The organism is Caballeronia sp. ATUFL_F2_KS9A (genome assembly GCF_023630765.1).
GTDB classification, from domain to species: Bacteria; Pseudomonadota; Gammaproteobacteria; order Burkholderiales; family Burkholderiaceae; genus Caballeronia; species Caballeronia zhejiangensis.
Genome location: NZ_JALQEK010000002.1, coordinates 228011 through 282852 on the forward strand (window position 1 = coordinate 228011; position 54842 = coordinate 282852).

Consider the following 54842-nt stretch of genomic DNA (forward strand, 5'->3'; position numbering starts at 1 on the left):
GCGCGCCGCCGAACGCCTGCATCAGTAGCGTGCAGAAGCGGCCTTCGCCCGCGACGAGTTCCGGATGCGATGTCATCGCGCGATGGATGCGTGCGAGCGGCGAGCCGTCCGACGCGGCGGCGATGTTCATATAGAGCCGCGCGAGACGTTCGAGCGGGAAGGCGGGCGTCGGCAGATTGCAGCCGTCGATGGCCCATTGCACTTCGTCATCGGCGAGATCGACGGCGCGCGCCACCGTGCGCTTCACATGCGCCTGCAGCGGATGACCGGGCAAGTGGTAATCGGCGAGTGGCGCGTTCATCGCGCGCGCGCCCGCGAGCATGCCGGCGTGCTTGCCGGAGCAATTGCTGCAGACGGCGGTCGGCGTGAAATCGCGCCGGATCCAGTCCTTGTACACGGCGTCTGAAATCGGCGGATGGCCGCCGCAGCGCAGATCGCTTTCGCTCGCGTTCGACTTCGCGAGCATCGCGAGCGCGCGCTCGATATGACGCGGCTCGCTGCTGTGCGATCCGCACATCAGCGCGAGGTCCTCGTCGGTGAAGCCGAAGCGTTCCAGCGCGCCCGTTTCGATGACGGCGAGCGCCTGCGCGGGCTTCGCGGCCGAGCGCGGCAGCGTCACGCGGCGCGGATCGCCGAAAGAATGGATGAGGCGGCCATCGGCATCGACGACCGCGACATGCGCCGCGTGCGTGTTCTCGATGACATCGCCTCGATAGAGCGTGGCCGCGATCGTCATTTGTCGAGTCCGAGTTCGGTCCAGAGCGTATCGACGCGGCGCTTCACGGCTTCGTCCATGACGATCGGGCGGCCCCATTCGCGATTCGTTTCGCCGGGCCACTTGTTGGTCGCGTCGAGTCCCATCTTCGAGCCGAGACCCGCAACCGGCGACGCGAAATCGAGATAATCGATCGGCGTGCTGTCGACCATCACGGTGTCGCGCGTCGGATCGACCCGCGTCGTGATCGCCCAGATCACTTCCTTCCAGTCGCGCACGTTCACGTCTTCATCCACGACGACGATGAACTTCGTATACATGAATTGCCGCAGGAAGCTCCAGACGCCGAACATCACGCGCTTCGCGTGGCCGGGATAGCTCTTCTTCATCTGCACGATCGCCATGCGATAGCTGCAGCCCTCCGGCGGCAGATAGAAATCGGTGATCTCGGTGAACTGCTTCTGCAACAGCGGCACGAAGACTTCGTTCAGCGCGACGCCGAGCACGGCAGGCTCGTCCGGCGGTTTGCCTGTGTAGGTGGAATGGAACAGCGCGTCGCGGCGCATCGTGATCTTCTCGACGGTGAAGACCGGAAACCATTCCTGCTCGTTGTAATAGCCGGTGTGATCGCCGTACGGGCCTTCGAGCGCGTGCTCGTATTTCGCCGACGCCCCCGCCGACGGACGCGGCGGCGCGCCTGCGGGCGCGGGCGGCGGCGCGCCGTCCTGCGGATAGATGAAACCTTCGAGCACGATTTCCGCGCGTGCCGGCACCTGCAATGCATCGACGCCCGGCGTCAGGCATTTGGCGAGTTCGGTGCGCGATCCGCGCAGGAGACCAGCGAACTGATATTCGGACAACGAATCGGGCACGGGCGTCACTGCGCCGAGAATCGTCGCGGGATCGGCGCCGAGCACGACCGCCACGGGATACGGCTTGCCGGGATTCGCGAGCGCAAACTCACGGAAATCGAGCGCGCCGCCGCGATGCGCGAGCCAGCGCATGATGAGCTTGTTGCGCCCGATCAGCTGTTGCCGATAGATGCCGAGATTCTGACGCGGTTTGTTCGGCCCGCGCGTGACGGTGAGGCCCCAGGTGAGCAGCGGACCGGCGTCGCCGGGCCAGCATGTCTGGATCGGCAGCCGATTGAGATCGACGTCGTTGCCTTCCCACACGATTTCCTGACAGGGCGGCGCGCTGACCGACTTCGGCGCCATGTCCCACACGGCCTTCGCGAGCGAGAGCAGCTTGCCGGCATCCTTCAGGCCCTTCGGCGGCTCGGGCTCCTTGAGCGCGGAAAGCAGCCTGCCGACATCGCGCAACGAACTCAGCGCGGCGACGTCGCTGCCGAGACTCACATCGGAACCGCTTTGCGCGTCCGTCTCGATGCCCATGCCGAGCGCGACGCGCCGCGTCGTGCCGAACAGGTTCGCGAGCACGGGCATCGTGTAACCGGTGGGCGCTTCGAACAGCAGCGCCGGTCCGCCCGCGCGCAACACGCGATCGGAGACTTCGGTGATTTCGAGAACGGGAGAGACGGGCTGCCGAATGCGGCGGAGTTCACCGAGCGCTTCAAGGCGGGCGGTGAAGTCGCGCAGATCTTTGTATTTCATCGATGGTCGGAAGTGGACTCGAAGGCGCCCGGAGGCAGAACTCCCCGGGCGGGACGGCTGCGCGCTAAGCGATTGTCGATTTTACCTGCGTCGGCGTCCGTGCGTTGGGCGACATTCAGCGAAAACCACTTGGAATCGCCCGGGAGACGTGGTTTTCGGCTGCTGAACACTGTTCAATATAACTGTAAGTAATTGAAACCAAAGTCTATAGCATTGACGGATCATTAAACCCTGTTAGAATCGCTTGGCATCCATTGCAGGTTTTGAAACTTTTTACCTTAGCCTCAGGTCTGTCAGACGCCAATGCGTCGCCTGCGCCGCTCCTGCCCGGCGATTCATGGCTGTTGGTTGTCATTGCCGGCGTTTCGCACGCCGGTTTTTCGCGTGGAAAGCCACGTGCGCGTTCAGGGCATGCAGTTCGTGCCGCGCAACCCGGCGGATTTTTGCCGGATCGGCTTTTCAGACGGCGCTTGCCGTATCCCCGATGCCGCTGACGCTTACCGAGAGTGAGCGGTGTCTGATTTGTCTCTCGAGTACGTGCTTCATTCGTATTCATCTGCGCAAATCATGCAACATTGGGAGTATCGATGAATGCTTCGGTTTGGTGGGGTTCCGACTCCCGCGCCGCGCAGGTTGTGCGCGTAGCGCTACGTCGCGGACGCCGTTTGAGTCACCATCTCTTCGCCGTGGTCGGTTGCGCGGCCGTTGTCAGTGCGCTCGCGCTCTGGCTGGCGCCTTCCTGGCGCACGACGTTCGCCGCAAAGATCATGCCGTTCGTGTCGGCCGCGGTCCAGGCCGGTCCGGCGCGTTTGCTCGCCGGCCAGCCGCTGCCGCCGTTCTCGGCGGTGCATCGCGCGCCCGGCGACGCCGCGCTGTCCGTGAACGTGACCGCTAACACGGCGGCGCCCGAAATTGCCAAGGCGCCGGCCGCCGTGACCCCGTCGCTCGGCGCGGCGGCCAGCGACGACGCCAGCACCCGTCAGCTCACCGGCGGCATCAGCCTGGCCGTGTCGCCCAACGGGCTCGATCCGCGCACGATGCCGTCCGTCGGCATGCTGGCGAACCTGATTCCTGCGCAACGCGTCGTCGCGGATGCGCGCGATGACCGTGTGCTCGTCTCGGCGCGTGAGCAGAAGCTCGTCGCGAATTTCATCGCGCGTCGCTATCGCGTGGCGCAAGAGCCGGTCACGGAACTCGTGCGCGCCGCGTTCGATACGGGTCGCGAAGTCGGCCTCGATCCGCTGCTGCTGCTTTCGGTGATGGCGATCGAATCGGGCTTCAATCCGTATGCGGAAAGCGGCGTCGGCGCGCAGGGCCTCATGCAGGTCATGTCGAAGGTGCATTCCGACAAATTCGAGTACTTCGGCGGCTCGCACGCGGCGCTCGATCCGCTCGCGAACATCAAGGTCGGCGCGCTCGTGCTGAAGGATTGCATCGCGCGCGGTGGCTCGGTGGCGGGCGGCTTGCGCTACTACGTCGGCTCGACGACGCAGGACGACGGCGGTTACGGCGCGAAGGTGCTGGCCGAGCGCTCGCGTCTGCGCGATGTCGCGCGTGGCCGCAATGTGCCGATCAACGCGCCGCAGGCGCCGGTCCAGGCCGCGCCGAAGCAGGTTCTCGCCTCGACGTCCGCGGACAAACGCGTTCACGCGACGATCGAATCGCCGAAGAAATCGCAGGACGATGGCGACGGGGAGACGAAGCACGTCGCATCGGCGGAGCTGGGCGCGTAAGGCTTTCGGCAGACGTAAAAAGGAAAGGGCACCCGCGGGTGCCCTTTTTGTTGCGTGTGCCGTCGCGATTATCGACGGAACAGCGTGCCGAGTCGCTGGACCGCTTCTTCCAGCTTCGCCTGCGACGTCGCATACGACAGCCGGATGTAGCGCTGCGGCGCGTGGAAACCGAAATCCGCGCCCGGCACGAGCACGACGCCCGCGTCGTGGAGCATCGAATGCGTGAGCGCATCGCTGTCGCCGGCGGCGGGGTGATGAACCGTCGTCGTGTCGGCGTAGACGTAGAACGCGCCGTCCGGCACGACCGGCACGCCGAAACCGAGCGAGCGCAGCGCCGGCACGATGTAATCGCGACGCCGCTTGAACTCCAGTCGCCGTGCTTCGTAGATCCCGATCGTCTCCGGCTCGAAGCACGCGAGCGCCGCATGCTGCGCGAGCGCCGACGCGCAGATGAACAGATTCTGCGACAGCTTTTCTACCGCGCTGACCATCGCGTGCGGCACGACGAGCCAGCCGAGCCGCCAGCCGGTCATGTTGAAGTACTTCGAGAAGCTGTTCACGGTGACGACGTCGTCGCCGAAGGAGAGCGCGGACACGGGTTTCGCGTCGTAACTCAGGCCCTGGTAAATCTCGTCGACGATCGTGAAGCCGCCGCGCGCGCGCACCGTGTCGACGATGCGCCGCAGTTCGTCCGGCTCGATCGACGTGCCCGTCGGATTCGATGGCGACGCGAGCAGCACGCCGCGCGTCTTCTCGCTCCAGTTCTCCTCGACATGCTCGGCCGTCAACTGGAAGCGCTCGGCCGGGCCGCTCGCGATGAGCACCGGCTTGCCATCCGCCGCCGACACGAAATGCCGGTTGCACGGATAGCAGGGATCGGGCATCAGGACTTCGTCGCCGTTATCGACGAGCGCCATGCACGCCAGCAGCAGCGCCGCCGACGCGCCCGCCGTCACGACGATCCGCTCGGGGTCGACGGCCAGGCCGAAGGTATCGCGATAATGCTGCGAAATCGCCTCGCGCAGCGCGTGGATGCCGAGCGCGTTGGTGTACTGCGTCACGCCGCGCTTCAGGGCATCGGCGGCGGCGTTCGTGACCGGCTCCGGCGCGGTGAAATCCGGCTCGCCGATGCTCATGTGGATGATGTCGCGGCCCGCGCGCTCGAGCGCCTGCGCCTCTTTCATCAGCTCCATCACGTAGAACGGCTCGATTGCGTCGACGCGCGACGCCAGCCGCACGAGCGGTTCGGCTGTCTGGTTCATTTATGCTCCGCGGCCGCGCGCCTGCGCTTCGGTGGGCCGCATCACGACGGCGAGCTTGTCCAGCACGCCATTGACGTACTTGTAGCCGTCCGAGCCGCCGAAAGTTTTCGTCAACTCGACTGCTTCGTTGATGACGACGCGATACGGCACGTCGATGTGATGCTTGAACTCGAAGGCGGCAACCAGCAGCACCGCGCGCTCGACCGGCGACAGCTGCTCGATCGGACGATCGAGGCACGGCTGCAACTCGGCCGACAGCGCGTCGGATTCCTTGATCACGCCGTGCAGGATCGCATCGAGATGATCCTTATCGGCCTTGTCGAAACCTTGAGAATTGCGCAACTGCGCGTCGATTTCGCCGGCGGGCGCGCCCGACAGCAACCACTGGTAAAGCCCTTGCGTCGCGAGTTCGCGCGAACGGCGTCGTGCGCTCTTCATGCGCGGTCCTCGTCTTCTTCGTCTTCGTCTTCATCGTCGCCGCCGAGCTGCTCGAGCGCGACGGACAGATTCGCCATTTCGACCGCCACGCGCGCGGCGTCGCGACCCTTTTCGGTCATGCGGGCGACGGCTTGCTCGTCGTTCTCGGTCGTCAGCACGGCGTTCGCAACCGGAATGCCGAAGTCGAGCGCGATGCGCGAGATGCCCGAGCCGCTTTCGTTCGACACGAGCTCGAAGTGATACGTCTCGCCGCGCACGACGGCGCCGAGCGCGATCAGCGCGTCGAACTGGCCGGATTCCGCGAGCTTTTGCAGCGCGAGCGGAATTTCGAGCGCGCCGGGCACCGTGACGAGCAGCACGTCCTGGCCGATCACGCCGAGGCGTTCCAGCTCCTCGATGCAGGCGTCGGCGAGGCCGTTGCACACCGGTTCGTTGAAGCGCGACTGCACGATGCCGATGCGCAGGCCGTCACCGTCGAGGTTCGGCTGGTATTGTCCGATTTCCATGAATGATTTCCGTTGGTTCAGATTGGGTTTGGCGTTCAGGCCGAGCGCAACTGCGTGATGCTCGTATCGGCGGGCGCGGCGGTGGCGGGGCAGCCGGGCATCGGCACGAAGCCTGTCACTTCCAGGCCGTAGCCCGACATGCTGCCGAGCTTGCGCGGATTCGCGAGCACTTCCATCTTGCCGACGCCGATATCGCGCAGAATTTGCGCGCCGATGCCGTAGGTCTTGAAGTCGATCGGGCGGCGCTTGAGTTCCGCCGCCTTGTCCTTCTGGTCGAACGCGCGGAACACGTCGACGAGATGTTCCTTCGTGTCGCCGCAATTGAGCATGACGATCGCGCCGAGATCGCGCGCGGCGATTTCCTTCATCGCGGCGTCGATGGTCCAAGAGTGCGTCGACGAGTCGATTTCGAGCAGATCCAGCACGGAGAGCGGTTCGTGCACGCGCACCGGCGTGTCGCGATCCGGACGCGGCGTGCCGCGCACGAGCGCGATGTGCGGCGAACCGGTGGGCTCGTCGCGATACAGCAGCGCGCGGAACGGACCGTGCGCGGTCTGCATCGTCCGCTCGCAGACTTTCTCGATGATCGATTCGGTGCGGCTGCGGTAGTGGATCAGATCGGCGATGGTGCCGATCATGATGCCGTGCTGCTGGCCGAACTCGATGAGGTCGGGCAGACGCGCCATTTCGCCGTCGTCCTTGATGATCTCGCAGATCACCGCGGCGGGCGTGAGACCCGCGAGCGCGGTCAGGTCGCAGCCGGCTTCCGTATGGCCCGCACGCACGAGCACGCCGCCCGGCTGCGCCATGATCGGGAAGACGTGGCCCGGCTGAACGATGTGCTCGGCGCGCGCATCGTGCGCGACGGCCGCGGCGATGGTTTTCGCGCGGTCGGCGGCCGAGATGCCGGTCGTCACGCCCTCGGCGGCTTCGATGCTCACCGTGAACGCCGTGCCGTACTGCGTGCCGTTGCGATGCGTCATGAGCGGCAGGTTCAACTGCTTGCAGCGTTCCTGCGTGAGCGTGAGGCAAATGAGGCCGCGGCCGTGCTTCGCCATGAAGTTGATCGCTTCGGGCGTGACGAATTCTGCGGCGACGACGAGATCGCCTTCATTCTCGCGGTCTTCTTCGTCGACGAGGATCACCATCCGGCCGGCTTTCAGTTCAGCGATGATCTCAGGAGTGGAGGCGAGCGACATGATGACGTCCCGAGCGGGCTCTGATTTGGGGAAAGCGCGTATTTTACGCCACGGCTGGTGGAGCGTCGGGGAAATCGACTCTCTTCGAGAGGTGGAGGTTTCCTAAGCCATTCGGACGAATGGCGCGACGGGCAAGCGTTTGGGAAACTGTCCTCACTGTAACTTTAAAGCGGATGGATTTTGTACAATGTTGTGTACATTAAACTTAATGGGGCCGAACATGGCTTATAGGGCAAGGGACATCATTCCGCTCTCTCAGGCGCGTGCAAATCTCTCTGAACTCGTCGACGAGGTTCGCGGCGGCAATGAAAAGATCATCACGAAGAACGGAGAAAGCTATGCCGCGTTGATCAGCGCGGAAAAGCTCGAAGCGTTCTACCGCATGGAGAGGTCCCGCATTCATCTGGTGCTGCTGAACGACGCGTTGACCGCTCTGAAGAGCCTCGACAAGAACAAAACGGAAGATGCCGACGAGTACTTCATCCGTCTGAAAGCGCGTCTGGGAGCGCCGCAAACCGATGACGGAGAGTCGGACCGTGAATGATGAACGCAAGTGCACGACCATCCGAATCTCGAGCGAATTCAATGCCCGACTCACGGATATCGAGCGCTACTGGAACCGCGTTGACCGGCCTGAAAGCTTCCTTCGGCTAGTCGAGGCGATCGAAAAGAAGGTCGTACCGGTGCTTCGGCGCTTTCCGGCTCTTGGACGACGCCTTCTCAATTCGAAGCCGGATACGGTCGATGCTTTGCTGACGATCGAGGAGATCGTGGACGTCACGAAGTCGGGCGCGCCTCATCAAGGCGAGCTACACGAACATCTGTTCGATGACTACGTGCTGCTCTATCTGTTGTCCGGTGACAAGATCACTTTCTTGTCGCTCCGGCACATGAAAGAGACTTCCTCCGAATTCAGGGATCTGTGGGGTCCGGAGCGCTAGGTCAGGACAACGCGAGCATTCACCCCGCACTCATCATCCGCTCCACATACCGCGCGATCAGATCGATCTCCAGATTGACCTTCGCGCCTTTGGCAAGGGCCTTGAGCGTCGTCACTTCGACGGTATGCGGAATCAGATTGATGGAAAACTCGCAGCCGTCGGCGCTGTCGCTGACGGAATTCACCGTGAGGCTCACCCCGTTCACCGTCACCGAGCCCTTGTAAGCCAGGTACTTGCCGATATCCTTCGGCGCCACGATGCGCAATTCGTGCGATTCGCCCACCGGCTCGAACTTCGACACGACGCCCAGCCCATCGACGTGACCGGATACGAGGTGCCCGCCAAGCCGGTCGTGCGCGCGCAACGCCTTTTCCAGATTCACGCCGGCGCCCGCATCGCCGAGTCCGACGGTCTTGTTGAGACTCTCGCGCGACACTTCGACGTCGAACGTGCCGGCCGATTTCTCGACAACCGTCATGCACGCGCCCTGAATCGCGATGCTGTCGCCGAGCTCCACGTCGGCGAGATCGAGATCGCCCGCGGCGACCGTCAGACGCACGCCCGCTTCCGGCTCGGCACCGAGCGGCGTGACTTTTTCGATTCGGCCCACGGCCGCGACAATTCCTGTGAACATCGGTCGGATTCCTCGATTCGGTGCTGGGTCAGCTCGCCACGTTGGCTTCGGCAAAACGCGCAAGTATGCGCAGATCGTCGCCGAGCCGGTCGATGCGATGAAATTTCAGATGCGGCCGCGCATCCAGCGTGTCGGGCGGCGCGAAGTCGAACATGCCGGGCGCGCTGCCGAGCAGGCTCGGCGCGAGATAGATCAGCAGTTCGTCGACGCAGCCTTCGCGCAGCAGCGAGCCGTTCAGCTTGTGGCCCGCTTCGACATGCAATTCGTTGATGCCGCGATCGGCGAGCGCCGTGAGCATCGCGGGCAGATCGACCTTGCCGTACTCGTTCGACAGCTCGATCAGATCCGCGCCTTTCTCGCGCAACGCGTCGATGCGCGCCGGATCGGCGTCGGCGGAATGGAAAATCCAGGGCGGCGCGCCGTCGAGGATGCGCGCGTGCATCGGCACATCCAGCCGGCTGTCGATCAGCACGCGTTGCGGCTGGCGCGGCGTGTCGACCGCGCGCACGGTCAGTTGCGGATCGTCCTCGCGCACCGTGCCGATTCCCGTGAGAATCGCGCAGGCGCGGGCGCGCCACGCGTGGCCGTCGGCGCGCGCGTCTTCGCCCGTGATCCACTGACTCTCGCCCGTCGGCAAACCGGTACGGCCGTCCAGCGTGGCCGCGACCTTCATTCGCACCCACGGACGGCGGCGCGTCATACGCGACACGAAGCCGATGTTCATCTCGTGCGCCTCGTTCGCGAGCAGTCCGCAACGCACGTCGATGCCGGCGTCGCGCAGCATCGTCAAGCCGCGGCCGGACACCGACGGGTTCGGATCTTCCATCGCGGCGATTACTTTCTCGACGCGCGCATCGATGAGCGCATGCGCGCACGGCGGCGTGCGGCCGAAGTGACTGCACGGTTCCAGCGACACATACGCGGTCGCGCCGCGCGGATCCTTGCCGCGCGAACGGGCGTCCTTCAGCGCCTGCACTTCGGCGTGATCCTGGCCGGCCGGCTGCGTGTAGCCCATGCCGATCACTTCGCCGTTCTTGACGAGCACGCAGCCGACGCGCGGATTCGGCGTCGTCGTGTACATGCCCTTCGAGGCGAGCGCGAGCGCGCGCTCCATGTGCGTGAAGTCGGTTTGCGAGAACATCGGCGCGGCCCGGAAACGTCAGGCGGCGAGCGACGCGAATGCGCCGCGCGCCGCGTCGATCGTCGCGTCGATGATCGCGTTGTCGTGCGCGCTCGACACGAAGCCCGCTTCGAACGCGGACGGCGCGAAGTACACGCCGGCATCGAGCATCGCGTGAAAGAACGCATTGAAGCGCCTCGTGTCGCCTTGCTGGATCTGCGCGAAGCTGCCCGGCACGCTGTCCATGAAATACAGGCCGAACATGCCGCCGATCGAATCGGCGGAGAACGGCACCTTCGCGTCGCGGGCGGCGCCGGTGAGGCCGTCGACGAGCTTGCGCGTCTGCTTGGCGAGATCGTCGTAGAAACCGGGACGCTGGATCAGTTGCAGCGTCTTCAGGCCCGCGGCCACCGCGATCGGATTGCCCGACAGCGTGCCCGCCTGATAGACGCCGCCGAGCGGCGCGAGATGAGCCATGATGTCGCGGCGTCCACCGAACGCGGCCGCCGGCATGCCGCCGCCGATGACCTTGCCGAGACAGGTGAGATCGGGCTTGATGCCGTAGACCTGCTGCGCGCCGCCGAGCGCCACGCGAAAGCCGCACATGACTTCGTCGAAGATCAGCACGGAGCCGTATTCGTTGCAGCGTTCGCGCAGCGCGTTGAGAAACTCGGGCGTCGCGCGCACGAGATTCATGTTGCCCGCGACCGGCTCGACGATCACCGACGCGATTTCCGGCCCGAATGCCTTGAACGCCTCGTTCAATTGCTCGACGTTGTTGTACTCGAGCACGGTCGTGTGCTTCGCGATGTCGGCGGGCACGCCGGCGGAAGTGGGATTCCCGAACGTGAGCAGACCGGAGCCGGCTTTGACGAGCAGGCTGTCCGCGTGCCCGTGATAGCAACCTTCGAACTTGACGATGCGGCTGCGGTTCGTGAAGCCGCGCGCGAGGCGCAATGCGCTCATCGTCGCTTCGGTGCCGGATGACACCATCCGCACCTGTTCGATCGACGGCACGAGCTTGCAGATTTCCTCGGCGATTTCGATTTCGGCTTCGGTCGGCGCGCCGAACGAGAAGCCGTTCGCGAGCACGCGTTGTACTGCGCCGAGCACTTCCGGATGGACATGGCCGAGAATCATCGGGCCCCACGAGCCGATGTAGTCGATATAGCGCTTGCCATCCGCATCCCAGAAATACGCGCCTTCTGCGCGCTCGATGAAGCGCGGCGTGCCGCCGACCGAGCGGAACGCCCGCACCGGCGAGTTCACGCCGCCGGGAATGGTTCGCTGCGCGCGTTCGAAGAGAGCTTGATTCTTGGACATGGATGGAAGCCTGCACTGAAAAGTGGATGCGGGAGTCGCGAGGACACGCGCCCGGCTGCCGCTGCAACGTCTGCACGGCGCGCGAAACGCGCCGTCCGGCGCGAAAAACGATGCTGAAATTGTACCGGAGTCGTTGCAATGCAACCGTGTCCGGCTAGGGTCGCATCGAGCGCCGTCCGGTGCGTGCGGCCCACAGTTTTTCCAGCGCGCCCTCGGCGATCGGCTTGATGAGCGTGCCGGACATCTGCGCGTCCCACGTCTGCACGGAGAACGGATGCGCGCGCAATTCGTCGCGCGTGACGACGACCTGCTCGCGCGCATCGACGAGCCAGTCATAAACGAAGTCGATGCGCAGCCGATAGCCGCGCTTGGCTCCGGCATCCGGCACTTCGTACGGCGCGCGCGTCACCCAGCCCGACGCGAACACGCCCCTGGGTTCCTGCGACACGCGATGCACGAAGACCCGGTCGCCCGGCAAGAGTCCGCGCGCGGTGCCGCAGCCCCATACGTCGGCAACGGCATCGCCTGCGGCGACGCGCCGCGCGAACTCGGGCAAGTCGGGCCACGGCCATTTCTTTGGGCTCCAGATCAGCAGAAAGGCGGTCATGGGTTCGGTCGGACGAGAAGAGAGCGATGAGCTTAACGCAGCGTCGCGACCGGGGCCGGATCGCGGCAAGGGCTCGCGTACAATGTTTGCTCCTTGCGCGGTAAGGATGCCGCGCGGCCTCAACGCTTCCCCGTCTCCCGAACTCCATGTCCGACACCACCCGGCGCCGGCCCGATGGCCGTTTGATCCTTCTGCTCGGCGCGCTCGCCGCGTGCGGCCCGCTGTCGATCGACATGTATCTGCCGAGCCTGCCGTCGCTCGCCGCCGCGTTCGGCACGAGCCCGGCCGCCGCGCAAAGCACGCTGACGAGCTTCATGTTCGGCTTCTCGTTCGGCATGCTGCTCTACGGTCCGATGTCCGACGCCTATGGCCGCCGCCCCGTCCTGCTCGGCGGCATCGCGCTGTACGCGCTCGCGAGCATCGGCTGCGCGGCGGCGTTTTCCATCGACGCGCTCGTCTTCGTGCGCTTCCTGCAGGCGCTCGGCGCGGGCGCGGCGTCGGTGCTCGCGCGCGCGATCGCCCGCGACGCCCACGCGCCGACCGACGCGGCACGCGTCCTGTCGATGCTGTCCATCGTCACGTCGATCGGACCGTTGCTCGCGCCGCTGATCGGCGGGCAATTGCTGCTGCTGGGCAGCTGGCGCGTCGTGTTCGTCGCGCTGACGCTCTTCGGCGTGACATGCGCGGTGACGGCGTATCTGCGCGTGCCGGAGACATGGCCTAAGGAAAGGCGCGCGAGCGCGGCGGTCGGCAAATCGTTCGCCGCTTACGGGCATCTGCTGACCGATCCCGTCACCTGGGGCCACATGATGTGCGGCGGCATGGCTTTCGCGTCGATGTTCGCGTACATCACCGCCACGCCGTTCGTCTATATCGATTACTTCCACGTCAGGCCGCAGTATTACGGGCTGCTGTTCGGCCTGAACATCGTCGGCATCATCGCGGGGAATGTGCTCAACACGAAGTTCGTCGGCCGCGTCGGCGCGATGAAGATGATTTCGGCTGCATCGTTCGTGAGCGTCGCGGCGGCGCTCGCGGTCGCGTTCGTCGCGCTGACGGGCTTGGGCGGCCTGTGGTCGATCGTCGTGACGCTGTTCTTCGTGGTCGGCGTGGTCGGACTGCTGTCGGCCAATTGCACGACCGAGCTGATGCATCGGTATCCGCACAACGCGGGCGCGGCCGCCGCGGTTTTCGGCGCGATGCAGCTCGCGCTCGGCGCGCTCGCGAGTCTCGCCGTCGGCTTGTTTCACGATGTTTCGCCGCATGGCATGGGCATCGTGATAGGCGTGTGCGGCGTGCTGACATTCGCCGGGCGCACGCTGGTGCTGCGCTCGCACGCGGCGCCCGTGAAGGTCTGAACGGCGCGCAGAAACAAAAAAGCCTCGCTATGTGGCGAGGCTCAACATTTGATGCTCGTTTTTGCGGTCTCGAATCAGATGTGCCTGGGTCAAAGGTGCTTCCTGGGTCGATCGCAGTTGTTTGTCGATTCGGTAACTTACTGGGTCAAAGTTGTTTACCGGCTCGCTTCGGTCGCAGGGGCAATAGGCATGTTCTCCAGATGAGCGATCAGTGGTGCCTGGGTCAAAGGTGCTTCCTGATCGGGTTCGTGTCGATTCGGTTATTCCTCGTTGCCGTTTCAGCCTTGTCGACGAAGCTGGACTGCATCAAGGAATGAGACGAGTGTAGGCCGTCGTCGAACGACGACATATCGAAGGAATTCGAATCGGTGGGCAAGGCCGCGCGACGGCCGAAACGCGCTGTTGCGCGCCGTGAAACCGATGTTCGCCTAAACCGCGCGCGCGAGCGTCGGCATGGGCGGCGCGAGAGGAGTGCCGCGCGCCGCGAGCGCGGACAGCGTGGCCTCGTTGACATCGGAGATCACGCAGAGCGCGACGATCTCATGCAGGTTCGACGTGACGAAGGCGCGTTCGCCGGCGGCGGCGAACGCATCGGGGTCGAGCGTGAAGCGTGTCGGCGGGATCGGTATCGGCATGACTCGGGAAGCGCATTCGAAGGGTCCAGATCCTGCAGAATGCGTTCGCGCTTCTCGATAGGCATCGACTGAAACGTCCCCGCGTGCTGCTATTCGAGGGGGCCGATCGTCGCCGCGAGAAACGTGAAGGCCGCGGCTTCCGCCTGCGCGACCGCTCCGGGTTCGACGCCCGCGCCGTGCCCGCCGTCGCCGGTCTCCTGATACCAGACGTCGGCGTGGCCTTGCGCCTGCATCTTCGCGGCCATCTTGCGCGCGTGGCCGGGATGCACGCGGTCGTCGCTCGTCGATGACGTGAACAGCGCCGGCGGATACGTCACGTCGGCCTTCACGTTCTGATACGGCGAATACGCCATCAGATGATGAAGATCGCCGGCGTCGTCGGGATCGCCGTATTCGTCGATCCACGATGCGCCTTGCAACAGCAAGTGAAAGCGCGCCATATCGAGCAGCGGCACTTCGGACAGCACGGCGCCGAAAAGCTCGGGCCGTTGGACCATGCACGCGCCGGTGAGCAGGCCGCCGTTGCTGCCGCCCCGAATGGCGAGCTTCTTCGGCGTCGTGACGCCGCTATCGACGAGCGCTTGCGCCACCGCGGTGAAATCATCGAACGAAATTTGACGGTTCTCGCGCAATGCCGCCTGATGCCACGCCGGGCCGAACTCGCCGCCGCCACGGATATTCGCGACCGCGTACAGCCCGCCGCGTTCGAGCCACGCGATGCCCGTGGTTGCGTCGTAGCCGGGGTCGAGCGCGACTTCGAAGCCGCCGTAGCCGTAGAGCAGGCAAGGGCGCGGTTCGGCGGTGGTCTCGATGTCTCTTCCGATCAGCCAGTACGGAATGCGTTCGCCGTCCGGCGCGATCGCGTGGCGGCGCACGGCGGCGAGACCGGTTGCGTCGAATTGCGCGGGAAGGCGCGCGAGCAGTCGCCAGGGCGCGTCGCTGGCGAGATCGGCGTGATAGAGCGACGGCGGCAACAGAAAATGCTCGACGTGGATGAGCACGGTGTCGTCGCGTTCGCTGTCGATCGAATCGACCCATGACTGGCTCGCTTCCGGCAGCGCGAATTCGCGCGCCTGCCATGCGTCATCGGGATTCGCGTCCGGGCGCAGCAGCGTGACGCGCGGCGTGCCGTCATCCATCTGCGAAACGATGAGGAACTGCTTCGTGAAGTCGATGCCCGCGAGGACGAGGCGTTCCGACGGCGTGAAAAGCGCCGTGAACCGGCGCGAGCCGGCGAGAAACGCGTCGCGGCGGATGACGGTCAGCGTGCCGGGCGCGTAGCGGCGCCCGCCCGCGTTCCAGAACTTGCGCGGCGTGACGAAGAGCCAGCCGTTCCAGTGCTCGATTTCCGCGTGCGACGGCAGATCGTACTGGCGCCATTCGTTGGCGGTTTCGTCGAGCCAGTAGTTGAGCGTGTCGTAGAACGTGACCGCGCGCGACGCGAGATGCAGCTTCTCGATCGGATCGTAGTCCACGCCCGCCGACACGTCGCGCCGATTGCCTTCGAACACGACGGGCGCATCCGCGAGCGGCGTGCCGCGCTTCCAGCGACGCGCCTGCCGTGGAAATCCGGATGTCGTCAGCGCGGGGCTCGGGTTCGTCTTGCTGTCGTCCCAGCCGACGTACACGGTGTCGCGATCGATCCACGAGATGTCGTGCTTGCCGACATCGGGCAATGCGAAGCCATCCGCGACGAACGTTTTCGACGCGATCTCGAACTCGCGCACCATGCACGCGTCCGAGCCGCCCGGCGACAGGCTCACGAGCGCGCGATCGTAGTCGGGATAGAGCATGTCGAAGTCGGCGAGGGCCCAGCGTGTGTCGCCCACCGCGTCGGTGTTCAGGGCGAGCGCGTCGACGTCGAGGATCGTTTCCCATGCGGGCTTGCCTTCGAGCCACGCAGACCACGGCGTGCGGCGTACGATGCCGAGCGGATGCGCGTCGTCCTGCCATGTGTTGTAGCCCCAATCGCCATAGCGCGAACAGGCGACGATGCGGTCTTTCGACGTGTACGCCTTTTCGAGCCGGCCGGCGAGGGCGCGCGCGTCGGGCGTGTTGCCGAACGCGGCTTCGGTGCGGCGGTTCTGGGCGTCGATCCACGACTGCACGCGGGCGTCGTCGAGCGCTTCGAGGCCGATGAAGGGATCGGGGCCGTCGGAGGGCGGCCAGGCGAGTTCGGGATTCTGATCGAGGATGGTCATGCGGAATCGGAGCTTCGAAAGGCAAAACGCCGATTGTGCCTGTTATGGCGGCGCAATGAAAAAGCCGCGCATCAGCGCGGCTTTCAACTTCAACGACCAGGCAGACTCAAGCCAGCCGCTCTTCCGTCTGCGGATCGAACAGCACGGCCTTCGACACATCGAACAGCAGGGTCATGTTCGTCATCGGCTGCGGATTGCTCGCAGGGTGCACGCGCGACACGACGCGCTTGCCGTTCACCTGCGCGAACACGAGCGTGTCCGGGCCGGTCGGCTCGATCACGTCGACGCGCACGTCGACCGGCTGCAGGCTCGCATCCGACACATCGTGCGCGCTGCGCGAATCGGTGATGCGCTCCGGACGCAGGCCCAGAATCACATCCTGCCCGACCTTGCTGCGCAAACGACCCGCATCGAACGGCAGATTCAGCACCTTCTGCGTGACGCCCGTATCGAGTTGCAAACCGACGCCCGAACCCGACTCGACGAGCTTGCCCGTGATGAAGTTCATCGGCGGCGCGCCGATAAAGCCCGCGACGAACAGATTCGACGGCGAATCGTAAATCTCCTGCGGCGCGCCGAACTGCTGCACGATGCCGTCCTTCATCACCGCGATGCGATCGCCGAGCGTCATCGCTTCGATCTGATCGTGCGTCACGTAGACGATCGTCGTGCCGAGGCGCTGATGCAAGAGCTTGATCTCCGAACGCATTTCGATGCGCAGCTTCGCGTCGAGGTTCGAAAGCGGCTCGTCGAACAGGAACATCACCGGATCGCGTGCGAGCGCGCGGCCCATCGCGACGCGCTGACGCTGCCCGCCCGACAGTTGCCCCGGCTTGCGATCGAGCAGATGACCGATCTGCAGCGTCTCCGACACGCGATCGACGATCTTCTTCTGCTCGTCCTTCGGCACCTTGCGAATATTGAGACCGAACGAGATGTTGTCGCGCACGCTCATCGAAGGGTAGAGCGCGTAGGACTGGAACACCATCGCGATATCGCGGTCCTTCGGCGAGAGGTCGTTGACCGTCTTGCCGTCGATCATGATGTCGCCACGGGTCACGGTCTCCAGACCCGCGATCATGTTCAGCAGGGTCGACTTGCCGCAGCCCGAGCCGCCGACGAGGATCAGGAACTGACCGTCCTCGATATCGATATTGACGCCCTTGAGAACCGGCACCCCGTTCGGGTAGGTCTTGTACACGTCACGGATGGAAAGGCTTGCCATGTGAATCCTCTATCTCTCGATACTGCTCGTTTAACCCTTCACCGCGCCGGCCGTCAGCCCGCGCACGAAATAACGTCCCGCGATCATGTAGACGAGGATCGTCGGCAATGCGGCGATGATCGCGCCGGCCATGTCGACGTTGTATTCCTTCACGCCCGTCGATGTGTTCACGAGGTTGTTCAGCGCCACCGTGATCGGCATGGAATCCACGCCCGAAAACACGATACCGAACAGGAAATCGTTCCAGATCTGCGTGAATTGCCAGATCAGGCACACCATGAAGATCGGCAGCGACACCGGCAGCAGAATCTTCGTGAAAATGGTGAAGAAACCCGCGCCGTCGATGCGCGCCGCCTTCACGAGCTCGGCCGGAATGCTCACGTAGAAGTTGCGGAAGAACATCGTCGTGAACGCGATACCGTAGATCACATGCACGAGCACGAGGCCGGTCGTCGTGTTCGAAAGGCCGAGAAAGCCCTGCAGACGCGCCATCGGAAGAAGGATCGCCTGGAAGGGGATGAAGCAGCCGACGAGCAGCATCGTGAAGATGGCGTCCGCGCCGCGGAAGCGCCAGTGCGTGAGCACGTAGCCGTTGAACGCGCCGATGAACGACGAGATCAGCACGGCGGGGATCACCATGCGAACCGAGTTCATGAAGAACGGCTCCATGCCGTCGCAGCGCACGCCGGTACACGCTTCCTGCCACGCTTTGACCCACGGCGCGAACGTGAAGTGCGTCGGCGGCGTGAGCAGATTGCCCGTGCGAAGCTGGTCGAGATCCTTGAACGACGTCGACAGCATCACGTAGATCGGGAACAGGAAGTAGAGCGCGAAAAGTATGAGCACCGCGTAGATGACGGCGCGGCTCAGGGTCATCTTAGGCTGCATTGCGGGTGCTCCTCGATTCGAGATACATGAGCGGCACGAGCACGGCGACGACGGTGGCGAGCATCATCATCGACGATGCGGCGCCCACGCCCAGTTGCCCGCGATTGAACGAGAACGTGTACATGAAGATTGCCGGCAGCGACGACGACGTGCCCGGACCGCCCGCCGTCAACGCGACGACGAGGTCGAAGGTCTTGATCGTGATGTGGCAGAGGATCAGCAGCACGGAGAAGAACACCGGGCGCATGCTCGGAATCACGATCTTGCGGTAGATGGTCGGCAGCGTCGCGCCATCGACTTGCGCGGCCTTGAAAATTTCGCCGTCGACGCCGCGCAGACCGGCGAGGAAGAGCGCCATCACGAAGCCCGTCGATTGCCACACCGCGGCGATCACGACGCAGAAAATCGCCTTGTCCGGGTCGCCGAGCCAGTTGAACGAGAAACTCGTCCAGCCCCAGTCATGAAACACTTTCTCCAGACCGAGGCCGGGATTCAGAATCCACTGCCACGCGGTGCCGGTCACGATGAACGAAAGCGCCATCGGATAGAGGAAGACCGCGCGCAATGCACCTTCGTTGCGGATCTTCTGGTCGAGAAGGATCGCAAGGAAAAGGCCGAGGAACACGCAAATCCCGATGAACGGAATGCCGAACCAGCCGAGGTTGGCGGCGGAAGTCCACCAGACATCGTTGGCGAAAAGCTGTTTGTAGCGGTCGAAGCCCGCGAAATCGTAGCGCGGCATGAGCCGCGATTCGGAAAGCGACAGATACCCGGTAATGGCGATGAAGCCGTACACGAAAACGAGCGCGATCACGACGCTGGGAGCGAGCACCAGCTTCGGAATCATGCGATCGGCGAGCGCCGCCGTCGGTGACGCGCGACGGGGCGGGTTTTGCGGTTTCTTGTCCGCGGCGATGGAGGCAGTCACGACTCGACTCCTGGAAGATGCGCCGGCGCTTTTCGTGCGTTTAGGTGCACTGACTGGCGCTTCTGTGGCGAATGCCTGCTGGCGCTGAAATGTTGCGACGTTACAGATGCAGTCCTGCTCTGTCTTGCCCCGCCCGGCGCATGCCTTTCGCACACGCGCCGGGCGGATGCGGCCTTACTTCGTCTTGGCGGCGTTCGCGAGTGCGGCAACCGCGCTCTTCGAATCCTGCGACGAATTCATGAACTTCGTCACGACGTCGGTCATCGCGCCGGCGACGGCATCGCCCTGAGCCATGCCGTGCGCGAGCGACGGAACATAGCCGCCCGATTTGATCGCCGTCTGTTCATCAGCGTAGGACTTCTTCGCGCAGTCGTCGAACTTATCCATCGGGACGCCGAGACGCACCGGGATCGACCCCTTGTTCAGACTGAACTGCTCCTGGAATTCCGGCGTCATGATGGTCTTCGCGAGCGCGAGCTGGCCCGGCGTCGCAGCCTTCTGGCCCTTCTGCTGGAAGAACACGAACGAGTCGACGTTGAACGTGTAGGCCTTCTCCGTGCCCGGCACCGGCGCGCACACGTAGTCCGTGCCCGCCTTCTTGCCGGCGCCGGCGAATTCGCCCTTCGCCCAGTCGCCCATGAACTGCATGCCGGCCTTGCCGTTGATGACCATCGCGGTCGCGAGGTTCCAGTCGCGGCCCGTGCGGCCGCTATCGAAGTAGCCCTGGATCTTGCGGACCGTATCGAACACCTGAACCATCTTGTCCGAGGTCAAGGTCTTCTGATCGAGATCGACGATCGCCTTCTTGTAGAAGTCCGCGCCCTGCGACAGCACGACGTCTTCCCACAGCGTCAGGTCCTGCCACGGCTGGCCGCCCATCGCGATCGGCATGATGCCCGCGGCCTTCATCTTGTCGGCGACCTGGAAGAACTCGTTCCAGTTGGTCGGGACCTTGCCGCCCGCCTTGTCGAGCGCGGCCTTGTTGATGTACAGCCAGTTCACGCGATGCACCGAGAAGGGCGCGGCGACGTAGTGGCCGTCGGCGTGGATGATCTTGTCGATTTCCGGCGGCAGGTTCTTTTTCCAGTCGCCCGCGACGGAATCGATCGGCACGAGGACGCCTTGCTCGGCCCATTCCTGGATCAGCGGACCCTTGATCTGCGCCGCCGACGGCGCGTTGCCCGAGATGACCTGCGTCTTCAGCGCGGTCATCGCGGCCGCGCCCGCACCGCCCGCGACAGCGAAGTCCTTCCAGGTGTAACCCTGCTTCGTCATGTCGTCCTTGAGCACGCCGACAGCCTTGGATTCGCCGCCGGACGTCCACCAGTGCAACACGGAAACGGCCTCGGCAGCCTGAACCGCCGACGCCGTCGCGCCGCACAGAAGACCTGCGGCGCACAGCGCGCCCATGAGCTTACGGACTTTCATTGTTTATCTCCTCCAGACACCTGACAAGAAACGATTGGCTCCCGATGCAGCCAGAAGCATGGCTAAGAAGCGGTGGTCGAAAAAACGGCAAAACTGGATGGCCGGGAATCGGCGGTGTCGGCGGGGATGCGGCAGGCGCGAGTCACGACGGACGCGACGTGCCGGGCCGGCAGACCGATAGTCGGCCGCACGGCGCTCAAGAGATGAGTGGGTTGAATCGCAACGGCTGTCTCCTCTTTTGATTTTTACCCGTTCGTTCGAGCGTTGCCCCGAAAGACGCACTCGACGGCGAGGCGCGAGGCCTGAACGATCGTGAGCCGCAAGGGGCGCTTTCCGTGGAAAGCGGCGCGCCGCGCGCTCCGTTAACATGCGCTCAGAACGATCATCTGTAAAAAAGCTCGTCACCAGACTTGTCTGATTGACTTTGGCAATTTTCTGTAGATGACATTTCCTCTTGATTTGGATTGTAGTTAAACTACAATTCAGTGTCAAAAAAAATTTTATCGGACTACGCTGTCATCCGTAGTCACCCGGGCGACTCGCCCCGATTCGACTCACATCCGCTCTCGAACCCACGTAGAGACTCATGCAAAGCGACTCGAACTTCACCTTCGTACTCTTCGGCGGCACCGGCGACCTCTCCATGCGCAAGATTCTTCCCGCGCTCTTCGAGGCGCATCGCGCGGGCATGCTCAATCCGGCGGGCAGAATCGTCTCGGTCGCGCGCGAGGCCAAGCAGCAAGAGGAATACCGCGCGTGGGTCGAGGATCACGTGAAGCCGCATGTAGCGAAGAACGGCATCGATGAAGCCGCGTGGCAGAGCTTCATCGAGCGCTTCGAGTACGTCGGGCTGGACCTGGGACGTCCGGAGGACTTCGTCGTCTTGCGCGACGCGCTCGCCCGGTTCGACGGCACGCGCGTCTTCTATCTGGCGACGGGGCCGTCGCTGTTCGTGCCGATCTGCCGGGCGCTCGCCGATGTCGGCCTGAACCAGAACGCGCGCATCGTGCTCGAAAAGCCGCTCGGCTACGACCTGAAGTCGTCGAACGCGATCAACGACGCCGTCGGCGAAATCTTCCAGGAAGAGCAGATCTATCGGATCGATCACTATCTCGGCAAGGAGCCGGTGCAGAACCTGCTCGCGCTGCGCTTCGGCAACGCGCTTTTCGAGCCGCTGTGGCGGCGGGAATGGGTCGAGAGCATCCAGATCACGATCGCCGAGGAACTGGGCGTGGAAGCGCGCGGCGACTTCTACGACAATACGGGCGCGCTGCGCGACATGGTGCAGAACCACTTGCTCCAGTTGCTTTCCATCGTGACGATGGAGCCGCCGCACTCGATGGACTCCGACTCCGTGCGCGACGAGAAACTGCGCGTGCTGCGCGCGCTCAAGCCCGTCGACGAGCGCGACATCAGCCGCGTCGCGGTGCGCGGGCAATATCATGCGGGTGTGATCCGCGGTACGGCGGTGCCCGCGTACGTGACCGAGCCGGGCGTGCGCCCCGACAGCACGACGGAAACTTTCGTCGCGCTGAAGGTGGAGATCGAGAATTGGCGTTGGGCGGGCGTGCCGTTTTTCCTGCGCACCGGCAAGCGGCTCGCGGATCGCGTCGCGGAGATCGTCGTGAATTTCCGCGCGGTGCCGCATTCGGCGCTCGGCGCGAACGCATTGCGCGCGGGCGCGAACCGTCTCGTGATCCGGTTGCAGCCGAACGAGTCGATTCGTCTCTACTGCCTGGCGAAGCAGCCGGGCGAGGGCATGAACCTCGCGAGCGTACATCTGGATCTCGCGTTCGATCAGTTCTTCAAGGAAGGACAGATGGAGGCGTATCAGCGGCTTCTGCTCGATGTGATTCACGGCCGCCTCGCGCTTTTCGTGCGGCGCGACGAGCAGGAAGCGGCGTGGCGCTGGGTCGAGCCGATCCTGAACGCGTGGGCATCGGCGACCAGCAAGCCGAAGCCGTATGCGGCGGGCACGTGGGGACCGGCGGCATCGAGCGCGATGCTCGCGCAGGCGGGCACATGCTGGCTGGAAGAAGAGAATTGAGGGAGTGACGCCGACGCAGCCCGCAAGAGGCGCGCGGCGCGCACGAAGATTCAGGACACCGCTTCGCCCGTCATTGCGACGGCGCGAACAGAAAGCGGATCGATAAACCAGAACAAGCAGGAGGAGCAGTGATCGAGCTTCATACTTTCGACGATCCGCGCGCCCATTCGAACGCGCTGGCGAAAGCCGTGAGCGACGCGCTGAAAGCGTCCCTCGCGGCAAGAGGCGCGGCATCGGCCGATGCCGCCGGACAAACCGCTCACGCCACGCTGGCGGTCTCGGGCGGCACGAGTCCGAAACCGTTCTTGCAGTCGCTCTCGCGCGAGCCGCTCGACTGGGCGCACATCGACGTGACGCTCGTCGACGACCGCTGGGTGCCCGAAACCGATTCCGCGAGCAACGCGCAGCTCGTGCGCGACACGCTGCTGCAGAACGCGGCGGCGTCGGCGTATTTCCTGCCGCTCGTCGATACGGCCAAGCCGCTCGAGGCGCACATCGCCGAACTGAACGCCGATCCGCGCCGCCGTCTGCCGGACGTGGCCGTGCTCGGCATGGGCGAGGACGGCCACACGGCCTCGATTTTCGCCGACGCGCCCGAATGGGATTTCGCGATCTCCACGCCGGACCGGTTCATCGCCGTGCATCCGGGCGCGGCGCCGCATGCGCGCGTGAGCCTGTCGATGTCGGCGCTCAAGCAGATCGGGCAGTTGTATCTGTTCATCGCCGGGCAGAAGAAACTCGACGTCCTGAACGCGGCGCTCGCCGCGCCGCAAAAAAACGCCATCTCGACGCTGGCCCACGCTGAAGGAGTGAAGCTCGATGTCTACTGGTGTGCATAAGACAGCGGCTCAGCACGCCGACGGACCGCGGCTTCTGGCCGACATCGGCGGCACGAACGCGCGCTTCGCGCTGGAGACCGCAACCGGCGAGATCGGGCAGATCCGCGTGTATCCGGGGGCCGATTACCCCGGCATCGCGGAGGTGATGCAGCAGTATCTGAAGGACACGAAGGTCGGCCGCGTCAATCATGCGGCGATCGCGATCGCGAATCCGGTCGACGGCGATCACGTGAAGATGACCAATCACGACTGGAGCTTCTCGATCGAGGCGACGCGCCGCGCGCTCGGCTTCGACACGCTGCTCGTCGTGAACGACTTCACCGCGCTCGCGATGGCGCTGCCCGGCCTGACCGACGCCCAGCGCGAACAGGTCGGCGGCGGCTCGCGGCGGCAGAACAGCGTGATCGGTCTGCTCGGCCCCGGCACGGGTTTGGGCGTCTCCGGGCTGATTCCGGCGGACGATCGCTGGATCGCGCTCGGCAGCGAAGGCGGCCACGCGACGTTTTCGCCGTTCGACGAGAACGAAGACCTCGTCACCCGCTATGCGCGCCGCAAGTTTCCGCACGTCTCGTTCGAGCGCGTGTGCGCGGGGCAGGGGCTGGAGCTGATCTACCGGGCGTTCGCGGAGCGCGACAACGTCACGGTCGCCGACACCTTCACCGCCGCCGATGTCACGACGCGCGCGCTGCAAGGCGAGCCGCTCGCGCTCGAAACGGTGAACTGTTTCTGCGCGATCCTCGGCACGTTCGCGGGCAATATCGCGGTGACGCTGGGCGCGCTGGGCGGCATTTACATCGGCGGCGGCATCGTGCTGAAGCTCGGCGAGCTGTTCCACAAGTCGCCGTTTCGCGAGCGCTTCGAGTCGAAAGGGCGCTTCCAGCAGTATCTGTCGGGCATTCCGACGTACATCATCACGGCGGAATATCCGGCGTTTCTCGGCGTGTCGGCGATTTTGTCGGAACAGTTGTCGAATCGCGCGAACAGCGGTTCGTCGGCCGTGTTCGAACGCATCCGCCAGATGCGTGACGCGCTGACGCCCGCCGAGCGGCGCGTCGCCGATCTCGCGCTGAATCATCCGCGCTCGATCATCAACGATCCGATCATCGACATCGCGCGCAAGGCCGACGTCAGCCAGCCGACGGTGATCCGCTTTTGCCGCTCGCTCGGCTGCCAGGGCTTGTCCGACTTCAAGCTGAAGCTCGCGACCGGCTTGACCGGCACCATTCCGGTGAGCCACAGCCAGGTGCATCTCGGCGATACCGCCACGGACTTCGGCGCGAAGGTGCTCGACAACACCGTGTCGGCGATCCTGCAGTTGCGCGAGCATCTGAACTTCGAGAACGTCGAGCGCGCGATCGATATCCTCAACGGCGCGCGGCGCATCGAGTTCTACGGGCTCGGGAATTCGAATATCGTCGCGCAGGACGCGCACTACAAGTTCTTCCGCTTCGGCATTCCGACGATCGCGTACGGCGACCTGTACATGCAGGCGGCGTCCGCGGCGCTGCTCGGCAAGGGCGATGTGATCGTGGCGGTGTCGAAGTCGGGGCGCGCGCCGGAACTGCTGCGCGTGCTCGAAGTGGCGATGCAGCAAGGCGCGACGGTCATCGCTATTACGTCGAGCAACACGCCGCTCGCCAAGCGCGCGACGGTCGCGCTGGAGACGGATCACATCGAGATCCGCGAGTCGCAGCTTTCGATGATCTCGCGCATTCTGCACCTCGTCATCATCGACATTCTCGCGGTCGGCGTCGCGATTCGCCGTGCCGCGCCGAAGCCCGGCGCGAAGATCAGCGAGACGGTCGCGAAGGCGCGTCAGTCGAGCGACGATGACGCCGCCGCCGTGCTCGACTGGCTGAGCCACGGCGCATCGGGAATGGCGCGCGACTGAAGCGCTTTCGAAGCGCGATGAACGAAGGGCCGCCGATGCGAATCGGCGGCCCTTTGTCTTGCGGATCGAACCGGCGCGTCAGAACGAGTGCTGGATGCCCGCGTACACGCCCGACTGGCTGTGTCCGACGAGCGGGTTGTCCGTCGCCGCCGACGTGCCGTAGTTGTTGGCGTTCAGGCCGTAGTTCGCGGTGCTGCTGTTGCGCACCGTGGCGATCTGAATGTCGAACAGCGTGCGCTTCGAGATGTTGTACGAACCGCCGACCGAATAGATGGTCGCGTTGCCCGCGCCGTTGTTGCCGTTCACGTGATACACCGCGCCGATCAGCGCCGCTGCCGGCGTGGCTTGCCACGTCACGCCGCCCCATTCGTGATCGAGCGTGCTCGGCTGGCCGGGCAGCAGGTTCGTCATGCCGGACGTGCGGATCGCCTGATAGCCGCCCTGCAGCTTGAACTGGCCGAGGAACACGTTGAACATCGCCGTGTATTCGCGCGAGTAGGCGTAGGCACCGTTGCCCGTGCTGTAGTCACCGCCGAGCGTGCCGTTCGCCGGGTTGCGGATCTCGTCGTAGATGCCGCGCACCTGAAACAGCGGCGATGTGTAGGTGATCTGCGCACCGGCCTGACGGCCCTGCGGCGTGGTGCCGTTGCCGTTCCAGTTGGTCGCGTTGGACAGCGCGTACTGGCCGTAGAAATCGAAGCCCGCGAACTTCGGCGACTGATACGAAATGTTGTTGCTCGACTGCGGCCAGTTGCGGCCACGCACCAGCGATGCCGACGACCAGTTCGACTGACCGAACGGATCGAAGTCCCATATGCCGTTCGAGATGAAGAGCTCACGGCCGAGCAGAACCGTACCGAACTGATCGTTGGCGATACCGACCGTCGCCCAGCGATTGAAGAGGTTGCCTTGCGCCTGGCCGTTCATCGCGTTGAAGCCGTTTTCCAGCCGGAAAACGGCGCGGTTGCCGCCGCCCAGGTCTTCGGCGCCCTTGATGCCCCAGAGGCTCGTGCCCCAATCGCCGCTTTCGGCGCGAAAACGATGCGTGCTGCCGCCGGCGCCGTCGGGCACGCCGCTCATGTATTCGAGTCCCGCGTCGATGCGGCCGTACAGCGTCACGCTGCTCTGTGCATGTGCCGCTGCGCTGAACGCCATGAGTGCTGCCGACGCGAGCAATACCTTCTTCATCATCCCCTCCAAAACGCTGTCAAAGAAAACATGTGCATGACGAAGCATCGCGATCACGCCGCGATCCGCGTCATTTCTCGAATTCGGAGGGATTGTGAAGTAGAACTAGTTTGTCGGATGCCCGGTTTTGTAGTTTTAGTTGCCGAGTTGACAAATGTCGTGCGCGGGCAGGATACCGTCGGCATCGACGTTCGTTATGCCCAACTGCAAACGCCCGAAAGTCTCGCGATCCAATAAAAAACGGTGCGATACCCTTTCGGGCACCGCACCGATACGCGCCTCTCGCAGCAGCGTGAAAACCTTCTAAAAGACTTTTCTGTCAGACCCGTTGCTTAGAACGAGTGCTGGATACCTGCGTACACGCCCGTCTGGCTGTGGCCAGGGAACGGGTTGTCCGTCGAAGCAGCCGAGCCATAGTTGTTGGCGTTCAGACCGTAGTTCGCGGCCTTGCTGTTCTGCACCGTCGCAACCTGCAGGTCGAGCAGCGTGCGCTTGGACAGGTTGTACGAGCCGCCGACCGTGTAGATGGTCGCGTTACCCGCGCCGTTGTTGCCGTTGACGTGGTACACCGCCGCGATCAGCGCTGCTGCCGGCGTGGCTTGCCACGTCACGCCGCCCCATTCGTGATCGAGCGTGGTCGGCTGGCCGGGCAACTGGCCCGTCATGCCCGAGCTGCGGATTGCCTGATAAGCGCCCTGTACCTTGAACTGACCGAGGAACAGGTTGAACATCGCCGTGTACTCGCGCGAGTACGCATAGACGCCGTTGCCGCCCGAGCCGCCGTCGATCGGGTTGTACGCGCCGCCGAGCGTACCGTTTGCCGGGTTGCGGATTTCGTCGTACATACCGCGAATCTGGAAGAGGGGCGTCGTGTACGTGATGTACGCGCCCGCTTCGCGGCCTTGCGGCGTCGTGCCGTTACCGTTCCAGTTCGTCGCGTTCGAGAGCGAGTACTGACCGTAGAAGTCGAAGCCCGCGAACTTCGGCGACTGGTACGAAATGTTGTTGCTCGACTGCGGCCAGTTGCGGCCACGCACCAGCGATGCGGACGACCAGTTCGACTGACCGAACGGATCGAAGTCCCATACGCCGTTGGCGATGAAGAGTTCACGACCCAGCAACAGCGTACCGAACTGATTGTTCGCGATACCGACCGTCGCCCAGCGATTGAAGAGGCCGCCGCCGCCCGGGCCTTGACCCGTCATGGTGTTGAAGCTGCCTTCCAACTGGAACACGGCGCGATAGCCGCCGCCCAGATCTTCGACGCCCTTCAAACCCCACAAGCTCGTGCCCCAATCGCCGCTTTCCGCCTTGAAGCGGTGCGAAGAGCCGGTGGCGGGCGCGCCGGCCGGACCGGTCGGCACACCGTTCATGTATTCGAGCCCCGCGTCCAGGCGGCCATACAGCGTCACGCTGCTCTGAGCGTGCGCCCCCGCGCTGAACGCCAGCAGTGCTGCCGACGCGAGCAAAGCTTTCTTCATCATCTCCTCCAACCCTGTCAAGAAATAGAACCCAAGTGCTGCTGTGTGGTTCGATGCGAGCGCACCCAACCGAAAATGTTTTCAGAGGAAGGACACGCGCGGGCTGTAGTGCTAGTGACGATTCGCACGTCGTGGGCGCGAATCTGACCCCGATCCGTCGATCGGTGCCGTTCCTCAGTTTCTTTTGGACTTTTGAAGTAAAACTACTTTTTGTGTACTTCGTTTTGGTACTTTCGTTACCAATTTAACAAATTACGTTATGGTCGCCAAAGAAAAATGACGATCGCCGACCGTTTGTGTCAAAAATGCAATGCCCATGTGCTAGGCAGTCGACCCACAGGATGGGAAATACGCCGCAAAGCCTTATTCCATCAGGGCTTCAGCGGCATGTAAGTTTCGGGGTCAGGTTTGTCGCCTATTGACGCGCGCTCGCCGCGGCGCTAGGTCGAGTCAGGGCGCGAAAGAGGTCTAAAGCCTTGCGGGCGGGCGTAAAAAAAGCGCCTCACGGACGCTTTTTTTGGAGTGGAAGGCTGCTTCCGGCAGCGATCGCTTACTTCAGGCTGCCCGACAGAAACTGCTTCAGGCGCTCGCTCTTCGTGTTGCCGAACACGGCATCCGGATGGCCTTCTTCCTCGATGCGCCCCTGATGCAGAAACACCACATGGTTCGACACGTTGCGCGCGAACGCCATCTCGTGCGTGACGACGATCATCGTGCGGCCTTCCTCGGCGAGCGTCTGCATCACCTTCAGCACTTCGCCGACGAGCTCCGGATCGAGCGCGGAGGTCGGCTCGTCGAAGAGCATGACATCGGGATGCATCGCGAGCGCCCGCGCGATGGCCACGCGCTGCTGCTGTCCGCCCGACAGATGCGACGGGTACTGCTTCTCCACGCGCGGCGCGAGCCCGACTTTCTCCAGATAGGTACGCGCGCGCTCCTCCGCTTCTTTCCGCGAAAGTCCGAGCACGTTGACGGGCGCCTCGATCACGTTCTCCAGCACGTTCATGTGCGACCAGAGATTGAAGTGCTGGAAGACCATCGACAGTTTCGAGCGAACCTGCCGCAATTGCTGCGCGTCCGCCGCCTTCAGCGCGCCGGTCTTGTCCTTCATCGTGCGGACTTCTTTCCCGTCGACGAAGATGCGCCCCTGATTCGGCTGTTCGAGAAAGTTGATACAGCGCAGCATCGTGCTCTTGCCCGAGCCCGACGACCCGATGATGCTGATGACGTCGCCGGCCTTCGCCTTCAGCGACACGCCCTTGAGAACTTCGTTGCTGCCGTACTGCTTGTGAATGTCATCGACGAAAAGCTTGTGCTGCTGGGAAATCATGAACGGTCCTTGAGCGGCGGTGAACTTATTTGCCTTGCGGCCGCAAATAAGCGAGCCAGCGATGCTCGGCGCGGCGGAACAGCCACACGAGCGCGAACGAAATGCAGAGGTAGAGCAGGGCGGCGAGGCCGAACGCCTCGAACGACTGATACGTCGCCGAGTTGACATCGCGCGCGATCTTGAGGATGTCCGGCACGGTCGCCGTGAACGCGACGGTGGTCGCGTGCAGCATCAGAATGACTTCGTTGCTGTAGTAAGGCAGCGCGCGCCGCAACGCCGACGGAAGAATCACGCGCCGATACAGCGTGAAGCTCGACATGCCATACGCGCGCGCGGCTTCGATTTCGCCGTAGGGCGTCGCCTTGATCGCGCCGGCGAAAATCTCGGTGGTGTAGGCGCACGTATTCAGCGTGAACGCGAGCAGCGTGCAGTTCATCCCGCTTCTGAAGAACTCGGAAAGCAGCATGTGATCGCGCACGACCTGGAGGCTATACAGGCCCGTGTAGCAGAGCAGCAATTGCACATAGAGCGGCGTGCCGCGAAACACGTAGGTATAGAGCCACACCGAACGCGAGAGCAGCTTGTTCTTCGACACCCGCGCGACCGCGAGCGGCACCGAAAGACAAAAGCCGAGGCCGATGGAGATGACGAGCAGCCACATCGTGATCGCGAGACCGGTGATGCGGTAGCCGTCGGTGAAGAGGTAATTCTTCCAGTATTCCTGGATGATTTCGATCATGATCCCTGCCGCCCTTAATGGACCGATTAGAGGTCGGCCTTGCGCACGCCGATGGAATAGCGCCGCTCCAGCCAGATCAGCACGAGATTCGAGATCGTGGTGATCGCGAGATAGATCGCGCCCGCGAGCAGCGTGAAGAAGAAGAAACGCAGCGTGCCCTTGCCCGCGTCCTGCGAGGCCTTGACGACGTCCGCGAGACCGATAATCGACACGAGCGCCGTCGCCTTGACCATTACCTGCCAGTTGTTGCCGATGCCCGGCAGCGCGAAACGCATCATCTGCGGAAACATGATGCGCGCGAAGGTCTGCCACGGCGTCATGCCGTAGGCCGCGCCCGCTTCGAGCTGGCCGCGCGGCACGGAAAGAAACGCGCCGCGGAAGGTTTCGGTGAAATACGCGCCGTAGATGAAGCCGAGCACCAGAATGCCGGCGAGGAACGGATCGATGTCGATCTGATCCCAGCCCATCGCGTCGGTGAAGAGATTCAGCCAGATCTGGATGCTGTAGAAGAGCAGCAGCATCAGCACGAGATCGGGCACGCCGCGGATGAGCGTCGTGTAGACGGTGCCGACGCCCGACGCGACGCGGTTCTTCGACAGCTTCGCCGCCGCGCCGATCAGGCCGATCACGAAGGCGAACACGAGCGACAGCACCGCCAGCTTGACGGTCTGCCAGGTGCCCGCGAGGATCAGCGGACCGTAGCCTTGCAACATGGTGATTCCTTGGTAAGGTGCCTGACGTGCATGGAGTGTGACGAGCGCGGCGGTCGGTATTCTAGATGGCCAAAATTGCGAGCAGCCGCTGCTGCTAACCCTGCCAACGTTTCCGATGCGTTTTTCCGGCGCATCGCGGCGCGTTCCCGGCGTCTCGCGGGCGTTCCCAACCCGTCGCCGCCCGGAAAAGCGCGGTATTTTACCCGAAGCCGGCCAGGGCGCGAGTTCGAAGCAGGATGTGTCCGATTACATGCATCAGCGGAACGATGTAGTGCCGTGGCGCGCGTTGTTTCGGAAGGGCGTCGCCCTTACATTCTCTCCATCGCAAAACAACGCCTTGGGCGGGAGCAAATACCATGATCGAGATTCGCCGCAGCAACGAACGGGGTCACGCCAACCACGGCTGGCTCGACTCGTATCACAGCTTCTCCTTCGCCGATTACTACGATCCCGAGCACATGCACTTCGGCGCGCTGCGCGTGATCAACGAGGACCGCGTCGCGGGCGGACAGGGCTTCGGCGCGCATGGCCATCGCGATATGGAAATCGTGAGCTACGTGCTCGAGGGCGCGCTCGCGCATCGCGACAGCATGGGCAACGGCTCGACGATCCGTCCCGGCGATGTCCAGCGCATGAGCGCCGGCACCGGCGTGCGCCACAGCGAATTCAACGGTTCGCCGACGGACACCGCGCACTTCCTGCAAATCTGGATCATTCCGGATGCGCCGGGCGGCGCGCCCGGGTATGAGGAAAAGCGCTTCGCCGACGATGAAAAGCGCGGCCGCCTGCGGGTGATCGCATCGCCGGAAGGCACCGACGGTTCGGTGAAGATCGGCGCGAACGCGCGCATCTTCGCGGGACTTTTCGACGGCGACGAGCGCGCGGACTTCGACGTGCCGGCGGGCCGCCGCGTGTATGTGCATGTGGCGCGCGGCGCGGTGACGGTCAACGGCGAAGCGCTCGGCGCGGGCGACGCCGTGAAGCTCGAAGACGTGTCGAAGGTGACGATCGAGAAGGGCGATAACGCGGAAGTGCTGCTGTTCGACCTCGCCTGATCGTTCCACTGATGTAAAGAAGGCCGCGGAGCGCATGCTCCGCGGCCTTCTTTCATGCGCCGAGACGGCTTACGGCTTGGCCGTGGCGGATGCGCCCGCCGCCGCGCCCGGTGCGCCGTCCGGGCCGCCGCGGTGCTTGCCCCAGCGCTCGTGCATCTTCTGCTCGTGCTCGCGCATCTTCGCGAAGTGCTTCTTCAGCGCCGTGCTGACCGTCGTCTTCTGCTGGTCGTTCAGCGCGTTATAGAAGTTCAACCACGCGGTCGCGGTCTGCTCGCGCAACTGCTCGTTCTGCTGCTCGATCTTCTGATGCGCGGCGTGCATCGCGTTCAGGTCGAGGATCGGCTGGTTTTCCATCGACTTCATCTGATCGTGCATCTGCCTGAAGCTTTCGCGCATCGCCTGACGATTCTGCTTCATCGTCGTGAGCGCGGTCTGCCACAGCTTTTCCTGATCCGCGTTCAGCTTCAACTGGCCGTGCAGTTCGTCCAGCTGCTTCTGCATCCGCATTTCCATGCGGTGGGCGCCGTGACCGCCGGGGCCGCCCATCATGGCCGGACCGCCCGGAGGCGGCGGGGGCGGCGCGTCGTTCGTCGCGGCGTAGGCCGTGCCGAACGTCAGCGCGATTGCGGCAGCGGCGGCGGTGAGGATGCGATATTGCTTGGCCATCTTGGTACTCCCTTGATTGTTTTCGAAGCCGAAGCCGCGAAACCTGCATCGACGTACGGGTTGATGCGTGGAGGTCTCGCGCTTGTCGGTGAGACACAGCGTAGGGGGTCGCGGTGCACGGCGTGTTACGGCATGGTTTAGGCTTGTTACGCAGGTTTACGCCTCGCTTTCGTCGTAACACCCCGTAACCCTTATGGCAGGCCTGTCATCAATCGAGGTCTGACGCACGCGCTAAACTCCATTCCATGACTACGCAAATACTTGTCGTCGACGACGACGCCGAACTGCGCGACCTTTTGCGCGACTATCTGGTCCGGCAGGGCATCGAGGTATCGGTGCTGCATGACGCCGGCGGTCTCGAACGCCGCATCGAACGCGAGCGGCCCGATCTCATCGTGCTCGACCTGATGATGCCGGGCGTCGACGGGCTGACCGCGCTCAAAGCATTGCGCGCATCCGGCGACGACATCCCCGTCATCATGCTGACCGCACGCGCGGACGACGTTGACCGCATCGTCGGCCTCGAACTCGGCGCGGACGATTACCTCGGCAAGCCGTTCAATCCGCGCGAACTGCTCGCGCGGGTGCAGGCCGTGCTGCGCCGCCGCCGCACGATTCCGTCCGCCGCGCCGGAGCAGCGCGAACCGTATTCGTTCGGCCGCTTCAGGCTCGACTTCCAGTCGCGCACGCTGCAACAGGACGACAGGCCGCTCACGCTGTCGGGCAGCGAATTCGCGCTTCTGAAAATTTTCGTGAACAACCCGATGCGCACGCTCACGCGCGAGCGCCTGCTCGAACTGCTCCACGGTCCGGAGTACGACGGCACCGATCGCGGCATCGACGTGCAGGTGTGGCGCCTGCGCCGCATCCTGGAAACCGATCCGTCGGCGCCGCGCTTCATCCAGACGGTGCGCGGACGCGGTTACGTGTTCGTGCCGGACGGCGAGCAAAATGCGCCGGGCAATTGACACGCTGTTCGGCCGGCTGGTCGTCATCGTCATCGGCATGTTGGTGTTGTCGCATGTCGCGTGGTTCGCGATCATCCGCTTCGAGCGCGATAACGTGCAGACGCGCTTCGCCGTCGAGGAGGCCGTGTTCCTGGTCGAGGCGGTGCGCCAGCACATCGCCAATACGCCGGATCAACCGCTGCCGCCGCGCGTGCGCCTCGTGGCGCTCGATAGCCCGGACGTGCCGAAGCAGCCCGACGAGGGCACGCCGCCGCCGCTGCAGCGCTTTGTCGAGGATCTGAAAGACCGTCTGCCCGACGGCACCGACGTGCGTCTCAACGAGCCCGGCGGCCCGCCGAGCGTCTGGGTGCACGGCGCGAAGGACGCAGGCTGGGTCGTCGTGCCGGTGCAGCCGCTGCGTCCGCCGCGCTCGCGCGACCGCATGCTCGTCTGGCTCGCGCTGATCTTTTCGACCGCCGTGCTCGCCGCGCTTTTCGGCGCGTGGCAGCTGCAGTCGCCACTGCGCGCGCTCGCGCAGGCGGTCGGGCGCTTCGGACGCGGCCAGCCGACGCCGCCCGTGCCGGAGCGCGGTCCGCGCGAATTGCGGCAGCTCACGCACGGCTTCAATCAGATGGTCCGCGAGGTCTCGCAGACGGAGAACGATCGCGCCGTCATGCTTGCAGGCGTCGCGCACGATCTGAAGACGCCGCTCGCGCGCCTGCGTCTGCGCGCCGAAATGATGGACGACGACAAAATGCGCGACGGCGTCGTGCGCGATGTCGATTCGATGGCGCATATCGTCGACCAGTTCCTCGTGTTCGCGCACGACCGCCCGGACGGCAGCGAGCCGGTTCCCGTCGACGAGCAGTGCGAGCGGATCGCGCGGGCCTATCGCGCGGTGTCGCCGGACGCGCAGCCGATCCGCCTGAAGCTCGAAGCGGGGCCCGCTTTCGCGCTGCCGGCGGCGTCGCTGGACCGGTTGTTGTCGAATCTGCTGGATAACGCCCATGCATACGGCGCGCCGCCGGTCGTCATCGAGACGCGGCGGGAAGCCAAGGGCTGGGTATTGTCGGTGTCCGATCACGGCAAGGGCATCGCGCCGGACGATCTCATCAAGGCGAGCCGGCCTTTCGTGCGGCTCGATCCGGCGCGCGGCGGCAGCGGCCACAGCGGGCTCGGACTCGCGATCGTGGAGCGGCTCGCGCGACGTGCGGGCGGCGAGTGCGAGATCGGCAATCGTGCCGACGGCGGATTGCAGGTCACGATGACCTTTCCGTTCGACAGCGCCACGCGGCCGGTGCAGGAGCGCCGCGCCGGGTCGCAGCACGAAGAGCGCGCGCTGTAACGGCGCGCTCGGTCAGAGAGGCGGAGCGGCGTCAGTCGAACAGGGTTTCGAGCGCGGACGCCGCTTCGCTGTCCACCGTGTTGTACGTCACCGTCGACGCCTCGAAGATGTAGTGCGTCGTGTACTTGCCGAGGCGCGAGAGAATCTCCTCCTGAATCACCTCGGGCGCGAGATCGATCTTCAGGAACCACGTCGTCGACGATAGCCGCGTCTGAAAAGAGCCGTACTCGGCGAGCAGATGGTCGAACGTTTCTGCGTCCTGATCCCGGCACACGATGACCAGATTTCCCTTCATGCAATCCTCCCGATTCACGCCAGCGGCATTCGATTTCGAACATCGATGATACCTGCGCGATGCGTGCGCGTCGCGGCACGCGCATGACCGTGCGGTGACTCGACGCGCCGGTTCGGCCGGCTACTTGCCGGCCAGCGTGTCTTCGGGATGCCGGGTGGACGGGCCGGGATCGGCGGGGCGCACTTCGCTGCGGTCGCGCCCGCGCGATTTCGCCTCGTAAAGCGCGAGGTCGGCGCGCGAGAGAATCCATTCGAGCGCGTCGTCGGGCGCGAGCTCCGTGATGCCGATGGATACCGACAGCGCCGCGTCGTCCGGCAGATGCGCGCAGTGCTCGTGATGGAAGCGCTTCCGCAGGCGCTCGAGCACGGCGTGCGCGTCGGCGAGCGGGGTTTGCGGCAGCAGGATGCCGAATTCCTCGCCGCCGAGCCGCCCGATCGCATCGCTCGGACGAAGCTGCGCACGGCACACTTCGACGAAATGCTCCAGCGCGCGATCGCCCGACGCGTGCCCGAAGCGGTCGTTGATCTGCTTGAAGTGATCGAGATCCGCGATCGCCACCGACAGCGGGGTGCCGACCGAGCGCGCGAGCTCCACTTCGTGACGCAGCGTGTCGAGGAAATAGCGGCGCGAGAGGGCGCCGGTGAGCGCGTCGTGGCGCGCTTCGGCCGAAAGCAGCGTATTGGCCGACTGGAGCTGTTCAGCGAGATCGCGGGTCGCGCGGTGCAGGCGCCGCTCACGCGAATACGACGTCGCGATCACGATCGCGAGCGTCACGACGCCGAGCATCGTCAGGAACACGAGGAAGCGGTCGCGGCTGTGATTGCGGCTGATCTCCGGCCAGCTCGTGAGCGGATGCACGATATGCGCCGACAGTCCCGAATTGAGACCCGTGCGCTCGTCGTAGAGCGAAGGCACGTTGCTGCCGTTCGCGGCGTAGAAGGTTTGCGCGAGCGCGGGCGCGAGCCAGTGCTCCGAGGCGCGCATCTGCTCGCCGATGTGCGCGATGCGCAGCTCCGGAAACGACTCGCGCCGATAGTGCTCGACGCGTTCGCGCTCCGTCATGCGCGCGATGGGCGCATTGGGCATCGCCTGGTATTCGAGCCGGCCGTCGTGCGCCATCACGACGACGCCGTTTTCATCGGTCACGAAGGTGCCGGCGCGCGACACCCAGTGCCGCAGCCGGTCGATGCTCACTTTGGCGATCACCGCGCCGACCAGGATGCCGTCTTCGTAAGCGGGCGCCGCGATGAAGATGCCCGGCTCGCCGGACAGCCGCCCGACGCCGTACATCTCGACGAAGCCGCCGAGCAGCGCGCGGGCGACATAGCCCCGGGCGCTCATGTCGTAGCCGATGAAGCTGTCGTCGTCGGCGGCGTTGCTCGACGCAATGCAGAAGCCGCGCTCGTTGACGAGCCAGATCGAGTCGAGGCCGGAGAAGCCCTGCGCGTCGTGCAGGAAGTGATTGACCTTTTCGAGCGCGGGGCGCGCGGTCCAGTCCTTGCGGCGTTCGAGTTCCGTCCCGGCCGGGTTCGAGGCATAATTCCGCGACTCCGCGAGCGCGCGCTGCGTGAGGTCCATCTGCGCGAGCGTGGCGGGAATGGCGCGCGACATCGCCAGATCGCTCGCGATGATCTGCGCCATGTTGTCGACGATCGACCCCGCCATCTGACGCTCGGTACGCACCGTCGCCGTCATCTCCTGTTGTACCATTCGGTCCGACAACAAGCCGGCGGCCACCCAGCACGCGCACGCCAACGCGGCGATGCCGAGCGTCGCGATCACACGGTGCAGGATGAGTTTGTTCATCGGACGCGCGCGCATGGGAGGTTCACGCGAGACAAAGGTCGCATGCGCCATGCCGGCCATTCGGCGCGGTGTGCACATGGCGGTCGACGCGGGCGTGTGGATTGCAGCGCGTGATGTCTGCCGTATTCCGGCTTGTGCTCGCAACGGGGCGGCGGGCGCGGCTCAGGCGGTTATTCGGCTCGGATCTGGCGTCTCGCATCGCATCGGCGCTCAAATTATTGTTTGTGATAAGCCCAGATTGGACGATGTTTTTTGCCGCCTATCAAGCGCCATGTCACGGCGTGCGACGTCTGTCCAACACAACGGACGCGCGCCGGGCGCACGCGCTGGCGCTTCTTCGTCGAATAGCGGCGAGCCGCAGCCAAACTGAAAGGAAGCGAAAGCACGAGCGCCGGGCGCATTCGACGCGGGCTGCCCTTCATTTTGCCCGTGCCGTGCCGAAGAGCAACAGAAACATCGCATGATTCGCGTGCCGGACCGCATGAAGGTTGTGCCTGTCACGCGGGTTGGTGTAGTGTCGCGCGGTTCAGAACGGGGATCGTCTGACGCGGCGACTGCCTGGCGCCGCGCTGCGAACTGAACGTGTCGTCGTTTCGGCGGCTCCGTGCGTTGAGCATGGGGTCGTGCCGGGCAGAGGCTTCTTGCCCGCCTGACGGTTATCTGCCGTCGGAAGCAACATCCCGCGCCCGGCGCGGTCGGAACAAAGCCTTACGGGGAGGGCCTTGCATGGAATTTGGTTTCAATCTGAATCGCACGGCGAATGCGTCGGCGTGGCGGATCCTGCCCAACCGCTGGGATTTCGTCGCGTTCCCGATGATCATCTGCATCATCGCGCTCGCCGCAGTCGGTTTCCACGAGACCCTGGCGCCGATCTCGACCCTGCAGACCCAGGCGATCTCGCTCGACCCCGCGAATCTCCCCGAATACGCGTTGCGCACGACCTTGCGCATGCTGCTGGCGATGGTCGCGTCGCTCATTTTCACGCTGATCTACGGCACGCTCGCGGCGAAGAGCCGGCGCGCGTCGATCGTGCTCGTGCCGATTCTCGACATTCTCCAGTCGGTGCCGGTGCTGGGCTACATCTCGTTCACGGTGACGTTCTTCCTCGCCATGTTCCCGGGGCGCGTGATCGGCGCCGAATGCGCGGCGATCTTCGCGATCTTCACGAGTCAGGCGTGGAACATGACGTTCAGCTTCTATCAGTCGCTGCGCACGGTGCCGCGCGATCTGGACGAAGTGTCGCGCGGTTTTCATCTCACCAACTGGCAGCGCTTCTGGAAGCTCGAAGTGCCGTTCTCGATGCCGGGCCTCATCTGGAACATGATGATGTCGATGTCGGGCGGCTGGTTCTTCGTGGTCGCCTCCGAGGCGATCACGGTCGGCAACCGCACGATCGTACTGCCGGGCATCGGCGCGTATCTCGCGACCGCCATCGGCGAGCGCAATCTCTCCGCGATCGGCTGGGTGATTCTCGCGATGACCGTCGTCATCCTGGCCTACGACCAGTTGATGTTCCGCCCGCTCGTCGCGTGGGCGGACAAATTCCGCATGGAGAACACGAGTTCCGGCGACGAGCCGAAGTCGTGGCTGCTCGACCTGATCCGCCGCACGCGCCTGATTCACCGTCTGCTGGTTCCGGCCGGCTGGATTCTCGCGAAGGCGGCGCGCGTGCCGATCAAGCTGCCGTCGCTGCAGGGCGCGCTGGAAAACGTCGGCCTGCCGCTGCGCGCGAAGGTGCCGTCCACGCGCGCGGGCGATATCGCGTGGGGCACGGCCGTGCTGCTAGTCACGGTGTTCGTCGTGTGGAAGGTCGCGTCGTTCGTCGCGACGGGCGTCACGTGGAGCGAAGTCGGCCACGTGTTCGTGCTCGGCTTCATCACGCTCTTGCGCGTGGTCGTGCTGATCGCGATCGCTTCGGTGATCTGGGTGCCGCTCGGCGTGCTGATCGGCCTGCGCCCGGCGCTCGCCGAGAAGATCCAGCCGCTCGCGCAGTTCCTAGCCGCGTTCCCGGCGAACCTGCTGTTTCCGGTGTTCGTCGTCGTGATCGTGCGCTGGCATCTGAACCCGGATATCTGGCTCTCGCCGCTGATCGTGCTCGGCACGCAGTGGTATATCCTTTTCAACGTGGTGGCGGGCGCGTCTTCCTACCCGAACGATTATCGCGAGGCCGCGACCAACTTCCAGATTCGCGGCTGGCAGTGGTGGAAGAAGTGCATGCTCCCCGGCATCTTCCCTTACTACATCACCGGCGCGATCACCGCTTCGGGCGGCGCGTGGAACGCAAGCATCGTCGCGGAAGCGGTGTCGTGGGGCAAGACGGAGGTTGTCGCGCATGGTCTCGGCGCGTATATCGCCCAGACGACCGCCGCGGGCGACTATCCGAAAATCATTCTTGGCATCGCCGTGATGTCGCTGTTCGTCACGCTGTTCAACCGACTGTTGTGGCGCCCGCTATACGCCTACGCCGAAGCAAGACTCCGGCTGGATTGAGGACGAGTTCCGATGCAGAACCTGAAAACTACGCAGACGTCCGCTGCGCAAGACTCGCGGCGACCCCAGGGCACGCCGCCGCGTCTCGGCGCGGAAATCCTGCGCGTCGCGAACGTGAGCCGCGGCTTCAACAAGACGCAGGGCGAACTGCTCGTGCTCGACGATGCGAATCTCTCGCTGCGCGAAGGCGAGATCGTCGGGTTGCTCGGACGTTCGGGCTCGGGCAAGTCGACACTTCTGCGCATCATCGCCGGGCTGATCGAGCCGACGGGCGGCGAAGTCACTTATCTGAACGAGCCGTTGCGCGGTCCCGCGAAGGGCGTCGCGATGGTGTTTCAGACCTTCGCGCTGTTTCCGTGGCTGACCGTGCTGCAGAACGTGGAAGCGGGTCTGGAAGCGCAAGGCGTGGCCGCGCGCGAGCGGCGCGAGCGCGCGCTGGCCGCGATCGACCTGATCGGTCTCGACGGCTTCGAGAACGCGTATCCGCGTGAATTGTCGGGCGGGATGCGTCAGCGCGTGGGTTTCGCGCGGGCGCTGGTCGTCGATCCGACCTTGCTGTTGATGGACGAGCCGTTCTCCGCGCTCGACGTGCTTACCGCCGAAAACCTGCGCACCGACCTGCTCGATTTGTGGACGCAAGGGCGCATGCCGATCAAGTCGGTGCTGATCGTCACGCACAACATCGAGGAAGCGGTGTTCATGTGCGACCGCATTCTCGTGCTGTCGTCGAATCCGGGCCGCGTGATGGCCGAGATCAAGGTGCCGTTCAAGCATCCGCGCAATCGCCTGGATCCGGCGTTCCGGCGTCTCGTCGACGATATCTACGCGAAGATGACCGCGCGGCAGATGGGCGAAGCGAAGAAGAAGGGGCTGGAGTTGGGAAGCTGGCTGCCCGAAGTCTCGACGAACCTGATGGCGGGTCTCATCGAAACGCTCGCGGCCGAGCCGTACCACGGCCGCGCGGACATGCCGGAAATCGCGCGGTCGCTGCATCTCGAAGTGGACGATCTCTTCCCGATCGCGGAAGTGCTGCAACATCTCGGTTTCGCGGACGTGCGCGAGGGCGACATCTATCTGACGCCGCAGGCGCGCGTGTTCGCGGAGTTCGGCACGCAGGAGCGCAAGATGATGTTCGCGGAGCATCTGCTGCGGCACGTGCCGCTGGCGGCGCGGATCAAGAAGGTGCTGAACGAGCGGCCTGGGCATCGCGCGCCGCGCTTGCGCTTCGAGCAGGAACTGGAGGACTTTCTCTCCGACAAGGCCGCGCAGGAAACGCTCGATGCGGTTATCGACTGGGGCCGCTACGGGGAAATTTTCTCGTACAACGATCAGACCGAGATGCTGAGCCTGGAGGACGTGGAGGCTTGAGTTTCCTGTGGATGCAAGCACGCGAAGCGCGGTTGCCGGCGACGGCGCCGCGATTTTTTTTCTTTGCGCGTTGGCCGTTTGGCTGAATGTTCGCGCGGTGCGTTGAATCGTACCGTTTTCGTCTTGAACAGTGTTGCTGCGTGTGTAAAGCTACACACGCAGCGTTCGGAGACGAGATGGATTCATCGCGCTTGATACGAATGCTGCTGGATGACGGGTGGGAGCGCGTTCGCTCGCGCGGCAGTCATCACCAGTTCAGACACAGGACCAAGACCGGTTGTGTGACTGTGGTTCATCCAAAGAAAGACGTGGCGATCGGGACCGTCAGATCGGTACTCAAAGCCGCCGGATTGCTCAACCGTCTGTATTCGTCGTAACGGAGTTGGACATGGAGTTTGCCCTCGCCATTCACAAGGATCCTGATAGCTGCTACGGCGTGACCGTGCCCAATGTGCCCGGCGTTTTTTCGGCCGGCGATACGATCGACGAAGCGATTCATAACGCCCGGGAAGCCATCTTCTTCCACATCGAGTCGATTATCGAAGACGGCGGGGAAGTCGAAATCACGTCGCGAAGCATCGAGGAACTGATCGTCGATCCCGACTTCGCCACGGCAATCTGGGCCTACGTCGAAGTCGATCTCTCGAAGCTCGACTCGCGTCCCGAGCGCATCAACATCAGCCTGCCGCGATTCGTGCTGCGCAAGATCGACAGCTACGTCGAGGCGCGCCACGAAACCCGCAGCGGCTTTCTGGCGCGGGTCGCGCTCGAAGCGATCGCGAACGGCTGAGACCGCAAAAAAGCGCGGCGCTCGTGACGAGCGCCGCGCGTTCGATATCCAGCCGCGGGAAACCTACTGCAGATTCCCCCAACGCTCGACGGCCGGTTCCGCCGACGCCCATTTCCATCCTTCGGATTGCTGGCAGGCCGTAGCGACGAACCACTCGGCGGGCGCTTTCGCATCGTCGCCATCGACGACCGAAAACGCGAATTCCTTGCAGCTCGCGAGCGCGCTATTGAACTCGCGCAGCACGCGCACCTCGCCGTGGCCGTTCTCGACCGGCAACGTATGCTTGACCTTCCATGGCCGCGTTTCGCCGACCTGCGACATGCCCGCCGTCACCGCGATCATGACCTGCTGATCCTGATGCAGCGATTTCATCGTGCGCGCGACGAGTTCGTCGGTGGCGGCCTGCACCGCGATGCCGACGCCCAGGCCCACAGCCGGGTTCGTCGTGAACGCGCCGGTCGCGACGCCCGCCACCGCACCCGTCGCGGCGCCGATCGATGCGCAGCCGCTCATCGTCACGCACGCGGCCGCGCCGGCAGCGACGAGCCCAAGACGCAGCGCAAAAGATACGTCGAAAGACAGCGTCATTGCAGCGCGCCCCAGCGCGGCGTAGCCGGTTCGGCCGACGCCCACTTCCACTTGTTGCCGTCGCGGCAAACCGATGCCACGTAGAACGCGCTGTCGGCGGGGCGGTCCTTGGTCGCGTCGCGATCGACGGAAAACACGATCTCCTTGCATTCGAGCACGCCGCTGCTGATGGTGCGGCTCACCGTCACGCGGCCTTTTTCGTCGTCCTCGATCGGCACTGAATGCACGGCCTTCCACGGCGCAACCGCGCCGACCGCGAGCGGACCGGCGACCGTCGCAATCTGATCCTGCGAGTAGGTATGCGCGACGCGCTGCGTGTACTGCACGCCCGCGCGCGCGGCGGCGACCGCGCCGAGGCCGATGCCCGTTGCGACGGCGGCGTTGCTGGTGACACTGTTTGCCACCGCGGCGCCCGCGATACCGGCGCCGGCCGTCGCGCCTTCGCTGTAGAGCGAGTTGCATCCGCTGAGACTCACGCAAGCGATGGCGCCCGAAACGATCGCGGCGAGCGCGGCGGCACGCGACCCGCGCCGATGAACCCTGATCTGCATGTTGCTTTTCCTTCGTCTTCCGTTTCCCGACGCTTGCGATCGGGGTTCGAGGGGCTCGAATCTACTTGAGGTTCCGCCCTCAAGTCACCGCCCGGCAACGCGAAGCGACGAAACGCGCACGCGGGCTCCGCGCATTTTGAAGCATGCTTCTAATTACCGGTTTGAGAAAATTGCAAGAAATTGCAAGCGTGAAGAGCACGTTTCGATCCACATACCGCTCCGAGGGCGAAAAAAAAGCGAGCGCGGATGTCTGCGCTCGCTTCCCGGTCATGCGGATATCGCCTCGGATACGCTTCAGCTTTCGCTATTCGACGACGCGTCGCTGCCCTCGGTGTCCTCGTTTTCGTACGCGCCCAAGCGGTTGTACAAAGTCTTCAGGCTCACCCCGAGCGCTTTCGCGGCGCGCCGCTTGTCGCCGCCGCAGTGTTTGAGCGTGCCGAGGATGATCTGCTTCTGCGCATCGGCGAGCGGCGTGCCGACCCAGACGTTCATCGCGTCGCCTTGCGTCACGGGCTTCTTCACGCGCGATGCGAGATGCGGATGCGCGATCTCCACCGTCTTCTCCGCCAGAATGAACGCGCGATAAACCGTGTTCTTCAGTTCGCGCACGTTGCCCGGCCACGAATACGTTCGCAGCACGTCGAGCGCGCGTTTGCTGAAGACCTTGTTCGTGCCTTCCTGCGCGTTCATTTCGGACAGGAAATGCTGTGCGAGCAGTTCGCGATCCGAATCGCGCTCGCGCAACGGCGGCGCGCGCAGCGGGAACACGGCGAGCCGGTACATGAGATCCTCGCGCAGGCCGTTTTCCTTCACGGCCGCGACAGGATCGCGGTTCGTCGCTGCGATCACGCGCACATCGGAGCTGATGAGATCGTTGCCGCCGACGCGAAAGAACGTGCCTGTTTCCAGCGCGCGCAGCAGCTTGACCTGGCGCACGGGCGACATCTCGGTCACTTCGTCGAGGAAGAGCGTGCCGCCGTTCGCATGCTCGAAATAGCCGATGCGTCCCTGCACCGCGCCCGTGAAGCTGCCTTTCTCGTGGCCGAAGAGCTCGGCCTCGATGAGATTGTCGGGAATCGCACCGCAGTTCACCGCGATGAACGGCGCGTCCTTGCGCGCGCTGTGGTCGTGAATCGTACGGGCGACGAGCTCCTTGCCTGTGCCCGACTCGCCGATGATGAGCGCGGTCGCATCGGTCGCGGCCACGCGCTCGATTTGCGCGTACAACTCCTGCATCACGGGCGACGAGCCATAGAGCAGTCCATAAGACTTCAAGCCCGGCACTTCCCCCGTGTTGCGTTTTCTTTGCGCGGGTGTATCGCCGACCGCGGCGGGCGGCTGATCCAGATCGGTTGACGCCATGTGTCCTGATCGTTCCTGAGTGCTGCGTATGTAGTGGGCGGGCGGCGGACTCGCGCGGGCGCTTCCGGTTGCGGTCGGCCTGGCGCGGCTCGGCGCGCGCGAGCGGCGCAACCGTGGATGACCGCGCGCATCGGCATATGACGCGCCCTTGCGCGCTGCCCTTGAGACTCACGCGATCCGTGAGCGTCGTTCCTGGTTGAGCGTCGGTCCAGGCGCGTCTGCATCGGCTGCTTGTTCAGAGCCGGTTCGTTGCAAACGCACCTATCTCATAAACGCTATTTAACCATTCGCAACGACATTGCGGCAATGCGCGGGCCGGCCGTTCAGCGCATTTTGTCTGCATCGCGCGGGCCCTCGCGGCGCTTCCGGAAAGGTTCTCCTTGCCGTACTGAAAATTTACAAGGCGACGGCGTAATTGTTACCCGATCGTCGGCGGGTTCGCCTCCCATCGGCAGTCCTGCGCGGTGTCGCCGGATCTGGCACGAAAGCTGCATGATAGGGCTCACATCGTGACTCATATTCGAAAAATTGCCGACGGGCGCGGTCTCGGAGGCGCACACACGAGGATGGGCGAGAGAGGCAACGCATCATGGAAGACATTTTCAACTTCGACGGGGGCGCACATCCGCGCTCGATTCCCACGCGGCCGGCCCGGACCCGGAAGGAACTCACGGCCGGCGAGCCGATCGACATCTATCACTGGGCCGCTGTCGCGCTCGTGACCGCGCTGATGTGCGCGGTGCTAGGCTATGCGGCGGGCACGCCAGCACTCGCGCGTGCCGCGAACGTGACGAGCCTCGTGTTCGGCGCGATGGGCGGCGCGTTGATGGCGAGCGGCGTCGTGCGCAGCCTGCGCGCGCGGAGCGCGGCGGGCGAGCGCCTCCGCGTCGCGGGCGTGCCTGTCGCCGAAACGCGCTGACGCGCGCCGACGATCCCGACAAACCCACTTGGGCGAGGACTACATTCCATGAGTCAAACGACTGTCCAGCTTGCGTTGGGCAAGCAAAAGATCATCGAAGACATCAAGGTGCTGCTGAACGACGCCGAGGAATTGCTGCGCTTGTCGGCGACGCTGCCAGGCGAGGGCGTCGATGCGCTGCGCTCGCGTCTGCGCGATCACGTCGATTCGGCGCGCGGCGCGCTCGAAGATGCACAGGCGAGTGCGCAAAGCCGATACCGCGCAGGCGTCGATTGCACCGAGAAATACGTGAAGGACAATCCCTGGCAATCGCTCGGCATGGCGGCGGGCGTCGGTTTTCTGGTGGGACTTCTGGTTTCGCGGTGATTTAGAGCTTTATCGCTCCGGCCGGCTTTCCTGACAGCGGCGATTTTCATTAGACGAAGGAGAGAACACAAATGGCACGGCCTTCAATCGGAATTTTCGGCGCGCTGTTCGCGCTAGGCGGCGTTCTCGCATGGAAGTGGGTGCAGTCTCAGGACGCCGGGCGGCGCACTGCACGCGATCTGAACCGTTGGGAAGACGAGGGCGGCAAGGTGCTCACGCCCGCCACCGGCGCGAGCGGGCAGGCCGTAAATGGCCACGGTGCGGTCGGCGGCACCGCCGATGCATGGCATTTTCCGCGGAGTTGATTCACTTCAGACATTCGGCCGAATTAATGGTCCGATCAATCACACGCACGCTGGACCAGCGTGCGTTTTCATCTTGATAAACGCTTATAATCAGTGAAACTTCGGCCATAAGTTGCCTAAATGGAAAAACTTACTTGGACCGAATCAAGCGTGCAGAAATCGGAAATTATTTTATTTTTCGCGCATTCTGCGTGACGCCGATTATCTTTTTTCGGCCGTAACCGCGAATCGCACCGGCCCGTGCGGCAGCGCCGCCGCGCGGAGAAGACCACGCCGCCACCTGGCGTGTGACCCTGAAACGCTTAGGAAGAATTCGAAACGCAATGCCACACGTATTGATTGTCGATGACGATCCCAGTACCCGCGAGGCGCTAGCCGCGATCATCGGCGAAGACGGATTGACGACGGCCACCGCCAGCGATCTGCGCGAGGCGCGCATCCAGCTCGTGCGGCAAACGCCGGACGTCGTATTCACCGATCTCAAACTGCCCGATGGCACGGGCGTCGACCTGTTCGAGGATCTCGATCCGCGCTCGGGCGTCGAGTTCATCGTCATTACGGGACACGCGACGGTGGAATCCGCCGTCAGCGCGCTCAAGATGGGCGCCGCCGACTACCTCGTCAAGCCGATCAACATGCAGCGCGTGAAGGCCATCCTTTCGCGCCTGCCGCGCGCCGGCGACCTGAAAGCGGAAATCGGCACCTTGCGCGGCGAATTGCGCCGCATGGGGCGCTTCGGTCTGATGCTGGGCAATTCACCTGCCATGCAGACCGTCTACGACCAGGTCGGCCGCGTCGCGCCGACGGCGGCATCGGTGCTGCTCATCGGCGAGTCGGGCACCGGCAAGGAAGTCGCCGCGCAGACGCTGCACGAGCTCTCGCTGCGCCGCAAGCATTCGTTCATCGCGGTGAACTGCGGCGCGATCTCGCCGAACCTGATCGAATCGGAGATGTTCGGCCACGAGCGCGGCTCGTTCACGGGCGCGGATCGGCAGCACAAGGGTTATTTCGAACGCGCGAACGGCGGCACGCTGTTCCTCGACGAAATCACCGAAATGCCGATCGAGCTTCAGGTGAAACTGCTGCGCGTGCTGGAGACGGGCATGTTCATGCGCGTCGGCACGACCAAGGAAATCGAGACGGACGTGCGCCTGATCGCCGCGACCAATCGCGATCCCGAGCAGGCCGTGCTCGAAGGCAAGCTGCGCCTCGACCTTTATCACCGTCTGAACGTGTTCCCGATCAACCTGCCGCCGCTGCGCGAGCGAGGCAAGGACGTCGAGCTGCTCGGCCAGGCGTTTCTCGACGAACTGAACGCCCGGTACAACACGAAAAAGGATTTCCCGCCCGCCGTCCGCGAGATGCTGGCGTCGTACAACTGGCCCGGCAACGTGCGCGAACTGAAGAACTACGTGCAGCGCGCGTACATCATGTCGGCGTCGGACTCGGAAAGCACCGCGACCGTGCCGCTGCAGATTTCGCTTTCGAAGCCGTCGGCGGGCACGGCGGTGACGATTCCGTTCGGCACGTCGCTCGCGCAGGCCGACCGTCAGCTCATTCTGGCGACGCTCGATCAGTGCGGCGGCGTGAAGACGCGCGCGGCGGAAATCCTCGGCATCAGCCTGAAAACGCTCTATAACCGGCTCGTCGAGTACGGCGAGGATGCGAACAAGGCTGCCGTCGGCGAAGGCGGCGACATAAGCGATTCCGACAGCGAAAATCCCTGAACTTCGCGTATCTTTAGACAAATCGACGCCTGCGGCTTGTAAAACCGCAGGCGTTTTTCATTGGCAGGCGCGTTTTCTACGCCGATAATGTCTCAGAAGCGAACGTAGCCGATGTGTCTCAGGGGCATGGCCCTTGCTGCCGATCGAATGACATCCGCGCAGTCGCGCCAGTGCGTGTCGCGGATGGGAAAAGTACGATCACAAGACCGCAAGGAGCCCATCATGTCACTCAACATGTCGATCCGCGCTTCCGACGATGCCCGTTTCGAAGCACAGACGCCGCAGCCGCCGGACCCGCCGGTGACGCCGCCGGACCAGCCGCCGCCCACGCCGATTCCGCCCGACACCAATCCGGACCCGACGCGCGAGCCGCCCGAACCGCCGTCGCAGCCGATCGGCGATCCGCCGCCTGGACCGGGCGATCAGCCGCATGTGCAGTAGCGTGTCAGAACGATGTTGAACCGCAGACGTTGGACAATGCCCAGAATTCGTGCAAGGTTTGAATAAGTTTCCATCCCGGACGTAGGGATTACAACGGATGACGCAACGATGACCGGCGACACGTTCTGTCGCCGGTCGTTTTTTCTGAAGCCGCGCTCATCGCAGCGCATCGGTCCGACGCCGCCGACGTCACTATCGCGACGGCCTTCTTACCTGGAGGCATCATGAGGCATCCCGCACTTCGACGCTCCGCGCGTCATTCTTCCAAGCGCGAAGCGCGCGCCGAAGCCGCCAAGTCGGCCGGCACGCAGAGCGCGTCCGCACCTTCCGCCGAACACGATCCCGCCTCGCAGAACCGCCCCGCGCCTGGCGTACCGCCCGATGGCGAACACAATCAGGGCGGCGTGCGGCGCGAAGGAATCGACTATCAGCGCGATTTGGGCTCCGAGCAGGACTCGTGATTTCAGCCGGCGGCAGCATCCGGCAAAAGAACAAAAATTTCTACGCGGCGCGCCTTCGCCGCGTGTTTTCGTTCGTCCGTAACATCTTCATACAAACTTTCGTTTACAAAAACCAACAAAAAGGCACAGCTTTTGCATACCCTTGATCGCCAATTCGAGCATGCAACGACAACTGATGAGGTGATGCTGTAATGAGCAGATTGATCGTGGTATCGAATCGCGTCGCACCGATCCAGGAAGGCAAGCCCAGCGCGGGCGGCCTCGCGATCGGCGTTCTGGACGCGCTCAAGGAGACTGGGGGCGTGTGGTTCGGATGGAGCGGCGAGATCGTCGGCGAATCGGGCGCGCCTGTTCTGGAGAACAGCGGAAAAGTGACCTACGCGACCGTCGGCCTGACGCGCCGCGATTACGACCAGTATTACCGAGGTTTCTCGAACGCCACCCTGTGGCCGACATTTCACTATCGCAACGACCTCTCGCGCTTCGATCGAGAGGAGTACGCGGGCTACATGCGCGTGAACGCGAGTCTTGCGGCCAAGCTGAAGACGCTGCTCAAGCCCGACGACATCATTTGGGTGCACGACTATCACATGCTCCCGTTCGCACAGGAGCTGCGCAAGCTCGGCGTCGCGAATCCGATCGGCTTCTTCCTGCATATTCCGTTTCCGGTGCCGGAGATGATGCGTACGGTTCCGCCGCATGAGGAACTGATCGCGGCGATGTGCCAGTACGACGTCGTCGGCTTTCAGACGGATGCCGACAAGCAGTCGTTCATCGATTACGTGGAACGCACGAGCCGCGGCCACTACAACGACGACGACGGCATGCTTCAGGCCTTCGGTCGCATGCTCAAGGTGGGCGCGTATCCGATCGGCATTTATCCGGACGCCATCGCCAAGGCCGCCGAGCAGTTCTCGAACCGCAAGCCGGTGAAAAGCCTGCGTGACAGCATGCGCGGCCGCAAGCTCATCATGAGCGTCGATCGTCTCGACTACTCGAAGGGTCTCGTCGAGCGCTTTCAGGCGTTCGAGCGCCTGCTGCTGAATGCGCCCGGCTGGCATGGGCGCGTATCGCTCGTGCAGATCGCGCCGCCGACGCGCTCGGACGTGCAGACCTATCAGCGCATTCGACAGAATCTGGAAGGCGAGGCGGGGCGCATCAACGGACGTTTCGCGCAGCTCGACTGGACGCCGATCCAGTATCTCAACCGCAAATACGAGCGCAATCTGCTGATGGCGCTGTTCCGGCTCTCGCAAGTCGGCTACGTGACGCCGCTGCGCGACGGCATGAATCTCGTCGCGAAGGAATATGTCGCGTCGCAGGATCCGGCCGATCCGGGCGCGCTCGTCCTGTCGCAGTTCGCGGGCGCGGCGGACCAGTTGCCGGGCGCGCTCGTCGTCAATCCGTTCGATCTGTCGCAGATGTCCGAAGCGCTGGAGCGCGCATTGTCGATGCCGCTCGCCGAACGCCAGGCGCGTCACGCCGACATGATGGCGCCGCTGCGCGAGAATAATCTTTCGGTCTGGCGCGATTCGTTCCTGTCGGACTTGCGCAGCGTCGCGACGGCGACTTCCGTCACGGAGAAAACCGTCAAGACCGTGAAGCAGGGCGCGTCCGAAGCCAAGCGGCCGGCCGCCAAGGCCTGAACGCTCCGATTCGCCGATAGAGAGAACCCGCGCTTCGAAAGAAGCGCGGGTTTTTTTACGCGCGGAACGGGACTTGCGGATTCATCGTGGACACGAACGAAGGAGGTCATGATGAGCGGAAGCACATTGAACCCGCCCGAAGACGACGGCGCGGAATACGGCAAGGGACACGGCACCGGCGCGCTCGGCCCGAGCGACTCGTCGGATAGCGGCTCCGACGTGCAGGGCGAAAAGCGCTATCCCGGCGACATCGAGGACGAGCTCGACGCCCACGCGCTCGGGCAGTCCGAGGCGGAGCTGAACAGCGATACGGACCGCTTCGGCACGGGCGAGGCGGCATCGGCGGATGGCGACAACAATCTGGAAGCCGATGCCGACATCCTGCCCGACGAAATCGAGGACGAAACGCGCGATCTCCCCGACGAGGACGCCGACCCCGCAGCCGACCGATCCTGACACGCATCGGCTGAGGCACACTGCAAGCGGCGCGCTCCGGACGGAGCGCGCCGCTTTTTGCACGCGCTTCGCATCGCGGGGCTAACATCGTCGGATTGCTCCCAGTCACGCTCACGATGGATCAGGACGTCTCCGCCACACAATCCGCGCCCGTCGCATCGGGCCGCACGTCGCGCTTCGGCTGGCTTTCGTGGATCGTCGATCCCGTCATGCAATGGTCGCAGGACCACTGCCTGATGTTCTCGGCGGCGATCGCGTTCTTCGCCGCGTTCTCGCTTGCGCCGACACTCGTCATCGTGATCGCGGTGGCGAGCGTCTTCTTCGGCGCCGATGCCGTGCAAGGCAGGCTCTTCGACGAAATCAGCGGCGTCGTCGGCGTCGATGCGGCGCACGCGCTGGAAGCGATCGTCGCGAACGCGTGGCACGCGGACATCGCGCGCAGCACGGCGATCCTGTCGCTCGCGGGCGTGCTGATCGGCGCATCGGCGACATTCTCGTCGCTGCACAGCGCGCTCAACGTCATCTGGCCGACGCCCGCCGTGAGCACGCGCGAAAGCATCGTCACGCTGCTGCGCGTGCGGCTGATGTCGTTCGGGCTCGTGGTCGGTTCGGGTTTGCTGGTCGCGGTGCTGCTCGTGCTCGACGCGCTCGTCGAGTTGCTCGGACATTGGGTGCTGGGCGATGGCAGTCCGTTCGTCGTGCTCTCGGGGCTGACGCGACGCGCGATATCGCTCGGCGTGCTGATGATCGCCTTCACCGTGCTGCTCAAATTCCTGCCGACGACGCGCATGCTCTGGCGCGATGCCGCGCTCGGCGCCGCCGCCGCCGCGATGCTTTTCGAAGCCGGCAAGCGCCTCTTCGCGTTCTATCTCGCGCACGCGGGCACGGCGAACATGTTCGGCGCGGCCGGTTCGCTCGCGATCATCCTCATGTGGCTGTACTACTCGGCGGCGGTGTTTCTGCTAGGCGCGGAGCTAGCGGCGACGGCGGCGAGGAAGCGCACGCATCGCGCATCGGGCTGGCGTTGAGCATCAATGAAAGAGGCCGTCCGCGAAGGGACGGCCTCTTCAGCAGTTACCCGCTGTGATGCGTGAAACGCCTTACGCCTGACGACGCAATTCCGCAGGCGGCACCTTCATCAGATGGCGATACTTCGCTACCGTCCGGCGCGCGACGATCACGCCCTGATCGGCGAGCATCTTCGCGAGACTCACGTCGGAGAGCGGATCGCGCGTGTTCTCCTTCGAAATCATTTCCTTGAGCAGCGCGCGCACGGCCGCGGCCGAACACGTGCCGCCGCTTTCCGTCGACAGCTCGCGCGGGAAGAAGTGCTTGAACTCGAAGATGCCGCGTGGCGTCGCCATGTACTTGTTGCCCGTCGCGCGCGAGATGGTCGATTCGTGCAGGCCGAGTTCATCGGCGACATCGCGCAGCACGAGCGGCTTCAGCGCAATTTCGCCGTAATCGAAGAACGCCTTCTGATGCGACACGATGCATTCGGCCACGCGCTGAATCGTCGTGAAGCGCTGCTGCGCGTTGCGAATCAGCCAGCGCGCTTCCTGCAACTGCTGCGCGAGCGGCGAACGGCTCGCGCCGGCCGACTGCGCGAACAGTTCCGCGTACATCCGATGGATGCGCGCACGCGGCAACACCGCCGGATTGATCGTCACGACCCACTGCTTTTTCACCTGACGCACGATGACGTCGGGCACGACGTAGTTGTCCTCGCTCGATCCGTAGTTCTCGCCCGGTTTCGGATCGAGGCGGCGTACGAGCGCGCACGCGATGCGCAGTTCATCCGCGCTGCAGCCGATCTTCTTCTGCAGTTCCGCCTGCTCGCGGCGTGCGAGGCGCTCCAGATGATGCGCGACGATTTCCATCGCAACGGCGCGGCCCGGCGTGTCCTCGTCGAGCGCCTGGAGTTGGAGCGTCAGGCATTCCGAGAGATTGCGCGCGCCGACGCCCGGCTTGTCGAGCGATTGCACGAGCTTCAGCGCGATGTTGAGTTCGTCCTCGTGAAGCGCGGGTTCGATCTCCACGACATTCGCGAGGTCGCTCAAGTCCTGCCGCAGATAGCCGTCGTCATCGAGCGCTTCGATGATGAGCTGCGCGATGGCGCGATCGCGTTCGTTCAATTGATAAAGGCGCAGCGCGTCGTGGAGCGTTTCGTGCAACGAAGGTTCGATGCGAACCCAGTCGGCGGGATCGGAACCTTCGCCGTCGCCGTTGTTGCGCGACGCGCCGCGGCCGAACGGATCGGACGAGAATTCGCTGACGGAATCGTCGCGCGAGCCGGAATCCACGTTCGATTCGGCTTCCATGCTCGCTTCGGGCGCGAGCGGCGTCTCGGTCGCGTTGTCGGATGTGGTCGACAGGGTCGAGTCGGACATCGAGCTGCCGTTGTCGGCGCCGAGCGCGTTGTCCTCGGTCTGGGACTCGTCGTATTCGAGAAAGGGGTTGGTATCCAGTGCGTTTCGCAGTTCCTGCTGGAACTCGAGCGACGAGAGTTGCAGAAGGCGAACCGACTGTTGAAGGCGCGGCGTGAGTGCGAGCGTTTGCTTCGCGCGTAGTTCGAGTGTAGGCGGCATTGCTTGCTAATCCTCGATTGTTCCAGACGTGATGGGCAGGTTTGCGACTAATAAAGCAACAGCCATGCCATCGAACGTTAAGGTCGTGCAGGGACTACGTTTTTCGTCACCGGCACCCTTCTTTTGAAGCCTTTCCGAGGCCGCTTTCACGCAGTTTTTACACGCGCTCAGACAAAACCGCTGCGGGTTTCAGGCGCGTCGCGTTGCGCGCGGGCAAGCCTTCCGATGAACGTCGAAGATTTGTTCGCCTACGCACTCAGGCCTTGCCGCGCGGGGCATTCAGGACGCTTCGGCTTCGGTCGGCTCGCGCGGCCGCCGGATCTGGCACGCAAGTTGCGGAACGAAGTTCACGATCCGCGTGCTACGGCGCGGACGTCATCGAAGAGCCGCGTCTAGCACGGAATGCGTGAACGCGGCGTCAGACCAAAATCGAAAAAAGGGAGTATCGACATGAAGACGACTCAAATCCTGAAGGCAGCCGGCGGTATCGCGTGCGTGGTGTTCGCGCTCAACGTCGGCGCACAGACCAACGCAGCGTCGTCGACGAGCGGTTCCGGCACGTCGATGGGCCAGAAGGTCGACGACAGCGCGATCACCACCAAAGTAAAGGCCGAACTGCTCGGCGCGAAGAACGTCAAGTCCACGCATATCCACGTCAAGACGCACGCGGGCGTCGTGTCGCTGACGGGCACGGTGCCGTCGGCGGAAGACAAGACCGCCGCCGAAGAAGTCGTCTCGAACGTCTCGGGTGTTGCTTCCGTGAAGAACCATCTTAAAATTGCCGCCAAGTAATGGCATAGTTCGTATGCCCGGCTTCGCCTCGGCGGGCCGCGGTTGAGTGCCAGCAGTACCGGAACCCGCGCGGGTTCGACGATTCGCCGCAAAAGGCGATGACTCGGACGAAGCGCGGGTTCTCGCTTGGAGGCATCGGTTCACGTTTTCGTCGTCCGGTGCTTCAGTCGCAAGTTCTCGCAAGACGCTTCACCAGTGCGCAGCACCTCGCAGCACTTCGAAACTCAAAAACGAGACGGCCGTTCAGGTCGACACTCAAACAGGCGGCTCACGAATGCGCAGTAGCCCGGCGTTCAGAGGCCCCGGCAAAAAGGAGCTCTTCATGAAGACGAAAAAGATGGCATTGATCGGCGCGCTCGCGCTGGCATTCTCGACGACGGCATTCGCCCAGGCAGCCTCCGATGCGGCAGCCTCGGCGCCGGTGGCGAAGAAGCAGAAGGGCACCAATCTGCATCAGCAGAACAAGGCGCACAAGCTGCACGGCGCATCCGCAGCGGCGGCGGCTTCGGCGCTCGGCACCAATGACAAGGGTCAGCCGCAGTAACCCGCGTCGTACTGTCGCTTGACGAACAAACGGCCGCTTCGTGCGGCCGTTTGCTTTCGAAGCGGCCCGGAAAGCCGGGCCGCGCGCTTCACCGCGTCAGCATCAGGACTTCGCGGCTGCGTATTGATCGCGCAGATCGCGGATGCGGTCGTGATTCTCCAGCACGCCCTGATACTGGCGCTCCACCACGGCGCGGACATCGGCGGGCAGGTCCTTGTCGAGCGCCTCGCGATAATTCTTCTTCGCTGCATCCTCGCCGCGCTCGCATTCGGCGAGGATCGCGTGATCGCTATGGCCGGTTACGGCCGACTTCACGTCGACCCAGCCGCGATGCAGCGCGCCCGACACCGAT

The 54842-nt window shown here is 64.1% G+C and carries 55 protein-coding genes (2 of these 55 running past the window's edge); 26 read left to right on the forward strand and 29 right to left on the reverse strand.

The window, feature by feature from the left end; genetic code table 11:
• Both NCS67_RS03335 and NCS67_RS03340 read right to left on the reverse strand, forming a co-directional pair.
• On the reverse strand, positions 1-736 hold the 5' portion of the coding sequence (locus NCS67_RS03335; protein WP_175981791.1) for an asparaginase. The gene continues 263 nt to the left of window position 1, outside the view; the window shows 736 of its 999 coding nt (coding positions 1-736); its start codon is at positions 734-736; its stop codon lies off the left edge, out of view.
• Positions 733-2328 carry a UbiD family decarboxylase gene (locus NCS67_RS03340; protein WP_250434195.1) on the reverse strand — a complete coding sequence of 532 codons (1596 nt, stop codon included), beginning with the start codon at positions 2326-2328 and terminating at the stop codon, positions 733-735. The genes NCS67_RS03335 and NCS67_RS03340 overlap by 4 nt, the downstream gene beginning before the upstream one ends.
• A gap of 587 nt (positions 2329-2915) precedes the next feature.
• On the opposite strand from NCS67_RS03340, the gene NCS67_RS03345 reads away from it, so the two are divergent.
• Complete coding sequence (locus NCS67_RS03345) at positions 2916-4061, forward strand: lytic transglycosylase domain-containing protein (protein WP_250434218.1); 1146 nt, start codon at positions 2916-2918, stop codon at positions 4059-4061.
• 68 nt (positions 4062-4129) lie between these two features.
• Here NCS67_RS03345 and NCS67_RS03350 read toward each other — a convergent pair whose 3' ends face one another.
• From NCS67_RS03350 to ribBA, 4 genes are read right to left on the reverse strand one after another with little or no spacing between them, the layout of a single operon-like run.
• The gene (locus NCS67_RS03350; protein WP_008350867.1) at positions 4130-5323 is read right to left on the reverse strand and encodes a pyridoxal phosphate-dependent aminotransferase; all 1194 of its coding nucleotides are present in this window, start codon (positions 5321-5323) and stop codon (positions 4130-4132) included.
• A complete protein-coding gene (nusB, locus tag NCS67_RS03355; protein ID WP_008350865.1) occupies positions 5324-5761 on the reverse strand; it encodes a transcription antitermination factor NusB in 438 nt (145 codons plus the stop codon).
• On the reverse strand, positions 5758-6267 hold the full coding sequence (gene ribH / locus NCS67_RS03360; protein WP_008350863.1) for a 6,7-dimethyl-8-ribityllumazine synthase: 510 nt from the start codon (positions 6265-6267) through the stop codon (positions 5758-5760). Before ribH ends, nusB begins: the two co-directional genes overlap by 4 nt.
• A 35-nt stretch (positions 6268-6302) precedes the next feature.
• Positions 6303-7466: a bifunctional 3,4-dihydroxy-2-butanone-4-phosphate synthase/GTP cyclohydrolase II gene (gene ribBA / locus NCS67_RS03365; RefSeq protein WP_033536677.1), complete on the reverse strand. Its 1164-nt coding sequence runs from the start codon at positions 7464-7466 to the stop codon at positions 6303-6305.
• A 220-nt stretch (positions 7467-7686) separates the two neighbouring features.
• On the opposite strand from ribBA, the gene NCS67_RS03370 reads away from it, so the two are divergent.
• Positions 7687-8010 (forward strand): type II toxin-antitoxin system Phd/YefM family antitoxin, encoded by a 324-nt coding sequence (locus tag NCS67_RS03370; protein WP_250434220.1) that lies wholly within the window; start codon positions 7687-7689, stop codon positions 8008-8010.
• Positions 8003-8407 carry a hypothetical protein gene (locus NCS67_RS03375; protein WP_250434222.1) on the forward strand — a complete coding sequence of 135 codons (405 nt, stop codon included), beginning with the start codon at positions 8003-8005 and terminating at the stop codon, positions 8405-8407. Before NCS67_RS03370 ends, NCS67_RS03375 begins: the two co-directional genes overlap by 8 nt.
• 19 nt (positions 8408-8426) lie before the next feature.
• On the opposite strand, the gene NCS67_RS03380 is transcribed toward NCS67_RS03375, so the two are convergent.
• The 4 genes from NCS67_RS03380 to NCS67_RS03395 all read right to left on the reverse strand — a co-directional run bounded on the left by NCS67_RS03380 (position 8427) and on the right by NCS67_RS03395 (position 12091).
• A complete protein-coding gene (locus tag NCS67_RS03380) occupies positions 8427-9041 on the reverse strand; it encodes a riboflavin synthase (RefSeq protein WP_175981801.1) in 615 nt (204 codons plus the stop codon).
• A gap of 28 nt (positions 9042-9069) precedes the next feature.
• A complete protein-coding gene (ribD, locus tag NCS67_RS03385; protein WP_034471322.1) occupies positions 9070-10182 on the reverse strand; it encodes a bifunctional diaminohydroxyphosphoribosylaminopyrimidine deaminase/5-amino-6-(5-phosphoribosylamino)uracil reductase RibD in 1113 nt (370 codons plus the stop codon).
• A gap of 18 nt (positions 10183-10200) precedes the next feature.
• Positions 10201-11484, reverse strand: coding sequence for a glutamate-1-semialdehyde 2,1-aminomutase (gene hemL / locus NCS67_RS03390; protein ID WP_250434224.1), 1284 nt, complete (start codon positions 11482-11484; stop codon positions 10201-10203).
• A 154-nt stretch (positions 11485-11638) separates the two neighbouring features.
• A complete protein-coding gene (locus NCS67_RS03395) occupies positions 11639-12091 on the reverse strand; it encodes a hypothetical protein (RefSeq protein WP_034471320.1) in 453 nt (150 codons plus the stop codon).
• Between the two features lie 146 nt (positions 12092-12237).
• Here NCS67_RS03395 and NCS67_RS03400 point away from each other — a divergent pair, with 146 nt between their 5' ends.
• Positions 12238-13449 carry a Bcr/CflA family multidrug efflux MFS transporter gene (locus NCS67_RS03400; RefSeq protein ID WP_008350845.1) on the forward strand — a complete coding sequence of 404 codons (1212 nt, stop codon included), beginning with the start codon at positions 12238-12240 and terminating at the stop codon, positions 13447-13449.
• Between the two features lie 428 nt (positions 13450-13877).
• Here the strand turns inward: NCS67_RS03400 and NCS67_RS03405 are convergent, their stop codons facing one another.
• From NCS67_RS03405 to NCS67_RS03430, 6 genes are all read right to left on the reverse strand, one after another.
• Positions 13878-14084 (reverse strand): hypothetical protein, encoded by a 207-nt coding sequence (locus NCS67_RS03405; RefSeq protein WP_175981805.1) that lies wholly within the window; start codon positions 14082-14084, stop codon positions 13878-13880.
• 89 nt (positions 14085-14173) lie between these two features.
• Complete coding sequence (locus NCS67_RS03410) at positions 14174-16285, reverse strand: prolyl oligopeptidase family serine peptidase (RefSeq protein ID WP_250434227.1); 2112 nt, start codon at positions 16283-16285, stop codon at positions 14174-14176.
• Between the two features lie 106 nt (positions 16286-16391).
• Positions 16392-17510 (reverse strand): ABC transporter ATP-binding protein, encoded by a 1119-nt coding sequence (locus NCS67_RS03415; protein ID WP_008350840.1) that lies wholly within the window; start codon positions 17508-17510, stop codon positions 16392-16394.
• 30 nt (positions 17511-17540) lie between these two features.
• The gene (locus tag NCS67_RS03420; RefSeq protein ID WP_008350838.1) at positions 17541-18398 is read right to left on the reverse strand and encodes a carbohydrate ABC transporter permease; all 858 of its coding nucleotides are present in this window, start codon (positions 18396-18398) and stop codon (positions 17541-17543) included.
• Positions 18388-19245, reverse strand: a complete 858-nt coding sequence (locus NCS67_RS03425) for a carbohydrate ABC transporter permease (protein ID WP_235366287.1) — start codon at positions 19243-19245, stop codon at positions 18388-18390. Before NCS67_RS03425 ends, NCS67_RS03420 begins: the two co-directional genes overlap by 11 nt.
• A 255-nt stretch (positions 19246-19500) precedes the next feature.
• Complete coding sequence (locus NCS67_RS03430) at positions 19501-20754, reverse strand: ABC transporter substrate-binding protein (RefSeq protein ID WP_008350833.1); 1254 nt, start codon at positions 20752-20754, stop codon at positions 19501-19503.
• Positions 20755-21340: 586 nt separating this feature from the next.
• On the opposite strand from NCS67_RS03430, the gene zwf reads away from it, so the two are divergent.
• The 3 genes from zwf to NCS67_RS03445 all read left to right on the forward strand — a co-directional run bounded on the left by zwf (position 21341) and on the right by NCS67_RS03445 (position 25531).
• Positions 21341-22801, forward strand: a complete 1461-nt coding sequence (gene zwf / locus NCS67_RS03435) for a glucose-6-phosphate dehydrogenase (RefSeq protein ID WP_244807818.1) — start codon at positions 21341-21343, stop codon at positions 22799-22801.
• Positions 22802-22929: 128 nt separating this feature from the next.
• Entirely contained in the window at positions 22930-23640 is a 711-nt protein-coding gene (pgl, locus tag NCS67_RS03440) for a 6-phosphogluconolactonase (RefSeq protein WP_175981807.1), read from the forward strand.
• Positions 23621-25531, forward strand: coding sequence for a bifunctional transcriptional regulator/glucokinase (locus NCS67_RS03445; RefSeq protein WP_033536676.1), 1911 nt, complete (start codon positions 23621-23623; stop codon positions 25529-25531). Before pgl ends, NCS67_RS03445 begins: the two co-directional genes overlap by 20 nt.
• A gap of 78 nt (positions 25532-25609) precedes the next feature.
• Here NCS67_RS03445 and NCS67_RS03450 read toward each other — a convergent pair whose 3' ends face one another.
• Positions 25610-26719 (reverse strand): porin, encoded by a 1110-nt coding sequence (locus tag NCS67_RS03450; RefSeq protein ID WP_008350824.1) that lies wholly within the window; start codon positions 26717-26719, stop codon positions 25610-25612.
• Between the two features lie 36 nt (positions 26720-26755).
• Between NCS67_RS03450 and NCS67_RS03455 the strand changes: the two genes are divergently transcribed.
• On the forward strand, positions 26756-26956 hold the full coding sequence (locus NCS67_RS03455) for a hypothetical protein (protein WP_250434229.1): 201 nt from the start codon (positions 26756-26758) through the stop codon (positions 26954-26956).
• A 95-nt stretch (positions 26957-27051) separates the two neighbouring features.
• Here the strand turns inward: NCS67_RS03455 and NCS67_RS03460 are convergent, their stop codons facing one another.
• The 4 genes from NCS67_RS03460 to NCS67_RS03475 all read right to left on the reverse strand — a co-directional run bounded on the left by NCS67_RS03460 (position 27052) and on the right by NCS67_RS03475 (position 30982).
• A complete protein-coding gene (locus NCS67_RS03460) occupies positions 27052-28200 on the reverse strand; it encodes a porin (RefSeq protein ID WP_008350822.1) in 1149 nt (382 codons plus the stop codon).
• Between the two features lie 550 nt (positions 28201-28750).
• Positions 28751-29530: an ABC transporter ATP-binding protein gene (locus NCS67_RS03465; RefSeq protein ID WP_008350821.1), complete on the reverse strand. Its 780-nt coding sequence runs from the start codon at positions 29528-29530 to the stop codon at positions 28751-28753.
• A gap of 25 nt (positions 29531-29555) precedes the next feature.
• Positions 29556-30269 carry an ABC transporter permease gene (locus NCS67_RS03470; RefSeq protein WP_008350819.1) on the reverse strand — a complete coding sequence of 238 codons (714 nt, stop codon included), beginning with the start codon at positions 30267-30269 and terminating at the stop codon, positions 29556-29558.
• 26 nt (positions 30270-30295) lie between these two features.
• A complete protein-coding gene (locus NCS67_RS03475) occupies positions 30296-30982 on the reverse strand; it encodes an ABC transporter permease (RefSeq protein WP_008350817.1) in 687 nt (228 codons plus the stop codon).
• A 356-nt stretch (positions 30983-31338) separates the two neighbouring features.
• On the opposite strand from NCS67_RS03475, the gene NCS67_RS03480 reads away from it, so the two are divergent.
• Positions 31339-32037 carry a pirin family protein gene (locus NCS67_RS03480; RefSeq protein WP_008350815.1) on the forward strand — a complete coding sequence of 233 codons (699 nt, stop codon included), beginning with the start codon at positions 31339-31341 and terminating at the stop codon, positions 32035-32037.
• Positions 32038-32106: 69 nt separating this feature from the next.
• Here NCS67_RS03480 and NCS67_RS03485 read toward each other — a convergent pair whose 3' ends face one another.
• The gene (locus NCS67_RS03485) at positions 32107-32703 is read right to left on the reverse strand and encodes a Spy/CpxP family protein refolding chaperone (protein WP_250434231.1); all 597 of its coding nucleotides are present in this window, start codon (positions 32701-32703) and stop codon (positions 32107-32109) included.
• Positions 32704-32948: 245 nt separating this feature from the next.
• Here NCS67_RS03485 and NCS67_RS03490 point away from each other — a divergent pair, with 245 nt between their 5' ends.
• Together NCS67_RS03490 and NCS67_RS03495 are read left to right on the forward strand one after the other, a co-directional pair.
• Complete coding sequence (locus tag NCS67_RS03490) at positions 32949-33671, forward strand: response regulator (RefSeq protein ID WP_008350810.1); 723 nt, start codon at positions 32949-32951, stop codon at positions 33669-33671.
• Positions 33655-34995: an ATP-binding protein gene (locus NCS67_RS03495; RefSeq protein WP_008350808.1), complete on the forward strand. Its 1341-nt coding sequence runs from the start codon at positions 33655-33657 to the stop codon at positions 34993-34995. The genes NCS67_RS03490 and NCS67_RS03495 overlap by 17 nt, the downstream gene beginning before the upstream one ends.
• 31 nt (positions 34996-35026) lie before the next feature.
• Here the strand turns inward: NCS67_RS03495 and NCS67_RS03500 are convergent, their stop codons facing one another.
• The gene (locus NCS67_RS03500) at positions 35027-35290 is read right to left on the reverse strand and encodes a hypothetical protein (RefSeq protein ID WP_008350806.1); all 264 of its coding nucleotides are present in this window, start codon (positions 35288-35290) and stop codon (positions 35027-35029) included.
• 120 nt (positions 35291-35410) lie between these two features.
• Entirely contained in the window at positions 35411-37096 is a 1686-nt protein-coding gene (locus NCS67_RS03505) for a sensor domain-containing diguanylate cyclase (RefSeq protein WP_034471417.1), read from the reverse strand.
• A 726-nt stretch (positions 37097-37822) separates the two neighbouring features.
• Here NCS67_RS03505 and NCS67_RS03510 point away from each other — a divergent pair.
• The 4 genes from NCS67_RS03510 to NCS67_RS03525 all read left to right on the forward strand — a co-directional run bounded on the left by NCS67_RS03510 (position 37823) and on the right by NCS67_RS03525 (position 41744).
• Positions 37823-39586: an ABC transporter permease gene (locus tag NCS67_RS03510; RefSeq protein ID WP_008350803.1), complete on the forward strand. Its 1764-nt coding sequence runs from the start codon at positions 37823-37825 to the stop codon at positions 39584-39586.
• Positions 39587-39598: 12 nt separating this feature from the next.
• Positions 39599-40954, forward strand: a complete 1356-nt coding sequence (locus NCS67_RS03515; protein ID WP_033536675.1) for an ABC transporter ATP-binding protein — start codon at positions 39599-39601, stop codon at positions 40952-40954.
• Between the two features lie 176 nt (positions 40955-41130).
• Positions 41131-41331, forward strand: coding sequence for a type II toxin-antitoxin system HicA family toxin (locus NCS67_RS03520; protein ID WP_074168898.1), 201 nt, complete (start codon positions 41131-41133; stop codon positions 41329-41331).
• 11 nt (positions 41332-41342) lie between these two features.
• Complete coding sequence (locus tag NCS67_RS03525; RefSeq protein ID WP_175981817.1) at positions 41343-41744, forward strand: type II toxin-antitoxin system HicB family antitoxin; 402 nt, start codon at positions 41343-41345, stop codon at positions 41742-41744.
• A 63-nt stretch (positions 41745-41807) separates the two neighbouring features.
• Here NCS67_RS03525 and NCS67_RS03530 read toward each other — a convergent pair whose 3' ends face one another.
• From NCS67_RS03530 to NCS67_RS03540, 3 genes are all read right to left on the reverse strand, one after another.
• Complete coding sequence (locus tag NCS67_RS03530; protein WP_008350799.1) at positions 41808-42332, reverse strand: hypothetical protein; 525 nt, start codon at positions 42330-42332, stop codon at positions 41808-41810.
• Positions 42329-42883 (reverse strand): hypothetical protein, encoded by a 555-nt coding sequence (locus NCS67_RS03535; RefSeq protein ID WP_008350798.1) that lies wholly within the window; start codon positions 42881-42883, stop codon positions 42329-42331. The genes NCS67_RS03530 and NCS67_RS03535 overlap by 4 nt, the downstream gene beginning before the upstream one ends.
• A gap of 294 nt (positions 42884-43177) precedes the next feature.
• Complete coding sequence (locus NCS67_RS03540; protein WP_008350797.1) at positions 43178-44245, reverse strand: sigma-54 interaction domain-containing protein; 1068 nt, start codon at positions 44243-44245, stop codon at positions 43178-43180.
• 589 nt (positions 44246-44834) lie between these two features.
• Between NCS67_RS03540 and NCS67_RS03545 the strand changes: the two genes are divergently transcribed.
• From NCS67_RS03545 to NCS67_RS03585, 9 genes are all read left to right on the forward strand, one after another.
• On the forward strand, positions 44835-45164 hold the full coding sequence (locus NCS67_RS03545) for a hypothetical protein (protein ID WP_008350796.1): 330 nt from the start codon (positions 44835-44837) through the stop codon (positions 45162-45164).
• Positions 45165-45212: 48 nt separating this feature from the next.
• Positions 45213-45530 carry an ElaB/YgaM/YqjD family protein gene (locus NCS67_RS03550; protein ID WP_008350795.1) on the forward strand — a complete coding sequence of 106 codons (318 nt, stop codon included), beginning with the start codon at positions 45213-45215 and terminating at the stop codon, positions 45528-45530.
• A gap of 71 nt (positions 45531-45601) precedes the next feature.
• Positions 45602-45835 carry a hypothetical protein gene (locus NCS67_RS03555; protein ID WP_250434233.1) on the forward strand — a complete coding sequence of 78 codons (234 nt, stop codon included), beginning with the start codon at positions 45602-45604 and terminating at the stop codon, positions 45833-45835.
• 323 nt (positions 45836-46158) lie between these two features.
• Complete coding sequence (locus NCS67_RS03560; RefSeq protein WP_250434237.1) at positions 46159-47562, forward strand: sigma-54-dependent transcriptional regulator; 1404 nt, start codon at positions 46159-46161, stop codon at positions 47560-47562.
• A gap of 222 nt (positions 47563-47784) precedes the next feature.
• Positions 47785-48003 carry a hypothetical protein gene (locus NCS67_RS03565; protein WP_008350790.1) on the forward strand — a complete coding sequence of 73 codons (219 nt, stop codon included), beginning with the start codon at positions 47785-47787 and terminating at the stop codon, positions 48001-48003.
• Between the two features lie 224 nt (positions 48004-48227).
• Positions 48228-48464, forward strand: a complete 237-nt coding sequence (locus NCS67_RS03570) for a hypothetical protein (protein WP_175981823.1) — start codon at positions 48228-48230, stop codon at positions 48462-48464.
• Between the two features lie 191 nt (positions 48465-48655).
• A complete protein-coding gene (gene otsA / locus NCS67_RS03575; RefSeq protein ID WP_008350786.1) occupies positions 48656-50110 on the forward strand; it encodes an alpha,alpha-trehalose-phosphate synthase (UDP-forming) in 1455 nt (484 codons plus the stop codon).
• A gap of 108 nt (positions 50111-50218) precedes the next feature.
• The gene (locus NCS67_RS03580; RefSeq protein WP_008350784.1) at positions 50219-50566 is read left to right on the forward strand and encodes a hypothetical protein; all 348 of its coding nucleotides are present in this window, start codon (positions 50219-50221) and stop codon (positions 50564-50566) included.
• Positions 50567-50682: 116 nt separating this feature from the next.
• Entirely contained in the window at positions 50683-51594 is a 912-nt protein-coding gene (locus tag NCS67_RS03585; RefSeq protein WP_034471304.1) for a YihY/virulence factor BrkB family protein, read from the forward strand.
• A 72-nt stretch (positions 51595-51666) separates the two neighbouring features.
• Here the strand turns inward: NCS67_RS03585 and NCS67_RS03590 are convergent, their stop codons facing one another.
• Positions 51667-53154, reverse strand: coding sequence for an RNA polymerase factor sigma-54 (locus NCS67_RS03590; RefSeq protein ID WP_008350781.1), 1488 nt, complete (start codon positions 53152-53154; stop codon positions 51667-51669).
• Between the two features lie 450 nt (positions 53155-53604).
• Between NCS67_RS03590 and NCS67_RS03595 the strand changes: the two genes are divergently transcribed.
• Positions 53605-53946 carry a BON domain-containing protein gene (locus NCS67_RS03595; RefSeq protein WP_008350779.1) on the forward strand — a complete coding sequence of 114 codons (342 nt, stop codon included), beginning with the start codon at positions 53605-53607 and terminating at the stop codon, positions 53944-53946.
• 322 nt (positions 53947-54268) lie between these two features.
• Positions 54269-54490, forward strand: coding sequence for a hypothetical protein (locus tag NCS67_RS03600; RefSeq protein WP_008350777.1), 222 nt, complete (start codon positions 54269-54271; stop codon positions 54488-54490).
• 102 nt (positions 54491-54592) lie between these two features.
• Here the strand turns inward: NCS67_RS03600 and NCS67_RS03605 are convergent, their stop codons facing one another.
• Positions 54593-54842, reverse strand: partial view of a PA2169 family four-helix-bundle protein gene (locus tag NCS67_RS03605; RefSeq protein ID WP_008350776.1) — the 3' portion only. It continues 203 nt past the right edge of the window; only the last 250 of its 453 coding nucleotides appear in the window; the start codon falls outside the window, past its right edge; its stop codon occupies positions 54593-54595.

Bases quoted from the DNA above. Each gene is read 5' to 3' on its own strand.
- NCS67_RS03595 (WP_008350779.1), top strand. From the start codon at position 53,605: ATGAAGACGACTCAAATCCTGAAGGCAGCCGGCGGTATCGCGTGCGTG.
- NCS67_RS03510 (WP_008350803.1), top strand. From the start codon at position 37,823: ATGGAATTTGGTTTCAATCTGAATCGCACGGCGAATGCGTCGGCGTGG.
- zwf (WP_244807818.1), top strand. From the start codon at position 21,341: ATGCAAAGCGACTCGAACTTCACCTTCGTACTCTTCGGCGGCACCGGC.
- NCS67_RS03525 (WP_175981817.1), top strand. From the start codon at position 41,343: ATGGAGTTTGCCCTCGCCATTCACAAGGATCCTGATAGCTGCTACGGC.
- NCS67_RS03515 (WP_033536675.1), top strand. From the start codon at position 39,599: ATGCAGAACCTGAAAACTACGCAGACGTCCGCTGCGCAAGACTCGCGG.
- nusB (WP_008350865.1), bottom strand. From the start codon at position 5,761: ATGAAGAGCGCACGACGCCGTTCGCGCGAACTCGCGACGCAAGGGCTT.
- NCS67_RS03520 (WP_074168898.1), top strand. From the start codon at position 41,131: ATGGATTCATCGCGCTTGATACGAATGCTGCTGGATGACGGGTGGGAG.
- NCS67_RS03550 (WP_008350795.1), top strand. From the start codon at position 45,213: ATGAGTCAAACGACTGTCCAGCTTGCGTTGGGCAAGCAAAAGATCATC.
- NCS67_RS03415 (WP_008350840.1), bottom strand. From the start codon at position 17,510: ATGGCAAGCCTTTCCATCCGTGACGTGTACAAGACCTACCCGAACGGG.
- NCS67_RS03475 (WP_008350817.1), bottom strand. From the start codon at position 30,982: ATGTTGCAAGGCTACGGTCCGCTGATCCTCGCGGGCACCTGGCAGACC.
- NCS67_RS03450 (WP_008350824.1), bottom strand. From the start codon at position 26,719: ATGAAGAAGGTATTGCTCGCGTCGGCAGCACTCATGGCGTTCAGCGCA.
- NCS67_RS03545 (WP_008350796.1), top strand. From the start codon at position 44,835: ATGGAAGACATTTTCAACTTCGACGGGGGCGCACATCCGCGCTCGATT.
- NCS67_RS03465 (WP_008350821.1), bottom strand. From the start codon at position 29,530: ATGATTTCCCAGCAGCACAAGCTTTTCGTCGATGACATTCACAAGCAG.
- NCS67_RS03560 (WP_250434237.1), top strand. From the start codon at position 46,159: ATGCCACACGTATTGATTGTCGATGACGATCCCAGTACCCGCGAGGCG.
- NCS67_RS03455 (WP_250434229.1), top strand. From the start codon at position 26,756: ATGACGAAGCATCGCGATCACGCCGCGATCCGCGTCATTTCTCGAATT.
- NCS67_RS03530 (WP_008350799.1), bottom strand. From the start codon at position 42,332: ATGACGCTGTCTTTCGACGTATCTTTTGCGCTGCGTCTTGGGCTCGTC.
- hemL (WP_250434224.1), bottom strand. From the start codon at position 11,484: ATGTCCAAGAATCAAGCTCTCTTCGAACGCGCGCAGCGAACCATTCCC.
- NCS67_RS03480 (WP_008350815.1), top strand. From the start codon at position 31,339: ATGATCGAGATTCGCCGCAGCAACGAACGGGGTCACGCCAACCACGGC.
- ribH (WP_008350863.1), bottom strand. From the start codon at position 6,267: ATGGAAATCGGACAATACCAGCCGAACCTCGACGGTGACGGCCTGCGC.
- NCS67_RS03420 (WP_008350838.1), bottom strand. From the start codon at position 18,398: ATGCAGCCTAAGATGACCCTGAGCCGCGCCGTCATCTACGCGGTGCTC.
- NCS67_RS03495 (WP_008350808.1), top strand. From the start codon at position 33,655: ATGCGCCGGGCAATTGACACGCTGTTCGGCCGGCTGGTCGTCATCGTC.
- NCS67_RS03470 (WP_008350819.1), bottom strand. From the start codon at position 30,269: ATGATCGAAATCATCCAGGAATACTGGAAGAATTACCTCTTCACCGAC.
- NCS67_RS03345 (WP_250434218.1), top strand. From the start codon at position 2,916: ATGAATGCTTCGGTTTGGTGGGGTTCCGACTCCCGCGCCGCGCAGGTT.
- NCS67_RS03585 (WP_034471304.1), top strand. From the start codon at position 50,683: ATGGATCAGGACGTCTCCGCCACACAATCCGCGCCCGTCGCATCGGGC.
- NCS67_RS03590 (WP_008350781.1), bottom strand. From the start codon at position 53,154: ATGCCGCCTACACTCGAACTACGCGCGAAGCAAACGCTCGCACTCACG.
- NCS67_RS03535 (WP_008350798.1), bottom strand. From the start codon at position 42,883: ATGCAGATCAGGGTTCATCGGCGCGGGTCGCGTGCCGCCGCGCTCGCC.
- NCS67_RS03370 (WP_250434220.1), top strand. From the start codon at position 7,687: ATGGCTTATAGGGCAAGGGACATCATTCCGCTCTCTCAGGCGCGTGCA.
- NCS67_RS03555 (WP_250434233.1), top strand. From the start codon at position 45,602: ATGGCACGGCCTTCAATCGGAATTTTCGGCGCGCTGTTCGCGCTAGGC.
- otsA (WP_008350786.1), top strand. From the start codon at position 48,656: ATGAGCAGATTGATCGTGGTATCGAATCGCGTCGCACCGATCCAGGAA.
- NCS67_RS03540 (WP_008350797.1), bottom strand. From the start codon at position 44,245: ATGGCGTCAACCGATCTGGATCAGCCGCCCGCCGCGGTCGGCGATACA.
- NCS67_RS03565 (WP_008350790.1), top strand. From the start codon at position 47,785: ATGTCACTCAACATGTCGATCCGCGCTTCCGACGATGCCCGTTTCGAA.
- NCS67_RS03485 (WP_250434231.1), bottom strand. From the start codon at position 32,703: ATGGCCAAGCAATATCGCATCCTCACCGCCGCCGCTGCCGCAATCGCG.
- NCS67_RS03570 (WP_175981823.1), top strand. From the start codon at position 48,228: ATGAGGCATCCCGCACTTCGACGCTCCGCGCGTCATTCTTCCAAGCGC.
- NCS67_RS03445 (WP_033536676.1), top strand. From the start codon at position 23,621: ATGTCTACTGGTGTGCATAAGACAGCGGCTCAGCACGCCGACGGACCG.
- NCS67_RS03350 (WP_008350867.1), bottom strand. From the start codon at position 5,323: ATGAACCAGACAGCCGAACCGCTCGTGCGGCTGGCGTCGCGCGTCGAC.
- NCS67_RS03405 (WP_175981805.1), bottom strand. From the start codon at position 14,084: ATGCCGATACCGATCCCGCCGACACGCTTCACGCTCGACCCCGATGCG.
- NCS67_RS03500 (WP_008350806.1), bottom strand. From the start codon at position 35,290: ATGAAGGGAAATCTGGTCATCGTGTGCCGGGATCAGGACGCAGAAACG.
- ribBA (WP_033536677.1), bottom strand. From the start codon at position 7,466: ATGTCGCTCGCCTCCACTCCTGAGATCATCGCTGAACTGAAAGCCGGC.
- NCS67_RS03380 (WP_175981801.1), bottom strand. From the start codon at position 9,041: ATGTTCACAGGAATTGTCGCGGCCGTGGGCCGAATCGAAAAAGTCACG.
- NCS67_RS03460 (WP_008350822.1), bottom strand. From the start codon at position 28,200: ATGAAGAAAGCTTTGCTCGCGTCGGCAGCACTGCTGGCGTTCAGCGCG.
- NCS67_RS03505 (WP_034471417.1), bottom strand. From the start codon at position 37,096: ATGAACAAACTCATCCTGCACCGTGTGATCGCGACGCTCGGCATCGCC.
- NCS67_RS03430 (WP_008350833.1), bottom strand. From the start codon at position 20,754: ATGAAAGTCCGTAAGCTCATGGGCGCGCTGTGCGCCGCAGGTCTTCTG.
- NCS67_RS03410 (WP_250434227.1), bottom strand. From the start codon at position 16,285: ATGACCATCCTCGATCAGAATCCCGAACTCGCCTGGCCGCCCTCCGAC.
- NCS67_RS03580 (WP_008350784.1), top strand. From the start codon at position 50,219: ATGATGAGCGGAAGCACATTGAACCCGCCCGAAGACGACGGCGCGGAA.
- NCS67_RS03395 (WP_034471320.1), bottom strand. From the start codon at position 12,091: ATGACCGCCTTTCTGCTGATCTGGAGCCCAAAGAAATGGCCGTGGCCC.
- NCS67_RS03600 (WP_008350777.1), top strand. From the start codon at position 54,269: ATGAAGACGAAAAAGATGGCATTGATCGGCGCGCTCGCGCTGGCATTC.
- NCS67_RS03425 (WP_235366287.1), bottom strand. From the start codon at position 19,245: ATGATTCCGAAGCTGGTGCTCGCTCCCAGCGTCGTGATCGCGCTCGTT.
- NCS67_RS03490 (WP_008350810.1), top strand. From the start codon at position 32,949: ATGACTACGCAAATACTTGTCGTCGACGACGACGCCGAACTGCGCGAC.
- NCS67_RS03340 (WP_250434195.1), bottom strand. From the start codon at position 2,328: ATGAAATACAAAGATCTGCGCGACTTCACCGCCCGCCTTGAAGCGCTC.
- ribD (WP_034471322.1), bottom strand. From the start codon at position 10,182: ATGTTCTCGCAAACCGACTTCACGCACATGGAGCGCGCGCTCGCGCTC.
- NCS67_RS03400 (WP_008350845.1), top strand. From the start codon at position 12,238: ATGTCCGACACCACCCGGCGCCGGCCCGATGGCCGTTTGATCCTTCTG.